The following is a 57,671-nucleotide window of genomic DNA, read 5'->3' as shown; positions in this document are numbered from 1 at the left end:
TACTTTGAAAAGAGGAACATTCATTTTTACGTGAACAAATGCGGTTTTCACGTCGTTGAGTTCTTCAGTGCCCGTCATCGGGATTCCGACCTTGTGGTTCCTCTGTGCCGGAACGGGCTTCCCCTGCCCGGCATGGATGAGTATTTTCTTTTTCGGAAGGTCATGCGCTGACGTTCCTCGGAGCGGAGCGTTCAGTCCGAAGCTTTTTTTCAGCCGATGACGGAAACGTGGTCATTTCAGGAGCGGAAAAGGTATGTTCCGTCAGACGGAAAGAGGGCCCCGGGGAAGCGACGTCTTGCCTGTGAACAAGGCAGCCGTCCGTGAGAGTGCAGGTTCGTGCGGCGCAATTTCGGGAGCAGATGACGGACGCGTTCAGCTGCTGTCTGCCGGACAGGAGCCCTTTGTTCTGCGGTGTTTTTCATGAATCTGAAGCCGTTCCTGATGAAAAGGGTTCCCTTGCGCACTGACCGGCTTTTCAGTCGGTATGCCATGCGTAAGGGAACCCCTGCAATGACTGAACGACGGGCGCATACGGCCTCGGCAATATGCCGTTGCCGGCGTTACAAGGTGGGACGCTGATAGAAAAGTCCCTTGAGCTCCTGAGTTTTTACCGTGTTGATGAAGGAATGAGGATCGACTTCGCGCACGGCATGCACGACTTTTTTACTCTCGTCGCTGGAAACGACTGAATAGACGAGACTGCGCTCTTTGAGATGGAAGGAGCCTTCACCCCTGAGTATGGTCGCGCCGTGTCGCGATGTGGCGTAAATGACTTCGCACACCTTTTGCGGGTTGTCAGTAACGATGAAGAGCGTCTTTTTCTGATAACGCTTGTAGAGCGTGTGCACTACCTGCGTGGTGGTGTACTGGAAGATGATGGAGTAGAGCGCCTTGTCCCAGCCGAAGGAAAAGCCGGCCACGACAAGAAGGACGACGTTGAAATAGAGGACGATGTTCCAGGCGTCGATACCCTTTTTTTGAGAAAGGTAGATGGCGATGAAGTCCGTACCGCCGCTCGTGGTGTCCATGCGCAGACACAGGCTGATGGAAAAGCCGTTGATGATGCCGCCGAAAATGCTGATGAGGAGCGTGTCGTAGGTGATGATGCAGGAAGGGATGATGTCGGTGAGTATGCCGGTAAGCACGATCATCAGGCACGAATACAGGGTGAACTTTTTGCCGATGTAACGGAACCCTATGTAGATAGGGATCATGTTGAGCAGAAAGTTGACCACGGCGAAAGACAGATGAAAGTTCAGGAAGCGTTCCGCGAGGCGCTGAATGAGAATGGTGAGACCGGTAGCTCCTCCGGGATAAAGACCGCCGGTCTGTACGAAGGTGTTGATGTTGAGCGCCATGAGCAGTGACGCCAGGCATACGACAAGAATGGTTTTTGAGTCGTCTTTCCAGCTGAAGAGCATGGGAACCCCTGAATGAAAGGTGATGGTCTATGAGTCTTCTTTACGGGTTCCTGAAAAAATAGCAAGAGGCCCGCGAAGGGCCTCTTTTCTGAAGAAAATACAAGATATTTCAGCCTCGAAATTCCCATTTCAGAAGCAGTGCCGAATGGAGAATGACGGCAACGGAGCCGGCGTTGTGGACAAGCGCGCCCGTCACGGGGGTAAGCATCCCCAGAGCGGCCAGAATGATGGCGGCGAAGTTCAGCGTCATGGAAAAGGCGAGATTGAAGCGTATGGCCTGCATCATGCGTCGGGAAAGACGAACGGCGTGGGGCACTTCGCCTATGCCGTCGCGGACGAGCACGATGTCGGCGGCATCCACGGCGATGTCGCTGCCGATGCCGCCCATGGCCACGCCCACGCGTGCTTTTTTCAGGGCCGGGGCGTCGTTGATGCCGTCGCCGATCATGCAGACGCGGTCATGTTCCTCCATGAAGCGCATTTTGGCTTCGGGAAGGCATTCGGCGTGCCATTCGCGTATGCTCAGTTCTTCGGCTATATGGCGTGCGGCGTTTTCATGGTCTCCGGTGAGCAGCACGGGCGTGATATGCGCGGTTTTCAGAGCCTGCACTGTGGCTTCGGCCTCGGGACGCACCGTGTCGGAAAGGGCAATGAAGCCCGCAGCGTCGCCGTTCACGGCCAGCCATATGACGGTACAGCCTTCGGTTACGAAGTTTTCGGCAGTCTTCAGCGCCAGGTCGGAAGGGGCAGCTCCCTGTTCCGTGAGGAAGGCGGCGTTGCCTGCCAGTACGTCGCTTCCTTCTATCAGAGCACGCACGCCGCGTCCCGGAATCATGCGGAACTCCTCAGCTTCGGGAAGCGGCGTGTCATGCGCTGTCTGAAATCCCCGCACCACGGCACGTCCGAGCGGGTGTTCCGAACGCTGTTCTACCGCTGCGACCATGCGGAACAGATCGGCGGGCGTCATGTCGTCACGCAGACTTTGGACGGCGTGCACGGCGGGCATGCCCATGGTGAGCGTACCTGTTTTGTCGAAGGCGCATATGTTCACATCGGCAAGGCGTTCCAGCGCGTCGCCTTCGCGCACGAGCATGCCGTGTCTGGTAAGATTGCCTATGGCCGCCACAATGGCCGTAGGAGTGGCCAGCACGAGCGAGCAGGGGCAGAAGACCACGAGAATGGTGACGGCGCGTATGATTTCTCCGGTGACAAGCCATGTAGCAAGCGCGGCGGAAAAGGCGCCTGCAACAATCCACGTGGCCCAGCGGTCGGCAAGTCGCACGACTTTGGCCTTGCCTGCATCCGCGGACTGCACAAGCCGGATCATGCGCTGAATGGATCCGTCCTTACCGCCTTTTGTAGCCCGCATGTCGAAGGTTCCGTAGCAATTTACGGTTCCGCTGTATACCTCGTCTCCTTCGGCCTTGTCCACGGGCAGGGATTCTCCGGTGAGCAGCGCCTGATCTACGGAACTTATGCCTGCAATGACGATGCCGTCCGCGGGAACGGTCTCGCCGGGAAGAACGCGCAGCCTGTCGCCTTCGAGCACGTTTTCTGCGGGCGTCATGATTTCTTTGCCGTCCCTGAGCACGCGGGCGGTCTGAGGGCTGAGCCGGACCAGCTTTTCAATGCCTGCGCGGGCCCGCGCCGTAGTGACTTCTTCCAGAAGTGCGCCGAGCTGCATGATGAAGGCGACTTCGCCGGCGGCAAAATCTTCGCCGATAATGACGGAAGCGACGAGTGCCGTGGCCACCAGAACGTCCGCCTTGATGTCGAAGTCCGTGACGAGGCCGACGACGGCTTCCTTCACGATGGGCACGCCGCAGAGCACAATGGCGATCCAGGCGGGATCGACGGGAAAGGCCTCGGGCATGATCATGCTGAAGAGCAGCGCGATGCCGGAAATGATGAGACTGATAAGATCCGTTTTGAAATCGTGCCAGAGCGACACAAGGTCCGTCTTGGTCATGCGGTTCTCCTTGCTGGAATCATGAGTGCAATATACCTATAGGGGTATAGGTTTGTCAAGGAAGATCGCAACGGCGTGAGGGAAAGAGCCGGACCGTCGGCAAGCGCGTCGCAAGCGACGGGGAGAACATGAAAATGCAGGGGAAAGGCAGACAGAGAATTTGAAAAACAGGGGACGGAAGTTTTTCGGGGCCCTGCTGTGTCTGTCGCAGGCATGGCTCGCAGTGCGGCAGATACGGGCCTTTTGGAAAAACAGAAGACGAATGCGGCGTGCCGGACGGATGTGCCGGAACGTGGTCAGTTCATGTTGGCGAAGCGTTCCACGGCCTTGGTGAAGCTGGCTATGGTCTGGTCGGCGTCGCCGTGCTCTATGCCGTCGCGAACGCAGTGGCGTATGTGTCCTTCGAGCACAACCTGACCGGCCTTGTGCAGGGCGGACTTGGCGGCGTTTATCTGGGCAAGCACGTCTTCGCAGGGAATGTCTTCATCGATCATGCGGTCGATGGCCTGTACCTGTCCTATGATTTTTTTGAGGCGGCGGTGCAGATTTTCGGAATCCATGCATTGTCTCATACGGGTACCTCGAAATCGTGGTTTGTGGGGAGGACGGATTCTGCCGGGCGTCCCGGACGAGACGACACAGGCGGCAGGAGATGAGCGGAACATCGTCGCTCTTCATCGGAACGGCGTTTCCGGCAGGAGAAACCCCGGCGTTGTGCCTGCAATGCCTGTCCACTTTTGCGCCGAAGGGAGACAGTCCGAGTCGTGTGGGGACGGCATTCGACGGAAGAGCACAGCATGAGCCAGCGTGCTGCCGGAAGAACTTTTTCATCATAGCGCCGACAAAGATGCTCAGCAAGGACTCTCTTCAGTCGTGTTATGGAGGGAAAGACAGGCGGCCAGGGGCAAGCGGCCTGTACCGGCATATTTTTGATGCAGAACAGCAGAAGGAGGAGAAAATGTGTTTTTAGTGCCGACGGCATGAACAGAGCCACGTTTTTTCAGGGAGTGTTTCTTCTTGTCTGGCGAGATTGTCTGATGTAGGGTAAAAAAAATATTTATGCTAAAAAATATGAAAGATACGTATGCCTCCTTGATACAACAGAACAGAGAAAAATGCCGCGGATTCGAATATTCATGACGGAGAGAAGAGCTGATGGACGTTATTTGGAAGAACAGGGAGCTTCGCCAGAAAATGCTGAATCACTTCGGTGACAGCACAGGCGAGTGCTACCAGTGTTATTTCTTCAAAGAGAAACTTTTTTATTTTTCCGACAACATCCGGAAGATGACGAAGGACGTGACGTATCCTAGTTGCACTCTGGAAGAATGGTATCAGGCGATATATCCTGCGGATCGTGTCAGGCTGGAGCGCTATGTCGGAAGCGTGTTTAAAAAAGATCGGCAGAACTATCATTTTAACTATAGAATCAGGAATCGTGACGGACAGCTCATCTGGGTCAGCAGCAGAGGAAAGTGTTATTTCGACGACTGCGGCAACGCATTGTTTTTTCTGGGAAATCTGTCCGTGCAAAACGTTCGGAAACAGGTCGGAGAAAACGTTCAGCAGGCTCTTTTGCTGAAAGAACTGAGCCTGGCCCATCATCAGGGGAAAACAGGCCATCTGCTTATGGTCAATGTGGATGACCTGAGCCGCATCAATCTGAAATACGGACGTGAGTTCGGTAACGGCCTGCTTGAGGAGCTCAGGGAAGCCATGAGCGATACGGCTCCCTGCTTTCCGCACCCGCGCAGAATCAACGGAAGCAGTTTCTGCGTGCTGTTGCCGGAGACGGACAGAGAAGACGTGGAGGCGTATTTCCATGCCGTTCAAAAGAAAATAGAAGGAGAGTGCACTATTTCCGGCGGATGCGTACCATTGCAGACGTATCAGGTCCCGGAAAGCGACATGCTTTTGCAGTACGCCGAAAGCTCGCTGGAGTCCGCCAAGATGGCGGGGAAAAAACGGCTGAACTTCTTTACTCCGGAGGACTATGAGCGGAAACTTGAGACCCTTGAGCTGCTCGAGGAGCTGGAGGCTGCCGTAAAGAGAGACTTTTCGGGCTTTTTCCTTGTATATCAGGCGCAGGTGCGTTCCGAGACGTTTGAGCTCTTCGGTGCGGAAGCGCTGCTTCGCTTCAGGTCTTCCCGCAGAGGAGTCGTTTCTCCTGCGGAATGCATTCCCATTCTCGAGCAGAGCGGGCTGATCGTTCCGGTGGGACTCTGGGCCATGCGGAGCGCACTGGAGCAGTGCCGTCGCTGGAGGCGGATGATTCCCGGCATGCGCGTCAGCGTCAATATGTCCTACAGGCAACTGGAACACCCCGAAGTACAGGCCGAAGTGCTGAATCTCGTCCGGGAAAGCGGACTTCCGGGAAGTGCCCTGACCATTGAGGTCACGGAAGGCATGGAGCTTCAGAATTACCCGTATCTGAACGCCGTGTTCAGCGCCTGGAAGGAGGAGGGCATAGAGGTTTCCGTGGACGATTTCGGAACGGGCTATTCCAGCCTGAGCTGGCTGAAGGAACTGTCCATAGACGAAATAAAGATAGACCGCTGCTTTATCAGAGGCATACAGCACAGCGCCTATAATCTGCGGCTTTTGTCCAATATCATCGAGCTTGCCGCGAGCGGTCAGATACGGGTCTGCTGCGAAGGCGTGGAAACGGCGGAAGAGCTTGCTGTTCTTGAGCCTCTTCATCCTGACGTGTATCAGGGATACTTTTTTGCCCGTCCCGTTGCGTCCGATGACTTTGTCGTGAAAAAAACGTATCTTCCGCACCACAGTGAGACGGACGGTCAGAAGGATCTCAGGCAGACCGTGCAGCCGTATCTTTCTTCGGAAAGTTTTGCTCTGGAGCACGCGATACTGGAAAAGACCGAGGACATCATTTCTCTGTGCGACATTCAGACGCATGAAATATATTATCTCAACGCGGCGGGGCAGAGGATGTTCGGCATCCGGGACTACCGGGGACGGAAGTGTCACGAGGTCATGAGAGGACTCGATGCGCCCTGCGGGTTCTGCCCCCACGCGTTGCTGCGACATGATTCCTTTTATATATGGGAGAACTGGAACAGCTATTGCGGCAGACACTTTCTTCAGAAGGGAAAGCTCCTGGACATAGGGGACAGAACGTTGCATTTTGAGGTGTCCATGGATATTACGAGGCGGGAGTACGTCAGCCAGAAGTCGCAGGCCCGTCTTGATTTCGCAAGGCGTATCACCGGGTATGTGGAAGTGCTGCACAAACAGAATGACTGGAGCCGGGCCGTGGATCTGGTGCTTGCATCCGTGGGCGAGTTCTACCGGGCGGACCGGGCCTATCTGTTTGAACCTTCCCCCCGGAAGCCGGAGTTCTGGGACAATACCTTCGAGTGGTGCGCTTCAGGCATCACGTCTCAGAAGGATGGGCTTCAGCAGGTGCCCCCGGAAGCGATGAGCCGATGGATGAGCCTTTTTCTGAAGGACAAGTCCGTCATTATTTACAACAAGGAGCCTCTGAAGGCCGTATCGCCTCTTGAGTGGGAAATGCTCTCAAGGCAGGACATACAGCGTCTGATAGCCGTTCCGCTCATGGAGGACGGTCGGGTGGTCGGGTTCATAGGTGTGGACAATCCCCGCTATGCCATAGAGGACGACACGCAGGTGCGCGTGCTGGCGAGCTTTCTCGTGGTACGTTTTCAGCGCGAACGCAGGGAACGTCAGGCGAGAAGCGACGCGTGACGAGTGCGTTGTTGTGAAGGTGCGGAACGTGCCTTCCTACGCCTTGCGGGGCCTTTCAGTGTTCTGCGCAGCGAGCGACAGTGCGGCTATGGTCTCAATGTGCGGCGTCTGTGGGAAGAGATCCACGGGCTGCACGGCGTGTATGTCATATGCCTGGGAGAGCAGGGCAAGGTCGCGGGCAAGAGTGGCGGGATTGCAGGACACGAGCACGAGACGCGGAGGGCGGTGTTTGAGCAGTGCCTGCACGGTGCGCTCGTCCATGCCTGCGCGCGGCGGATCGGTGACGACGAGGTCGGGCACGCCTCTTTCGCGGAAAATGCTCTCAAGCCGTGCAGCGTCGCCGCATACAAAGTGGAACTTTGTGGATTCCTTAAGTTTTTTTGCATTGGCGGATGCCAGTTCCACGGCCTGAGCCACGCTTTCCATGCCGAACACGCGGGAAAAATGCGGGCTCATGGTCAGCGCAAGTCCCCCTGCGCCGCAGTAGATGTCCCAGCACTCCTGACCCCAGAGGTCGTCTTCGCCGGAAAACAGGGTCGAGGCAAGTTCTGCGGCCGTGTTGTAAAGCAGTTCGGCCGCCGCGCTGTTTACCTGGAAAAAGGAATTGTGATCGAGCGTGAAGGTGACGTCGCGGCCCTGAAGATGCAGCGTTTCGGAAAGGCCCGCCTCGCCCAGCGAGAATGCGGTGTTTTCGCCGTAGGCTACGTCGGCTTCATCCGTACGTATGCTGTGCACGAAGCCCGTCACGCCGAGTCCGGCGTCCATGAGCGCTTCGCCGAGCTTTCTGACGTTCGCAGTCTCCTGAGGCGAAGGCAGAGTGATGAGTTCCACAAGGCATCCCCCGGCACGGGGCTCGCGGATGACGACGAAACGCAGAATGTCGCTGGGGCGTACCGAGCTGCTGAACGTTTTTTTCTTCGGCGTTCGCTCCCTGGTATTTCTGCCGGATGGCGCGGCGCGCAGGCCGAAGCGTCTGCACAGTCCGCGCATCTCTTCCAGCACCGCCATGGTGCGTGGCGTCTGAAGCAGACACTGCGTGACTTCCGTGACGGCGCGCGACGAACGGGCCCGCAGACCGAGTCGAGTGCTGCCGTTTTCGTCCTGGGCAAAGGCGAATTCCATTTTGTTTCGGTAGCCCCACTCCGCCTTGTCACCGACGCCGAGAGCCGGACGAATCACGCCTTCCGGCAGCTCCAGCCGTCCCAGACGACGCAGGGCATCCTGCACGATGCGCTCTTTCCACGCAAGTTGCCGGTCGCCGGGCAGTCTCTGCCAGGGACAGCCGCCGCAGTCTTCGGCATGAACGCACGGCGCGGGACGCTCATCGGAAGACGGCTTCAGCACGCGGACAAGCTCGGCTTCGGCCATGCGTTTTTTGACATGGTTCAGGCGGACAAGAACGCGCTCCCCGGGAAGTCCGCCACGGACGAAGACGGTCATGCCCTCAGAAGTGCGCCCCACGGTTCTGCCGTCGGGAGAAAGGCCGTGCAGATCTATTTCCAGCGTGTCGTTTCTGTCGTATTCCATGGGGGTGCTCCTGAAGCGTGATGAGGCATCATAGCAGGGCGGAAGCGGAAAGGCAAAAGCCGGAACTCCGGGGGAGGCGGAAAGCCCTCGACCTTCGTTCGTGTCAAGGCAGAGGCCGGAGCTCTGAGAGCAGTATATGTTCAGTCGCCGTTGTGATGAGGCAGGCTCCGTGCCTTGGAATGAAGGCGGAGCGCGTGTCTGCACCGTCTGCGGAGCACAAAGGGAAGTTGACGTGACATCAAGTCGTTCCGGCGGGGCTCCTTGACTTTTTGCCGGGCTTGGGAGAAGGTAAAAACTGATTCCGGCATACAGGTCGGAAGGCCGTCCAGACTTTTCGAGGAGCACACGTATGGGAGAACTCATCACCAGCGCCATGCACTCCACCCCTCAGGGCTTCGTGGGCGTGGGCTGCATCTTCATTTATTTCATCGTCATGATCTGCGCCATCATCTATCGCGTCAGACGCGGCGAGCACGTTCACTGATACTGTCATCACCACAGGAAAAAGGCGTCTCCCTTCGAGAAGGGAGACGCCTTTTTCTTTCGTGTCGCGCGGCGGCTGATGCCGAAACTGCGCCCGACGGCCGGGCTTTTTGCCATCGTGTCGTCAGATGTTCCGCCCAGGGGCGAGGGATGGCGCCGAAGGCCCCTCGCTGGCATCACTGCGGGGTGCAGGGGTGGCTGCGCAGGGCGAAGCGGGCCGTGCCTTCGGCCAGAATCTTGTCGAATTCTTCCATGTTGTTTTCCGCCACGTCGCGCAGGGCGAGCAGCAGCGGGATGGCCGTCATGAGCCAGAACCTGCCGGACACCTTGCCCGAGGATGCGCCGCCGTGGGCATAGGCCTCCACAAAGGGACGGGCGGTGTTGGTGAGTTCTTCGCCGGTCTTTTCCTTGAAGATGCGGTGAATGTCCACGACGAGCTCGTGGGAGCTGTAGGGAAAGGGCGTGTCGGCAAAGGCCATTTTCATGTCTTCCCACAGATACGGGTCGCCGCGAAGACCCCAGTTCGGGGGCTGTATGTTGAACATTTCGGAGAGAAAGCGATTTTCAGACATATGTCCTCCACAGATTGAGCCGGAATGTTGCCGGTGCGGGGCTTCATATTGGCGGCAAGAGAAGGAAAAGTCAAAGCCTGCCTGAAAAAAAGCGCTCCGGACAAAAACGTCCGGAGCGCCTGGAGGTCAGAGCGTCGGCCTATTTGCTGCGGCAGGACCGGTACTGCTCATAGTAGTGGGTGTGCAGAAGTTCGTGGGCCTTGTGACTGTTGGGCTCGCCGAGGAAGTCCTGATACAGAGCCTGAATTTCGGGGTTGTCGTGGCTTCTGCGCACGGGCAGGTTGCGGTCGTTGCGGTACAGAGCCTCAATGCGCAGACGGGGAGTGTCGGCATTGAGGTTGATGGGCTGACCGCCGCCGTTGATGCAGCCGCCGGGGCAGGCCATGATTTCAATGAAGTGCCAGCCGTGGGGATTGCCTTCGCGGATCAGGTCGCAGATCTTGCGGGCGTTGGCCAGACCGTGGGCCACGGCCACCTTCAGCGTAAGCATGCCGTTGAAGTTCACTTCGGCCTCGCGTATGCCTTCCATGCCGCGCACGGCGTCGAGTTCGATGGGCTCCATCTCCTCGCCGGTAATCACCTTGTAGGCGGTGCGCATGGCGGCTTCCATCACGCCGCCGGTGGCGCCGAAGATGTTGCCTGCGCCGGAACCTTCGCCCATGATGGGATCGAATTCCTCTTCCGGCAGAGCGAAGAAGCTGATGTTGGCTTCCTTGATCATCTGGGCGAGTTCGGTGGTGGTGAGCACGATGTCGGTGTCGGCAAAGCCGCTGGCTGAAAGTTCGCGACGCGCGGCCTCAAACTTCTTGGCGGTGCAGGGCATGATGGACACGGACACGATCTTGGAAGGATCAATGCCCTGCTTCTGGGCATAGTAGGTCTTGAGCATGGCGCCGAACATGGACTGCGGGCTCTTGGCCGTGGACAGATGCGGAAGCAGGTCGGGATAATAGAGCTCGATGAAGTTGATCCAGCCGGGCGAGCAGCTCGTGATCATGGGAAGCGTGCCTCCGTTCTTTACACGCTCGATGAGCTCATGCCCTTCTTCCATGATGGTGAGGTCGGCCGACCAGTTGGTGTCGAACACCTTGTCGAAACCGAGACGACGCAGAGCACTGACCATCTGACCGGTGGCGATGTCGCCGGGCTTGCCGCCGAAGGGTTCGCTGATGGCCACGCGCACGGAGGGCGCCGTCTGCACCATGACGATCTTTTCCGGATCGCGCAGCGCCTGCCAGGCACGTTCAATGTCGCTTTTGAGCGTGATGGCGCCCGTGGGGCACACCTTGCGGCACTGTCCGCAGAAGGTGCAGGATACTTCACCGAGACCGAGGTTGAAGGCCGGAGTCACGCGGGCGTTGAGACCGCGATAGGCGAAGGAATAAATGCTCACGCCCTGCACTTCGGCGCACATGCGCACGCAGCGACCGCAGAGAATGCACTTTGACGGATCGCGCATGATGCAGGGATTGCTTTCGTCCTTTTCCATTTCAGGACGGTTGTATTCGTAGCGGACGCGGCGGATGCCCAGATCGTTGGCCACGCGCTGCAGTTCGCAGTTGCCGGAACGCGAGCAGGCAAGGCAGTCCTTGGGATGGTTGGCGAGCAGAAGTTCCACGATGTTCTTGCGCGATTCCAGCACTTCGGGATCGTTGGTGAACACTTCCATGCCTTCGCTCACCTTGGCGATGCAGGCAGGAATGAAGGAACGGGCCTTCGTGACCTTGCACACGCACACGCGGCAGGAGCCTTCGGGGCGCAGCAGAGGATGGTAGCAGAGCGTAGGAATGTTGATGCCGACAAGTTTTGCGGCTTCCAGTATGGTGGCATCCGCAGGGGCGGTCACTTTCTGGCCGTCTATAGTCAGAGTAACGGTATCACTCATGATGATTCTCCTCGAAGTCGGGCTTACACGCGGCTGATGGCGCCGTGCTTGCACTTGTCCATGCAGGTGCCGCACTTGATGCACTTGTTGGGATTGATCAGGTGGGGCTCGCGCACCTTGCCGGTGATGGCGCCCACGGGGCAGTTGCGGGCGCAGAGCGTGCAGCCCTTGCACTTTTCGGGATCAATCCTGTACTGGAGCAGCTTGGTGCATACGCCGGCCGGGCACTTCTTGTCGTGGATGTGCGCCTCGTATTCCGAGCGGAAGAAGCGCAGCGTGGAGAGCACGGGGTTGGGGGCCGTCTGGCCGAGGGCGCAGAGCGAAGAGGTGCGCATGGTGTGGGCCAGGCGTTCGAGTTCTTCAATGTCGCCGTCACGGCCTTCGCCGCCGCAGATGCGTTCCAGAATTTCCAGCATGCGCTTGCTGCCTTCACGACAGGGAGTGCATTTGCCGCAGCTTTCGGCCTGAGTGAAGGTGAGGAAGAAGCGGGCGAGGTCCACCATGCAGGTGTCTTCGTCCACCACGACCAGACCGCCGGAGCCCATCATGGCGCCTGCGGCGGTGAGGGAATCATAGTCCACGGGGTTGTCGAGCATGGAGGCGGGCAGGCATGCGCCGGAAGGACCGCCTATCTGCACGGCCTTGAACTTCTTTTCGTTCTTGATGCCTGCGCAGATGTCGAAAATGATGTGGCGCATGGAAACGCCCATGGGAATTTCCACAAGGCCGGTGTTGCGCACCTTGCCGGTGACCGCGAAGATCTTGGTGCCCGGGGACTTTTCGGTGCCGTCCTGACGGAAGGCTTCCGCGCCGTCGGTGATGATGCGGGGCACGTTGGCAAAGGTTTCCACGTTGTTGAGCACCGTGGGCTTTTCCCACAGTCCGCGCTTGGCCGGGAAGGGCGGACGCACGCGGGGCATGCCTCGCTTGCCTTCGATGGAGCGCATGAGGGCGGTTTCTTCACCGCACACGAAGGCGCCCGCGCCCTGCTTGATCTTCAGATGGAAGCTGAAGGATGTGCCGAGAATGTTGTCGCCGATGAGTCCGAGAGCCTCGGCTTCGGCAAGGGCGATGCCGAGACGCTTGATGGCAAGCGGATATTCGGCGCGCACGTACACATAACCTTCGGTGGCGCCGGTGGCCCATGCGCCTATGAGCATGCCTTCAATGACGGCGTTGGGATCGCCTTCGAGCACGGAACGGTCCATGAACGCGCCGGGGTCGCCTTCGTCGGCGTTGCAGAGCATGTACTTGGGTTCGGCTTCTTCGGAAGCCATGAACTTCCACTTGAGACCGGTGGGGAAGCCCGCGCCGCCGCGGCCGCGCAGACCGGAGTTGAACACTTCCTCAAGGGTGGCCTGACGGCCCATGGAAAGAGCCTTGGCTATGCCCTGATAGCCGCCGTTCGCGATATACTCAAAAATATTTTCCGGGTCGATGCGGCCGCAGTTGCGCAGAACGAGACGCTTCTGCAGATTGTAGAAGAGCATGTCGCGGTAGCTGTGACGCGGGGTCTTGCCGGTGCGGCCCTGATAGTGCAGGCGCTCCACGGTCTTGCCTTCGAGCACGGTGGTCGTGATGAGCTCATCGGCGTCTTCGGGCTGGACGCGCACATAGAAAATGCCGCCGGGATAGAAGATGACGAGCGGGCCGAGTTCACAGAAGCCGTGGCAGCCGGTGACCACGATGCTCACGCGGTCGTGCAGACCGTGGTTGTCGATGGCCGCCTGCAGGGCGTCGCGGATGTTCATGCTGCCCGAGGAGGTGCAGCCCGTGCCGCCGCAGATGAGAATCTGATACTTTTCCTGCTGGGGCGCGCGGTTGTAGTGGCGCAGGCTGAGCAGAGGCCGGGCTTCTTCCTGCAGCTTGTTGAGCGCGTCGACGGAAGTGAGACGTTTCAGTTCAAGCATGTCGTCCTCTCCTTTATGCCAGGTAGCTGTCGAGAATGCCGGGGATGTCGTCGGGGATCAGGCGTCCGTGGGTGTGGTCGTTGACCATCATGACGGGAGCCAGACCGCAGGCGCCGAGACAGGCCACGGTTTCCAGCGTGAAGTTAAGGTCCTTGGTGGTTTCGCCGGGCTTGATGTCGAGGTGATGACTCACCGCTTCCAGAATGGCGGCGCCACCGCGGACGTGACAGGCGGTACCCTGACAGACGCGGACAATGTTCTTGCCGCGCGGGTTGAGATGGAACTGAGCGTAGAACGTGACCACGCCGAACACCTCCGCAACCGGAACGCGCAGTTCCGACGCGATGGTTTCAAGAACTTCCTGCGGCAGATAGCCGTACACATCCTGAGCCTGCTGCAGAACGGGAATGAGCGCACCTTTCGGGTTCTGCCGGTAGGGTTTCAGAATGTCCATGAGCGGAGCAAGGTCAATGGGTTTGGCCGTGCAGTTGCAAGACATATGGGTATCCTCCTGGTACTATCCTGACTCATGACCGCCGCCACGTGCGGACAGATGAGCCTGTCCCTTGCGGGACTGTGTTTGAGGGACGCATGCGGAACGCCTGCGCCCGTGACGAAAAAGTCCGCAGTCCCTCGTGCGTCGGACAGCGGTACTTTTTCCCCATCCCGTCGAAATCATTCTTCTTTAGGAAGAATTGCTCCGGCGGTCCCCTTTTTGGGGGAGGCTGCGGGCATGTCGGCTATGCCCGCAGCCTTGAGAATGTTTCCTTCCTCCTGCCATGCCTGGCTGAGAAATTCCCGGGCTTCCTGTCTGTTTTTGAGCACAGGAGCCACGGAAAAGCCTTCCAGAGTCTTTCTGTAGGCTTCGCTTTCCGCGGCCTTTTCAAAGGCGCGGGAAATTTTTTCCAGCGTTTTTTCCGGCGTTTTGGCCGGAGCGAGAAGAATGAAGGACGAGTCTCCCCGGCCGGGATCGGAAAATCCCTTGTCGGTCAGCGAGGGCACATTGGGAAGAGCGGGAAGATTCGTGCCTGCAAGCACCATGAGAGGAAGCAGCTGACCGTTTTTTATGCGGGGAAGGGCACCGCTTGCCGCAGCGTCCAGATGGCCGCCGAGAAGCGCGGCTTCCGCTTCGCCGGGACCGCCGAAGGGCACGAAGCGCCACTTGAGGGAAGGATCGTTTGCGGCCATGACGGCAAGGGCAATGTGAGAGGGCGTACCCAGACCGGGAACGCCGATGCGCATGTCGCCGCCTTTTTCCCTCGTGGCGGCGAGAAAAGCGTCCATGTCCTTCCACGGTGCGTCGGGACGGGTCACCAGCACGGGCGAGGCCTGTCCGAAAACAAGCAGCGGTTCCACGTCCTTGAGAGGATCGTAGGGGGCGTTGTTTCTGAAAGGAATGAAAATGAGTGCGTTGGTCACGCAGGCAGTCAGACGGGAACCGTCGGGCTTGGACTGCGCCAGTCTGGCCACGCCCGTCATGCCGCCCCCTCCGGGAACGTTCTGCACGATGACCTTTGCTCCCAGCTCCTTTTCCGCCTCACGGGCAAGGGTGCGGGCAACGGCGTCGAGAGCTCCTCCCGGACTGAAGGCGATGGAGAGCTGTACGTTGCTGCCCGAGGCGAAAGCGCCGGGAACAACGGGAAGGGACAGAAGAGCCAGCCAGACAGCGGCAAAAAAGAAGTGAGGAGTGCGCCATTTCATGTTGCATATCTCTACAGGGAAAAAAGAAATCGGCAAGCATAAAACCTTTTTTCACATAGCGACTGACGATATATCTATATAACATACTATAATGGCGGTATTTTTGCAAGGGGGTGTTCATTGAGTGTTCAATCAGTTTGCAAAAAAGAGTCGGGAAAAGTGAAAAAAAAGAGAGTATGCTACCAGAAGGAGAGCAGTGTTTGCAACAGGTGTGTCTCGAGGCGCGGACCGAGCACGAAGGCAAGCACCAGCGGCGCGGGCGAGCATCCGCAGCGCCTGAGAAGCACTGACAGAAGGCCGAAGATGAGGCACTGGACGGGACCGGACATGCCGTCCGCCCCCACATAGGAGCCCGTGAGACAGAGCAGAAGAATCACCGGCCACAGGAGTCGGAAGGGCAGGCACGCAAGACGCGCCCAGAATCCGGCGAGTCCGAGCCCCAGGGCAAGAAGCAGCACGTTGCCCATGAGAAGGCAGACGATGAGTCCCCAGTAGAAGTCGGGCTGACTTTCGGGCAGGGCGGGGCCGGGGACCACGCCCACGATGGTGAGCGCGCCGAGCAGGGCGGCCATTATGGGGTTGGTGGGCAGTCCGAGCAGAAGCAGCGGGGCGAATGAGGCCATGGCTGCGGCGTTGTTGGAGGCTTCGGGACCGGCGAGTCCTTCCCATGCTCCCCTGCCGAACTGTTCCGGGTGATGGCTTATGCGTTTTTCCAGCGCGTGAGAGGCAAAGCTTGCGGTGACGCCGGCGCCGCAGGGGACAAGACCCGTCAGAAAGCCGAGAAGACTGCCGCGCAGGGCGGCCATAAAGGCGGACAGGCGGTTGAGTGGAGGCACAAGGCAGGCGGCGTCGGCGTTTTTCTTTTCCGGCGGGGAGAGCAGGGCGGCCAGAAGGTCGCCTATGCCGAACATGCCGAGCAGCAGGGAGGTGAGTTCCACGCCTTCGGAAAGCTGCCAGAAGCCGAACGTGAGGCGCGAGGTTCCGTATACGGGGGCCATGCCGGGAATAGCAAGCACAAGGCCGAGAAAGATCATGCACAGGCTGCGCCTTACGCCGCCGGGGCTGGTGAGGGCAACGAGAAGCAGCGCGCCGCCCATGAAGGCTGCCCGTCCCGCCGGTCCGAAGAACAGGGCTGCCCGGGAAAGAACGGGAGCAAGCAGCACCATGCCGAGCGAGGCGAATATTCCGCCCGTGAAGGATGCGAACGTAGCCGTGGCGAGCGCCTGACGTGCCTTGCCGCCGAGCGCGAGGGGATGTCCTTCAAACAGCGTGGCCACGGCGTCGGCCTCGCCGGGAATGCCCATTAATATGGATGTGACGGCCCCGCCGTACTTGGCCCCGTAAAAAAGGCCCGAAAGCATGGAAATGGCGGAAAGCGGCTCGAGCACGTAGACCAGAGGAAAAAGCAGAGCCATGGCAGCGGGCGGACCGAAGCCTGGCAGCACGCCTACGGTCATGCCGAGAAACACGCCAGCAAGCACGAGCAGCCAGAGTTTGAGGGATGCGACGGCCGCCATGCCGGCAAGAACGCCGGAAAACAGGGAGGGATCGGCAAAAGCGGCGTCCATGTCAGTTTCCTTTGGCGAGGGAGAAGAGTGCGCCTCCTGGCAGGTCGTACTGAAGCAGACGCTCCAGCCCGAGCCAGAGCACAGTCGAGAGCAGAATAGAAAGCACAAGCGATTCCTTCAGCGTGCAGCCGCCCGCGCGACAGGCGAGAAGTCCGGCAAAAAAGGTTGCGGGCAGCCATCCCGCAGGATGAAGCAGCACAAGCCAGAGAAGACAGGCGGCCACAAGGCCGAGCGCGCGGCGTACGGCTGCCGTGGAAGGCTTTGCCTGCGTCTGCGCCTCCCGGGGCATGATCATTGCGCAGACAAGAAGGCCCGCTCCTGCAAGACGCGGCCAGATTCCCGGGCCGGGAAGACCGGCAGAGAGCGCGGGCGGAGCGGCAAGAAGAGCCGCGGCTCCGGCAAAAAGCAGCAGACCGCGCAGAGCGTGACGGAAAAGAAGGGAACGGAACGGAATCATGGCAGACGTCCGGGAAAGGGAAAAAAGGCTTTTTTGCCGCGGCGAGTATAGAACAGAAGAAAAAGATGGGCAACGCGCGGAAAGCGGCCCGGGACAGGCGGCTTCCCCTTGACAGCGGGCTCATATTCAGGGAAGGTGTCTCGATAGTTTTTTTGGAGGAACCATGCCTAAAGAAGACGCCATTGAAGTCGACGGCATCGTGGAAGAAGCTCTTCCCAATGCCATGTTCCGCGTGAAGCTGGAAAACGGTCATGAAGTGCTTTCCCATATTTCCGGAAAGATGCGCAAGTTCTACATCCGCATTCTGCCCGGCGACCGCGTGAAGGTCGAGCTTTCGCCCTACGATCTGACCCGCGGACGCATCACCTATCGCATGAAGTAAGATGGAGCAGCCCGCCGCTTTCACGTCGGGGGAGGCCGTGTCCCGTCCTTCTTCCGGGAAGGGCAGCGGGCGCCGAAAGCCCGTCCGGCTTCCTGCGGCCTGCACGTCAGAGATGCTGCTGATCCGTATCGCTCCCCGTGATACGGGTCTTTTTCGTTATCTTCTGGAAGGTGGAGGCGGGCATCTTGCCATGCTGACGGTGCTCGATCCGGCAAAGGGACTCTTCAAGCTGCTTTTTTCTCCGCATCAGCGCGGGGAGCTTCTGGAATTTCTGGAAGGCATGAAGAGAACCGTGCCTTTCGAGGTGCAGGACTGGCCATGGTCCGGCACGGATTGCGTGCCGGATGGAAGAATTTCCGCCGAAGAGTCGGACAACCGCTTTTGAAGGAGCGCTCATGGTCATAGCGGGCATTGTTGCCGTCGTTATCGTCGTTCTTGCGCTTGCGCTCGTGCATCTTTACAACGCCATGGTGCGCGGCCGCAATCTTGCCGAGGAAGCATGGAGCGGCATAGGCGTGCAGCTTCGGCGCAGACACGATCTTGTGCCCTCGCTCGTGAGCGTGGTGCAGGGCTACGCCGTGCATGAAAAGGATGTGCTCTCCGCCGTGTCCCGCGCGCGGGAGGCGGGCATGAAGGCCGAGGGCGGCAGTGCCCGGGACGTGGGTGAGGCCGAAAAGGGGCTCAGCCTTGCGCTCGGAAAGCTGCTTGCCGTGGCGGAAGCCTATCCCGAGCTGAAGGCCAACGAGAACTTTCTGCAGCTTCAGCACTCGCTGACGAGTCTGGAGGACGATCTTCAGATGGCCCGGCGTTACTACAACGGCACGGTGCGCGATCAGAACAACCGCATCATGCAGTTTCCGGGCAATGTCGTGGCCGGCTGGTTCGGCTTCCGCAGAATGGAATATTTCGAGCTTTCCGACGAGAGCGAGGCCGCCGTACCGGAGGGGTATTCCGCAAAGTAGGCGACCGTGCCGGGTGCGCCGCGAGGGCGCCTTCGGACGTATTCCCGGAAGAGCCGCAACTATGTGAGAAGGGAAGAGGTCTGTGCTTCTTCCCTTTTTTGTCGCCTCCGCGTACCGTGACTTCACGGGCGCAGGGAGGCGCAGCTGTTGACGCCATGCTGGACGCCCGTACAGGGGGAAGACGTGAAGCAGTGGCTCATGGCAATGCTCTTCTGGCTGCTCGTGGCGGCGGAGGCTCTGGCGGCGCCCGTGCGCGTACGTGAGTTCGACGCGCTTGTGGACGTGGCCGGCAACGGCGACATCGTGGTTTCCGAAACGCTTCTGGTGGACGTCCCGGCCGAAGGGGAGTTCCACGGCATCTTTCGTGACATTCCCGTGGTGACGCGCTGGCGGGAGCAGGGGCGCGCCTCCATGCAGGTGCTTGAGGTACGCCTCGACGGAAGAGCTCTGTCCGCAGACGACGTGAAGAACTCCCCGGGCATGGTGCGCGTGTACCAGCGTGACAGGGGAAGCGTACTTTCTCCGGGCAGGCATGAATTTTTTCTTTCCTACCGCATGACCGGTCAGACCGGTCTTTTCGAGAACAACGACGAACTCACCTGGAACGTCACGGGAAGCGGCTGGGAAGCGCCCGTGGATCAGGCGTCCTGCACGGTGCTTTGTCCTCCGGGTGCGCCATTCTTCGGTCAGAATGCCTGGCTGGGAGTGCAGGGAAGCCGAACTTCTCCTGTGACCATGACGCATGAGGTGAGGGACGGCCGTCTTGTCATGCGTTTTTTTGCGCAGCGCGCCGTCGACCCCGGTGAGGAATTCACCGTGGCCGCAGGCTGGAAAAAGGGCTTCGTCACTCTGGACAGGGCGGGCGGCAGTGTGCCCGGCGTCGTCATTTTTGCCGTGCTTGACGCTGTCGTGCTGCTGTACTTCTTCCTTGCGTGGTTCTTTACCGGCAGGGATCCGAAAAAGGGCGTCATTGTACCGCTTTTTTATCCCCCGCATCGCCGCACGAACGGAGAGAACGCGCTTCTTTCGCCTGCGGCCGCAGGTTTTCTTTTCCATAAGACGGAAGTGACGCCGGGCTGCTTCGGCGCGGCGGTCATTTCGCTTTTCGGGCGCGGATGCTGCCGCATTGAGGGCAGCGCGAAGCAGGGCTTTGTGCTCGAGCGCGGCTCCGGGGATTCTCCTTTTGCGGAGGAGCAGCGCATTCTTGAACTTCTTGAGGGCCGGATACCCGTGGACAGGGAGCACGGCGAGACCATTGCCGCCATGCGCCGCGCCCTGGGCGCGCAGCTTCGGCAGGACTACGGGAAGCTGTGGAAGGGTGCGGGCGGCTCCATGAAGGGACTTTTCGGCTCGGTGTGGGCTTTTTTCGGCATGGCGGCAACGGTGACGGCGCTTGCGGCCGCCGTCGGCCATGTCACGGGGGGCGTGCTGCCTGAAAAGGCTCCGGGCCTTCTTATACTCATGCTTTTCTTCTCCTTTCTGTTCCGCAGGTTCTTTCAGGGGGCGGCCCGACTTTTCCGTTCGGGGCGTTACGGCGTCTTTGCGTTTTTCCTTCTTTTTCAGGCGGGAATGCTGGCCTTTGTCGGCTTTTTCATCGTCACCGTCTTCAGGGACGCCCTGGATATGCTCAGTCCTGCAGAAACGGCGCTCGCCGCACTGTCTCTGCTCATTCCGCTGTTTTTTTCCGGCATCATGGATGCTCCCACGAAGGAGGCCCGCGTCCTGCTTGACGGCATAGAGGGGCTCGCGCTTTACATGCGCATGGCGGAAGGCCCGGCGCTTGCGGCGCTCAATCCTCCGGAGAAAACGCTTGCGCATTATCGAGAGCTTCTTCCCTACGCCGTGGCCCTGGGACTCGAACAGGCATGGGGCGCCCATTTTTCCGCCGTTCTTTCCGCCGCTGCCGTTTCGGATGCCCAGGTGCTGACACCCGCGCTTGCGGGAGCCTTTTCCGCCGATGCTGACAGAAGCGCGTCGTCCTGCGAGAGTTCACGCGGAGGTTCGGCTTCCTCGTCCAGCTCCTTCGGCGACGGCGGAGGAGGGGCGGGCAGCGGAGGTGGAGGCGGCGGCGGGGGGGGCTGCTGCCGGCGCGGGCGCAGCGCTCTTGCGCCGTTTGCGCAGCCTTTTTTTTTAGCATAGTGTATTTGTGGACATAAGGCGGAGAAAACAGGGTGTTTTCCGTTCGTTTACCTTTTTCGCGCAAGTATCTTCCCCCTTTCGGAGGTATCTTCCATGAAAGCTCGCATGATGTTCGCCGGTCTGGCCGCTGCCTTCATGCTTACCGGCTGTTCCAGCATGTCTTCCATCAGCAACCCCTTTGAACAGCCCAGCATCACCGAGACGTACATTTCCCAGTTCCGGGACGTGCCCATTCCGGCTCCCATGAGCACCGTTCCTTCCGAAACGCTGGTTACCGTGGGACCCGACGGCAGCAAGTTCGGACTGGAATCCTTTAGCGGCCGTGTGGACGGCACCTCTCTGGCCAACGTCATGATGCAGAACATGGCCCGGCAGGGATGGCAGCTTCGCGGTTCCAGCGTCGGCGTCCGTTCCGTGCAGCTTTATGAAAAGGCTCCCCACTATGCGGCCATTTTCTATCGCGAAGGCGTAGTGAACACGTCCATGGACGTGTGGGTGGTCAACGGCGTGAACGTTGATATCCTGAGCCTTGTGCCCGAAGTGCACAGCAGCGTGAACAGCGGTCTTTCTTCCGGCGCGTCGTCCTACTCCGGCTCTTCCTCCTACTCCGGATCCTCCTATTCCGGTTCCGGCTCGTCCTACGGCAGCTCCGGTCAGGTGACCAGTCTTTCCGAATAGGGTTCCTGTATGGAAAAGCATCTGCTGTTCAAGCGTTTTGCGGACAAGAGGCTGCATATGGGCGTCTGCGGATCCGTGGCTGCCTTTCGTGCGGCTGAGCTTGTTCATCGCTGGCAGGACACGGGCGCAAACGTGAGCGCCACGCTGACCGCTGCGGCGCAGAAGTTCATTTCGCCTCTTACCTTCCGCGCTCTCGGCGCGTCGCCGGTGTATGGGGACATGTTCGGTTCCGAGGAGCCCTTCGAGCATCTGGAACCCGGGCAGATCGCCCACGCCATGGTCATCGCTCCGGCCTCGGCCGACATGCTGGCCCGTCTTGCGCACGGTCTTGCGGACGACATGCTCTCCGCCCAGACGCTGGCCTTTGATGGCCCCGTGGTGGTGGCTCCGGCCATGAATCCCCGTATGTGGCGCAATCCCGCCACGCAGGCCAACGTGGAAACGCTGCGCGAGCGAGGCTTCATCTTCGTGGGGCCGGACAGCGGCGTGGTGGCCTGTCACGACGAGGGACAGGGACGGCTTGCCGATCTGCGCATGATTTATCTTGCCGGTCTCAAGGCGCTTACGCCTCAGGACATGGAAGGCCGAACCGTCATGCTGACTCTGGGCCCCACGCGCGAGGGCTGGGACGACGTGCGTTTCTGGACCAACGGCTCTACCGGAACCATGGGCGCATCCATCGCCGTGGCCGCGTGGCTGCGCGGTGCGGAAGTGCATGCCGTGTGCGGTCCCGTGGACCTGTGGCTTCCCGATGATCCGGCCTTTCATCGGCACGACGTGACCACCGCCGCCCAGATGCTGGACCGGGCGAGAATGCTCTGGCCTTCATCCGACGCGGGCGTGTTCACCGCCGCTGTTGCGGATTTCAGGCCCGAGCCGCACGGCCCGGGCAAGTTCAAGAAGGATCGCGCAGGCGACGGATTCACGCTCTCCTTCCTGCCCAACGCCGACATTCTCCGCACGCTTGCCGAAGAGCGCTCCGAAGGCCAGGTGGTTGTGGGCTTTGCCGCTGAAAGCGTGCCCGACATGGACGCCCTCGGCCTTGCCGTTCATCACAAGCTGGAGAACAAAGGCGCGGACATTGTTGTGGGCAACCGCATATCTGACGGCTTCGGCCGCGCGGCCAACCGCGTGTACGTGGCCGACTCTCAGGGACGCGACGAGGTGTGGCCCGACATGCCCAAGCCGCAGGTCGCCTGGAAGCTCATCGACTGGATACGCACGCTGTTTGTATGATGGTTCCTTCCGCCATAGTGCGCCCGTGGCTCAAGACGGGCCTTTCAGCGCTGCTGCTGGAAAGTCCGCAGCGTGTGGCTGAACTGCGGGCCTCGAAGGATGAGACTCTCGAGGAAACTTCTGCCCCGCGGAGCGCCGGAGTTCCCCGGCATGTTCCGCCGTCCTTTCGTGCGCCTGCGCCGGAACGAAGAGGCGTATCCCGTCCGTCGTCCGCGCCCTCCCGAGCCGGGGATGCGTTTGCGCCGGACTCTCCGGTGCAGGCCGCTTCCCCCCGCGCGGAGGCTCCCGCTTCCGCTCAGGTCAGGCAGAGTCCGTCCGCCCGTCCCGCGGCAGGCGCTGCACAGACGCGTCCCGTGCTATCTTCGGACGGCGGCCTTCTTGCCACGCCCGGCGCGCTGCCGGTGGAACAGTGGCCCGCAAGCTGGCTCGCGCTCAAGAACCGCCGCCCTCTGCCGCCGCGTCCTCTCGTGCTCTGGACCTATGCCGGACTCGGAGAGGATCTTACCGGCAGGCCGGACGACGTACGCCGTCAGGTCATCGTGCGCATGCTCATGGAGCTTCGGCATCCGGGAGGAACGCACGTGTTCTGGCCCTGCGGACTTGCCGGAGAGAAGCCGGAAGACGGTCCCGCGCTTTTCTGGTCCGGCGTGAAGCTTCTGAATCCCCGCGTGCTGCTTCTTTTCGGCTCCGACGCCAGAGATACGCTCTCCATGCCGAAGACGCTTCTTCCTTTCTGTCAGGAGAGAGTGTACGGCAGGCTTGTCATTCAGCTTCCCCGGCCGCAGTCCCTCGCTCAGGATGAGGCTTCCTTCAAGCGTGCTCTGGTTTTTCTCTCCCGTCTTCTGCGCTTCTGCGCCAGGCGTCAGGCGTAGCGGCAAGGGTTCCCGTTTCTATGCAGAACGCCTTCCCCGTCGAATGGACGGGGAAGGCGTTTTTGCGCCGTGCGGCGCAGACAGGGGACGGGAAAGGACGCGGCCGGCGCCTGTTCGTGGTTCTTGCCGGAAGCGGGAGAGGGCGGGGTCAGGCCGTGGGATGGGGCGTTCTTCCGCTCCGCTGCACGAGCGCGTTCAGAACGGGCATGACGCCGGGATCAAGCACGGCGTCCTCCAGCGGATAGCGGCGGCCGAGATAGCCGTATTTCGGCAGGCCGAGACGGTGATAGGCCAGCAGCTCGTAACCCGTTTTCGGGGGAAGCTTGTCGAGTATCGCCGCAATGTCCTCTTCGGTGTCGTTGAAGCCGGGAATGACGGGCGTGCGCACGAGTATGGGCAGATGAGGAAAATCACGCCGGACGCGCTGCAGATTTTCCACGATGACGTCGTTGCGCGCCCCGGTAAAGCGTTCATGCTTCTGAGGATCGGCGCATTTCATGTCGAATATCAGGGTGTTCAGGAAGGGGGCGGCCCGCTGCAGCTTCTCGTACGGATAGAAGCCGCAGGTCTCCACGGCGGTGTCGACGTGACGGCGTCTGGCTTCCCGCAGAAGGGCGACGGAGAATTCTTCCTGCAGAAGGGCCTCGCCGCCGCTCAGCGTGATGCCTCCTCCCGAGCGGGAGTAGAAGACGCCGTCGCGCTCCACGGCGTTGAGGATCTGCGCCACGGTCTTTCGTTCGCCGTAGCAGGTCTGGGCCCGGGAGGGGCAGACCTTCACGCAGGCCATGCAGTTCGTGCAGAGGGAAACGTCGAAGCGCACCATGCCGGAGTCGAGGGAAAGGGCTCCCGAGGGGCAGGCCTCAAGACAGCGGCCGCAGAGCTCCGCGCCTATGCAGCGCGAGGGGTTGAACGCCTTTTCCGGGCGCGTGTTCTGGGACTCGGGATTGCTGCACCAGCGGCAGCGCAGGCCGCAGCCCTTGAGAAAGACCAGGGTGCGGATGCCCGCTCCGTCGTGAACGCTGAACTTCTGGATGTTGAAGACCAGCCCCTGCCGGTCATTGTCGTCTTGCATAGGCGTCTCCTCGGACATGACGGGAAACGGGAGGCAGAGCTCTGCCTCCCGGAAAGTGGCGGGGGGGGCCGGGGCGTCCCGGTCCCCCGGACGTCTAGACCTGTTCGGATTCCGTGCGTTCGATGATGTCGTTCTGAAGAGCCGGAGACAGGTCGCAGAAGTAGGCGCTGTATCCGGCCACGCGAACCAGCAGGCCCCGGTAGTTTTCCGGCGTCTTCTGCGCCTTCAGGAGGGTTTCGCGGTTGATGATGTTGAACTGGAGATGCCAGAGCTTGAGGTCGCACCAGGTGCGGATGAGGTCCACGATCTTGCGCGTTCCTTCCTCTCCGGCCACGCTCTTGGGAGAGAGCTTGATGTTCAGCAGCCGCGAGGCGCGGTGCAGCATGTCGTAGTTCTTGGAATGATAGCTGGAGAGCAGCACGGCCGTGGGGCCTTCATGGTCGGCGCCCTGAGAGGGAGAGGCGCCGTCGGACAGGGACGTGCCGGCGGTGCGTCCGTTCGGCGTTGCGCCTATGACGTTGCCGAAGGTGATGTGCGAGGTGATGGGAACGAAGCGCAGTTCGGCGTTGAGTCCTCTTTCCTTGGAACTGCGGTCGGCCTCCTCAAGGGACAGACGGTCGAGATCCTTGGCTATGGCGTCGGCATAGGGGTCGTCGTTGCCGAAGGCGGGAGCGTGGAGCAGCTGTTCGCGGAGCGGCTCATAGCCCTTGAAGTCGGCCCGGCAGGCCCGGAGGAGCTCTTCCATGGAAACGACCTTCTCCTCGAATACCAGCTTCTTCACGGCGGCGAGGGAATCCACCACCGTGGCGTAGCCCAGCATTTCAAAATAGGAGAAGTCCACGCCGCCTTCGATGCGTTCGCTCTGCAGATCGGTCATGGCGTTCATGCACAGGTCGTGCAGGCAGGAGGAAAGCGGGGAGGCGAAGTGTTCCGGACGCAGCCTGTCCACGACGGCCTGCTGCTGGAAGGAGCGGCGTATCAGATGGACGTGCTGCTTCTTGTAGGCGTCGTAGAATTCCTCCCAGGTGCGGAAGGTCAGGGGATCGCCCGTTTCCAGGCCGAGCAGCTCGTCGCCGTAGTAGGGCATCCGGCCGTTGTACATGGTCATTTCCAGCGCGGCGGCAAAGTTGATGTAGGCACAGCCGGAGGTGTAGGTGTCGCGGTTGGGATAGCGGGTTTCCGTGCAGCCGGATACGGCGTAGTCGTAGACTTCGGCAAGGGGGACGCCCTTGAGGGCGTTCAGAGGGATGGTTTCCTCGTCGTTGATGAGCTTCGGATAGCCCGAGCCGTCCTTGATGGTCAAGGCCACTTCGTGCAGGAAGCGCTCGGGGGAGCGGGAATGGATGCGTGCCGCAAGATCGGGATAGTTGAGGGGGAATTCCCTCTTGGATTCCAGGAACAGGTAGGAGAGCTCGTTCGTCGCGTCTTCGCCGTCCCTGGTCTGTCCGCCTATGGTCACGGCTTCCCAGTGGGCGTAGCCTTCATAGAAGTCGGAGCCGGAGGGAGATATGTTGAAGTCCACGAACTGGGCCATTTCCACCCACATGCACTCCAGCAGTTCCTTGGCCTGTTCCCGGGTGAGGATGCCGTCCTCCATGTCCTTTTTGTAGAAGGGATAGAGGTACTGATCCATGCGTCCGTTGGACACTACGCCGCCGGTACGCTGTTCCAGACGGGAGAATATCTGGACGAACCACTGGCACTGCAGCGCTTCATGGAAGGTGCGCGCGGGATGGGCGGGAACATGGTCGCATATCTCGGCGATGCGGAGCAGCTCTTTTCTGCGTACGGGATCGGCTTCCCCGGCGGCAAGCTTCCGCGCCAGATCGGCATGGCGTCTGCCCCAGATCATGATGGCGTCGCAGATGACGAGCATGGCTTCGAGGAAAGGCTTTTTCGTGGAAATGTCCAGGGCGTTTTCCAGATCGAGGGAAGACAGCTTTTCCTCGATTTCCTTCTTCAGGCCGAGGAAGCCCTTGCGTATGGCCTTCTCATAGTCGGGACACCACTGGAGCCCGGAGCGGTACGAGGCGGTTTCGTTGACGATGGACTTTGACTTCAGACCGCGGTCGTCCGAGTAGGTCAGCTTGCGCAGTTCGGGCGGCAGGGCGGCGTTGAGGTGTTCATGGAACGTTTTGCCTTCCCAGTACGGCGCTATGTCTTCAAGGGCAATGCGCACGTCTTCATCCGATATGCGGAAGGGATTGGTCTTGCGGCTGTTGATGCCGGCAAGGACCTCCCTGTAGAAGTCGCCGTCGAGCTCGGGGTAAAGGATGCCGTGGCGGCCGAGGCAGCCGGCACGTCCCGCAAGAAGGGAGCCCTCGTCTATGTACACGGTGATCTTTTCCGCCACGTTCTTCATCGCCTTGGCCCAGCGAAGCGTGAGAAGCTGTCCTTCCGTCTCGCGCATGGATTCCGTGAAGTAGCGTGCCCGTTCTATGTCTATGTGGGGAATGTCGAACTGGACGCGGTCGCGTATGGCAAAGACCCGTTCGTGACCTTTCCGGCTGACGTGATGGCTGCAGATGCGTTCTTCCTGGGGAGACAGACAGCAGGCCTGAGACATGATGGACCTCCATGAAGGACAGAACCGGAAGTTCTGCGTGAAAAGGGTTGCGTTTTCGGTCGCCGCGTCCGAGGCTGTGGCCGCCTCGTCCTTCATGCCGACGGCGGATGCGGAAGCCTTCGCCCGGACTTTCTGGCGTGCGGCAAGCTCCCGTGCTCTTCTTCTCCGGGAACCTGACGCCCGGGGAAGGCCCGGGCATCCGGCGCCTTTTTTCTTTCTCAGGGGAGATCCGCAAAGGGATGGGCCGGACGGCACGCGGCGTTCCGAAGACTGAACGTGCGTGAAGATGGAGGAAGCATAGAAGAAACGGCAAAAAAAAAGATGCGCCGAAAAGCATTTTTTCCCGATAGTTGTCCTGAACCGGGAAAGGCTTTGCCGTCCTGCTGGTGGAACGGGGGATTTTCGTGAGCGCCGCGTTCTGGCGGACGCAGGGTCCCGGAGCCGTGCGCCGGAAGAATCCTGCGCCGGAACATGGGCTGATTGCGGGCGTTCTGCGCAAACGGCGGGTCTCCCGCCGGAGGAGGAAGGCGTGCGGCACGGGCCTTGGGGGAGAGTCTCCTCTCAGGCTGCATCGTGGGCCGGGCGCAAAGCTGCGCGCCGGGAATCGGGAGCGTGCGGACGGCCCCGGCGCCTCTTCCCGCCGTGCTAGAGCAGCAGCTCGCCGCAGGCGGCGCGGAAGAGCCGCCGCTCATCGAGGATGGAGAGCCTCGTCTTTGTGAAGCACTCCAGAATGCCGTGCTTTTTGAGGGCCAGAACGACCTTGTTGAGGGAGGACTTGTGCACGCCGAGCAGCAGGGAAAGCTCTATCTGGCTTATGCCCGGGGAAAACGAGCTTCTGCCGCAGCTGTCGCAGCAGTAATACATCCACATGGCCACCTTTTCTTCCACGGTACGGCAGCTCATGATGGAGAGCATGGCGTCGAACAGGGACAGCTTGACGCTGACGGAATAGAGCATGCTGCGCATGAGTTCGGGGTGCGCGGCGATGAAGCGCTCGTCGTGAAGGAGGTCTCCGGGAAAAATGTGGCACTCCACGTCGGTCAGACACTGAAAGTGCGGCAGGCTCTGGCAGAATCCCGAACAGACGTAGGCTTCCCGGATCAGGGTGCCGGGGCCGAAGATGAGCATGGAATGCGCGCCGCCTCCGTAGGAGGTGTGGGTCGAGCAGATGCGGCCGGAGGTCAGATAGCCGAAGCTTCTCGTCTCCCCGTCGGGAAGCAGGAATTCCCCCTTTTTCAGGACCATGCGCCGACCGGCGGAGAGGACGGCCTTCCACTCCGGGGAAAGGTTGTCCACCATGCCGGGCAGAAAGCGGCGCGTGCCGGGCCGGAAGATGTGCATGGCTCTCTCCTTGTGCGGCTGAAGGCGGCTCTACGGGCGCTTGTTCTGATTTGCCTTGTCCTTCATGCGCTTTTCATAAAGCTTTGCAGACGTGAGCCCGGCAAGCAGTCCCATGGTGGCGCCGAACACGATGCCTTCCGCCGTGTTCACGAAGCCGAGGAGAACGGCAAAGATGCCGACGGAGCTGCCGATAAGGAAACCGCGAACAATAAAAGGACTCATACAAAACCTCATGGCGTGCTTTTCATCGCCGTATTAAGACAAAGGAGATTGCCATAATCTACGTTTGCCCGGTCTTTTGTCAATGCGCGGGCGGACGAAGGGACGCTTCTTTTTCTCCGTGCCCCTTCCGGCGGAAGGAAGACGTCCGGCTCCGGGCGGCCGGAGCAAAACGTTCAGCCATGGAGGATGGGTCATGAATGCGCTGCGTGCAAGTGGAGTCGCGCTGCTTTGTCTGATTCTGGTCGCCTGCAACGAGGATGACAAAAAACAGTCCGCCGGGGCGACGTTTCCGCCGCCCTTTGTAAAGGCCGTAAAACTCGAACGCATGGACGTTCCTCTTTACGCCACCTTCATGGGGCAGACGCAGGGCAGTCGTTCCGCCGCGGTAAAGCCGCAGGTGTCGGGCATTCTCATGGAGCGCTTTTTCAAGGAAGGTGCGTACGTGAAGCAGGGGACCGTGCTCTTTGAGATAGACGAAGCTCCGTTTCGGGCGGCCCTTCGTCAGGCGGAAGGGCAGCTTGCCGACGCCGTAAGCACGCTGGAGAACGCCCGCAAGGAATATGACCGCGTGCAGAAGCTCTACGCTTCCAATGCGGTGAGCCGTCAGGAGCGTGACAGCGCCTACGCCGCGTGGAAAAGCGCGCAGGGACGGAGAGAGTCGGCGCAGGCCGCCGTGAACGAGGCACGCATAACGCTCGGGTACTGCCGGGTGACAGCGCCCTTTTCCGGCTTTACAAGCCGCGAGGTGACGCGCACGGGCAATCTTGTGGGCACGGACAGCACGCTGACGTTCATCAATCAGAGCGATCCCATGGATGTGGAATTTTCCGTGCCGAGCGTGGAGCTTTTCTCCATGCGCGACATGGAGTCGAAGGGCAGGGCCGTAAGCTACGGCGAAGGCTCGATGGCCGTGCTTTCCCTTCTGGACGGCACGGACTACGACCGGAAGGGAGAAGTGATCTTTCTCGACACGCAGGTGGATTCCTCAACAAGCGCCGTGCGGGCCCGGGCCCGCTTTCCCAACGCGGAAGGCAGACTGCTTCCCGGCGAGTTTGTCATCGTGCGGGTGGGGGGCGCAAAACTTGTCGGCGCTATCATGATACCGCAGGAAGCTGTCATGCAGACGGAACAGGGCACGGCCGTGTACGCGCTGGACAAGGAGAATCGCGCGTATCTTGCTCCCGTGACGCTCGGCCCTGCTTTCGGCAGCAGCTTTCTTCTGGAAAAGGGGCTTGAACATGGGCAGAGAATCGTGGTGCAGGGCCAGAACAAGGTGACGGCAGGGCAGACGGTGCGGGCGGAAGAACTCAGGCAGAGTCTGAAGGTCGATCCGCTGGACACGCCGGAATCCTCTTCCCCCGTGACGGGAAGCGGCGTGGAGGACGCTCCCGCCCCGGTCAGGGAGGTCAGTCATGAGTGACGATTCTCTGAAAAAGAACGCGTCCGGCCCTTCCGCTCCGTCCATGTTGTCGCCGGCAGGTGCCCCCGTCACTCTTCGTGCCGGTTTTTTTCTGCGGCGTCCCGTGCTGTCCATGGTGCTTTCCATTTTCATCGTGCTTGCCGGACTTCTCTCCATACGCGAGCTTCCCGTGGCACAGTATCCAGATCTCATCCCGCCCACAATCACGGTGAGCGCGCAGTATCCGGGCGCGAGTCCCGAGATCATCGCCCAGACGGTGGCCACGCCCATAGAGGAGCAGATCAACGGCGTGCCTGACATGATCTACATGAGCTCGGTCAGTTCCTCGAGCGGCTCCATGCAGATTTCCGTGACCTTTGCCGTGGGCACGGATGCGGACATCGCTCAGGTGAACGTGAACAACCGCGTGCAGGCCGCAACGCCCATGCTGCCGGAAATCGTGCGGCAGTACGGCGTGACGGTGGACACCTTTTCGCCCGCCATTCTGGAAATCGTGGCGCTGTATTCCAGGGACGGCATGCATGACGCCACCTATCTCAGCAATTACGCTCTTGTGAATCTGCTCGACGGGCTCAAGCGCGTGCCCGGTGTGGGACAGGCCGAGATCATAGGCAGCCGTGATCACGCCATGCGCATCTGGCTCGATCCGCTCCGCATGGCTGAGCTCGGCATCAGCGTGAACGACATTTCTCAGGCCGTGAATGATCAGAACGCCCAGTATTCTCTGGGCAGCGTGGGAAGTCAGCCCGGATCGGACAGTCTGACCATGACATGGCAGCTTCAGGGAGAGGGGCGTCTTGTGACGGCCGAGCAGTTCGGCAACATCATACTCCGGGCTTCTCCGGAAGGCGGAGTGCTTCGCCTGCGCGACGTGGGCCGTGTGGAGCTCGGCGCGGAAAGTTACAACTTTGCCTGCGCCATCGACGGCGCCACCGCCATTCCTCTGGCCATATTTCTGGCCCCGGGCAGCAACGCGCTGGACACGGCCGAGCGCGTGGCCGCCTACATGGAAGAGCAGGAACGGTATTTTCCCTCCGGCATGGGATATGTGGTTCCCTATGATACCACCATATTCGTGCGTCTTTCCGTGGAAGAGGTGGTACGCACGCTGGTGGAGGCCATGCTTCTTGTGTTTGCCGTGGTGTATCTCTTTCTTCAGGACTGGCGGGCCACGCTCATTCCCTGCCTGGCCGTGCCCATTGCGCTCACAGGCACATTTGCGGGCGTCTATCTTCTCGACTTCTCCATCAACACGCTTACGCTCTTTGCGCTGGTTCTTGCCATAGGCATGGTGGTGGACGACGCCATAGTGGTGCTGGAAAATGTGGAGCGGGTACTTCGCACCGAAAGGCTCGATGTGGCCGGAGCCACGGCCGTGGCCATGAACGAGGTGACGTCGGCCGTTGTCGCCATCGTCTTTGTGCTGTGCTCCGTGTTTATTCCCGTGGGATTTCTCGGCGGACTTGCGGGCGTCATGTACCGGCAGTTCGCCGTGACCATCGCCATTGCCGTGGTCATTTCCGGTCTGGTGGCCCTGACGCTCACGCCCGCGCTGTGCCTGAAGCTTCTCAAGGGAGAGCACAAACAGCCCTGGGCTCCTTTCCGCTGGTTCAACCGCTTTTTCGACGCGGTGACGGAAGGGTTTTCTCATCTGGTCATGTTCTTTCTGCGGCACGGACTGATATCCTGCGGCATTCTTGCGGGACTTTGCCTGTGTACGGCCTGGCTTTTTACCAGAGTTCCCACAACGCTGGTGCCGGAAGAGGATCAGGGCTCGCTCATGTGCACCATTTCCCTGCCGGAGGGATCGGCCCTGCCCAAGACACGTGAGCTTGTCACGAGCGTGAGCGAGGCCGTGGGGCGCCTGCCTGCCGTGGCCCACGTGCTCAGTCTTTCCGGGTATGATCTTGTGAACAGCACGCTGGATGCCAGCGCGGGCACGCTGTTCATTCAGCTCAAGCCCTGGGACGAGCGAAAGACGCCGGAACTCGGCATGGCGGCAACGCTGCGGCAGATATACGCCCTGGGACTCGGTGAAAGCCGGGGACTCGTTCTGCCCTTCAATCCGCCTCCCATCATGGGCATGAGCAATACCGGCGGATTCGAGATGGAAATTCAGACCACCTCCGGAACGCCGGAGGAACTGGCGCGGGTGGCCGACGACTTTGCGGCAAAGGCCTCGGCGCAGCCGGAACTTTCCGGGGTGAACAGTGCCTTCAGCGTGGATGCGCCGCGTCTTTTCGTTCGTCTCGACAGGGAAAAGGCCGCCATGTCCGGCGTGGACTGCGCGGATGTGTTCAACATGCTCGGCGCGACGCTGGGCTCGACCTACATCAACGACTTCAACCTGTCGGGCCGCACCTTCAAGGTCATGATGCAGGCCGACGAGCGGTTCCGCAGTCTGCCGGACAGCATGCGTTCACTGTACGTGACCTCCTCCACCGGCGATCAGATTCCGCTGACCTCGCTCGTCACGGTGACCACCGACGGCGGGCCGTCCACGGTGTCGCATTTCAACGGCCTTCTTTCGGCCAAGATTACGGGCAACCCCGCTGCGGGAGCAAGTTCCGGGCAGGCCATCGCCGCGCTGGAAAAGGTGGCGGCTTCCCTGCCGCAGGGCTATTCCTTCGCCTGGTCCGGCGTGACGTATCAGGAAGTGGAGACGGGAGGTACGGACTTCGGCGTGCTCGGCCTGAGCGTGCTCATGATATTCCTTATTCTCGCCGCACAGTATGAGCGCTGGAGTCTGCCTCTGGCCGTGCTTTCCGCCGTACCCTTCGCCGTGTTCGGCGCCATTTTCGGCAACTGGCTTGTGGGACTCAGCAACGACATCTACACACAGGTGGCCATCATTACGCTGCTCGGCCTGGCGTGCAAGAACGCCATTCTCATCATCGAGTTCGCCGTGGAGCTGCGCGAGCAGGGCAGAAAGCTGGAGGAAGCCGCCGTGGAGGCCGCAAAGCTCAGGTTCCGTCCCATCATCATGACGTCCATAGCATTCATTCTGGGCTGTCTGCCTCTGGCGTTCAGCTCCGGCGCAGGCGCGGCGAGCCGCGTGTCCATAGGCGTGAGCGTAGTGTGCGGCATGATTGCGGCCACGGTGCTGGCGCCGCTGCTCGTGCCGTATTTCTTCGTGCTGGTCATGCGCGCTTCCGAACGGCTGTTCGGTGCCTCGCGCAGGGAGGAGAGGTCATGAAACGCGTGCTTGCGGCTTTGATGACGGCGCTTGTTCTGTCGGGCTGTTCCTTTGCTCCCGAGTATCACAGGCCGGAGCAGTCCCTTCCTTCCTCGTGGGGAGAGGAGGGGGCAAGACCTGAACAGGGCGAGCTTTCCCGTGAATGGTGGCGGCGCTTCAACGACGAGGCGCTGAATGAGCTCGTGTCCCTCGCGCTTTCGCAGAACAGGAATCTGGAACAGAGTCTGGCGAGAGTGGACGCGGCCCGGGCGGCGCTCGGCATGGCGCGTGCGGATCTTTTCCCTCAGCTTTCCGCACAGGGCGCGGGCGAGAGAACAAGGAGCAGTCTGGATGCCTCCGCCACCTACGGCGTCATGCGCGAGCTCGGCGCTCTTGAGGAGCGAGTGGATGCCATGGATGGGCAGGGCGTTCGGCGCGTCTCTTCCCCCTCGCGTGTGGATTCGCTCTGGAGCGGTGCGGTTCAGGCTGCCTGGGAGCTCGATATATGGGGGCGGTACCGCAACGCCGCGGCGGCGGCAAGGGAAGAGCTGCTTTCTGCGGAAGACGCCGCGCATGCCCTGGAACTTTCTCTCGCAGGGCAGGTCTGCTCGGCTTATTTCGACCTTCTGAACTATCGTGAGCAGCGCGATCTTACCGAGCGTACGCTGAAGGCACGGGAGGATTCTGCCGCGCTCTATGAAAAGCAGTACGCCGCAGGAGCCATCAGCGAGCTGGACATTCTCAATGTGCGCACGCAGGTGGACTCGCTCAAGGACAGCCTTGCACAGGCAAAAACAAGGGTGGAGCAGGCCGAGGGAGCGCTTCTGCTGCTGACCGGAGCGTCGCCGGACACCGTGTTCTCGGGACGTGCGGAGTCCGGGGCAAGACTTGCATCTTTCCCTGTCGCGCCTCAGCTTCCCGCAGGACTGCCTTCCGAGCTTCTTGCGCGCAGACCGGACATTCGCGCAGCCGAGGCCTCGCTTCGCGCGGCGCATTTTCAGGTGGGCGAGGCCAGAGCTGCATTCTTTCCCTCCATCAGTCTCACAGGGAGTCTCGGCACCTCGAGTACGCAGCTCGACGGGCTTTTTTCCGGCGCGGCAGGAAACTGGAGCTTCGGCGGCAACATGAATCTGCCGCTTTTTACCTTCGGACGCACCATAAGCGGCGTGCGGCAGGCCGAAGCCTCCGTGCGTGCGGCAGCCGCAGCATATGAGCTTTCCGTTCAGCAGGCTTTCAGCGACATACGTTCCGCGCTGGCAGCGCAGAAGGGCACGGCGGAAAGCGTGAAAAGCCTTGCGGACGCCGCCTTGCGCATGGAAAAGGCGGCCGAACTTGCCCGGACCAGATACGAGGCGGGCTATTCGCCCTATCTCGACGTTCTGGAGGCGGAGCGCACCCTGTATGCTTCCCGGATGCAGCTGGCTGCGGGACGGGCGGCTCAGCTTTCCGCCGTGGCGCAGGTGTGCGTGACGCTCGGCGGGGGCTGGTAGCGCTCCAACGGGCAAGCACCGCAGACGGGCGTCATGTACCGACTTCGTGTTGAAAAAAAGAACGGCGCCCTTTCCGAAGAAAGAACACCGTCCCATGGCAGAGGCTGTTTGCAGGGGGATGACAGAGAGCGCCGTCTGCCGTCTGTGGAAGGGGAGAAAACCGAAGGCGTGCTGCGGGAAGACTCCGGTTTTCTCCCCTTTTCGGGGATGAGCGGTCCGGGCAGGAGGTAGGCATGGACCGCTTTCGAGGGTCTGTTAGAGCTTGCAGCCTATGCTGCGGCCGTTTTCCATGGCGTCGACGATGAGGCTGCCCACATCGGCGCCGTTGACGGAACCGGCCATGTGGATTTCTGATACGATGCCTTCCAGGCGGTTCTTGAGGGAGAGATCAGGCTTCTGCGAGGTGAGCACCATGACGGTGTCGCCTTCGGCCAGATGTTCCTTGCCTTCCTTGTCTACATACATGACGCCCTTGGAGGTGATTTCCTTGAAGGTCACTTCCGTGAAGGCGGAAATGCCGCGCTTCTGGAACCAGGGGCGCACTCTGTCCATGTAGCGGGGCGGAATGCCCTTGCCGAGTTCCGCGCCGTCTTCAAGCACGCACACTTCGCGGCCGCGCTTGTTGAGGAAGATGGCTCCCTGTACGCCTTCGATTTTGCCCCCGACGATGACTACGCGTCTGCCGATGGGCAGGAAAATCTTGGTCAGCTTGTGCAGCAGGTCGGGACCGAACACCACGAGGGGCAGCTTGACCTGCTTGCTCAGGGAATTCACGCCGGTCACGTTTCTGCCGTTTACGCCGGGCAGTTCGGGCAGGGTATAGAGGCCGCCGGTGGCAATGACCACGGCGTCGGGAGCTTCACGACGAACATAGTCGGCGTCCACGGCGGTGTTGAGACGAATGTCCACGGGCAGCTTGGCGAGCTGTCCCGTAAGGTAGGGTACGATGGAGCGGATGTCTTCCACGTCGGAGCCCTTGATCATGGACGCAAGCGGGAGCTTGCCGCCGAGAGCCCGGTTCCTTTCGCACAGAATGACCTGGTGTCCGCGAAGAGCGGCCACGCGGGCGGTCTCCATGCCGGCAGGTCCGCCGCCGATGACGAGCACCTTCTTCTTTTTCTCGGCGGGCGTGATGCGCAGTTCGCTTTCGCGGCCCATGGAAGGATTGACGCGGCAGCGACGGGGACGGCCGGCCGGCGGATCTTCACAGGTGCCGCAGCGCGTGCAGCGCACGATGTCGTCTGTGCGGCCTTCCATGACCTTGCGGGGAAATTCGGGATCGGCCCAGAGATAACGGCCGAAGGCCACGAGATCGGCCTTGCCCTGAGAGAGCACGGCTTCGCCTTTGTTCTCATCCATGCGGCCCACGGCGATGACGGGAATGGACACGGCCTTCTTGATGGCTTCCGCCGCAGGAACCAGCAGGCCGAGTCCGCGGTAGTCGTCCATGTAGGGCTTCATGTGTTCTTCAGGTTCGGGATAGGGCCAGTAGTCGGGCAGATAGCGGAACGGCAGGGGGCCGTAGCCGTAGCCGGACACGCTGATGTAGTTGACGCCGGCCTTTTCAAAGATTTTTGCCGCTTCCACCGCTTCTTCCACGGTAAGCTCGCCCTTCGCGCCCCATTCATGGCCGTTCATGCGAAGGCCGATGGGGTAGTCCGCCCCGAGACGACGGCGCAGCTCGGTGATGATTTCCACGATGAGGCGGGTGCGGTTTTCCATGTTCTGGGGGCCGTATTCATCGTCGCGATGGTTCCATACGCGGCTCAGAAAGCTTTCCAGATAGTAGCCGTGGGCGCAGTGGACTTCTATGCCGTCAAAACCGCAGGCAGCTACGCGTTCGGCAGCCGCAAGATAGAGCTGCTTGTCTTCTTCTATTTCCTCGCGGGTGAGTCCGTGCACGGCCTTGCCCGGACTGGGAATGTCCTTGACGTCTATGGAGGAGGAGCCCACGGGCAGACCGCCGTGATGCCCCGCGGCTGCGGAGGGACCGCCGTGATGCAGCTGGCACATGACCGGGCAGTCATGGGAGTGAACGCGGTCCACAAGATTTTTCATGCCGGGTATGAATTTGTCGTCGCTGAGCGCGCCGTACGGTCCGTAGGGATGGTCGGGTCTCCAGGTGACGGCCGAAACGATGAGCAGGCCTACGCCGCCTGCGGCGAGGGTTTCGTAAAAGTCCGTCACGCGCTGACCGGCCGAGCCGTCCTTTTCAAAGAACCAGCTCGACTGAGGGGCCTTGACCATGCGGTTGCGGAGCTTCAGTCTGCTGTTGATGGTTATGGGTGCAGTAAGATGCGGGAATGAGGCGTTACCCATGTTTCACTCCTTGGCGGTGGCGTATGCGTGTTTCGTCCGTTCTTCCGACCGCAGGCAGAAGATGACGGCTATGAGGGCACAGATGAACATGGTCATGAACAGCATGAACATGACGGCGTACTGAGAAAGCTGATAGGAGCTCTGCCCGGGGGCCTGCCACTCCATGATCCAGCCGCTTACGAGCTGGAGCAGGGCGGTTCCTATGTAACAGTAAATGTTGATCATGCCGGTGGCGGTTCCCACGATCTCGCTGGGGAATTCGTCCTGAATCTTGGCCAGGGCTATGCCTCCGAAACCGCCGCAGAATATGCCGAACAGAAGCGCCCATGCAGGAAGGACGAGTTCGGGCAGAACGGGCGTGGGAAGCACCAGGGGAATGCCGAGAAGAATGGAAATGACGCACGAGACGATGAGCAGAAATTTTTTGGAGAATGTTTCTCGCTGAGCGATGAAGCCGGCAAGAGACGGACCGAGAACGGCTCCGAGCGCCATGAAGAAGAGCACGCCGCCGGCGGCGTCCTTGCTCAGGCCGTAGCCCTGAATGAAGTAGGGACCGGCCCAGAGGCTCGTGATGGCGAAGAAGGAACCGTAGATGCAGAAGAACCAGACGGAGATGGCCCAGTAGGCGGGTTTGCGCACAATGTAGGACATGACCTTGCCGATGGGCTGGCTTTTGTGCCCCGCAGGAGCAACGGGCAGTCTGTCGGGGAGGTCTATGTTGCTGCCGAATTTTTCTTCGGGCGTGTTGCGCGTCCATATCCATACGGCAACGCTCATGCATACCGTGACGACGGCGGCAAGCAGCATGCTTCCGCGCCAGCCCGTGAACTGAGCGAGCTTCATGAGTGGCCACGTGGCAAGCAGCATGCCGCCGGAGCCAAGAGAAAGAATGAGACCGGTGATGAGCACGTGCTGATGATGCGGGAACCAGCGCAGGAAGACCCGGAGGGACGGTACGAAGACCATGCCCATGCCCATGCCGATGATCACCCGGCCCACAGTGGCCGCGGTGACGGAGGTGGAAAGGGCGAAAAGCAGCGTTCCGGCGGCTCCGAGAAGCATGAAGAGCGTGATGGTGTTGCGGGAACCCCAGCGGTCGGAAAGAATGCCTGCTGGTATCTGCATGAAGCCGTAGGGATAGAAGTAGGCCGAGCTCATGACGGACATGAGTCCGCCGCCGACGGCAAAGTCGGTCATGATGTCGACGGCAAGAGTGCTCGTGGAGGTTCGGAAGAAGCTGACAAGCGCGTAGCACGCAGTAAGCAGAAAGAAGAGGAACCATGCGTACTTCTGAATGTCAGGCTTCTGTGCTGGGGACATAGGGGCTCCTGATCCGGATGCAAGGGGGGAAGGGCCGTCCCGATGGGGACGGCCCGGGGAATTAGTCGGCGATGTCGAGCTTGAGGGCGCGGGCGGCGTTCTTGTAGAGAAGGCCGGGCAGCACTTCGGGCTTGAAGGGCAGGGCGCAGAACTGTTCCACGCCGTCCTTGAAGCCGATGAAGGGATAGGCGGTGCCGAAGACCATGCGGTCACGCATGAAGGTGTTGGCGGCGGCGACGTAATCGCTCACGCCGGGCACGTTGAACATATACATGTCGGGGCACAGATACAGGTTGGGACGCTTGAAGGCCACAAAGAGGATCTGCTGCACCCAGGGATAGCCGCCGTGCGTGTTGATGATGGTCAGGTTCGGGAAGTCGCCGCATACGCGGTCGATGATGACGGGGTTGCTGTGGCTGAGGTCGGGGCCGTTGCCGCCGCCGCCCATGAGCAGAACCGGGATGCCCTTGGAGGCGCAGTGCTCGTACACGGGGTAGATGCGGCGGTCATCGGCATATATGGGGTTGGAAAGCACGCCGGGTTCCATGCCCACGGCGCAGAGCGGGCCGTTTTCCACCACGCGTTCGATTTCGGCGATGGCGGCGGTGGGGTTCGTGGGATCAATGCCGGCCACGCCGATGAACTTGTCGGGCCATTCCTTCACGATTTCCACAATGTCGTCGTTGGGCACGTTGCCCATGAAGGCGTTGGCCTGACGGCCGGGCACGACGCCCATGGTGACGCCGGCTTCTTCCATTTCCTTGAGCATGAGGGCCATGTCTCCGGTCTTGGCGGAAGGCGGAGGAGTCATGCCGAGGTTGCCGCTCCAGCGGGCGATGCGCTCCTGATTGCGGAAGATGTGCATGTTGAGAAAGCCGCGCGTGGCGGGACGAAGACGAAAGTCAATGATCATGGCGGATAATCTCCTTGGAAATACTGAGGTTCAGAACCGGAATGAACCGTGTCCATGACAAAAGATAGAAAAGCAAAAATCGTGCCAGTATGGATATTTTATTATAATTACTTGATATTATTTATATTTATAATATACGTCACGTGTGTTTTTCTGTCTATAATATGGACATGTTTACTGGACATGTCCATAGTGTCCAGCCTTATGGCAAAAGGAAGGGCCGGAAGCGGAATCCGGCCCGGAATGGCATTTATTTCAGCCAGCCCTTTTCCTTGTAGTATTTTACGGCGCCGGGATGCAGATCGTGGGTCACACCTTCCCAGGCTGTTTCGGCCTTGAAGTTGCCCCAGGTGGGATTGGCGGCAATTACTTCGGCAGCGCCTTCACACATGGCCTTGGTGAGGCGGTAGGCCACATCTTCGGATATGTCGGAGCGCACCAGCAGTTCCTGAGAAGTGGTCACACCGGGAACATCGGACCCCATCTTTCCGTTGTATTCTGAGGCATTGAACACGGTGGGCGTGAGCATGTACTTTTCCTTGACGCTGGCAGCCACGGAGTCTTTCACAGGCAGCCAGGTCAGGGGCGTGTTGTTGATGAGATCCGTGAAGAACCAGGCTTCGCCGGGACCGACCCAGAACATCATGTCAACCTGTCCGTCCTTTGCCATGTCGGCCACGTCGCCGAAGTTGTTGGAAATGAGCTTGCCGCCCCAGGAGGTGATGTCCTTGTAGGTTATGCCGTATTCTTCGAGAATCCAGCGGCCCATGACTTCACTGGCGGAGCCGCGGGGGCCGGTGGCGAGACGGATGGCCTTCTTTTCCGCCTTGAGCTGATCAAGGGAAGTGATGCCGGTATCGGTGCGCACCACGATATTCATGCGGGAGATGTTGCGCAGGTTGGCCAGTGCGCTCAGATTGCCAACGGGCTTTTTGAAGGGAGCAGAGCCGTCTCTTGCGCATACGGCAAGACAGGTAGTTTCCACGGCCACGTCGACTTCTCCTCTCTGGAGACGAATGGGGTTGGACACGTCACTGCCGGGCAGCATGGTGACGGCGGCTCCTTCGTTGGTGGAGGAGTACACCTTGCCGAGGGCGCCCATGCCTATGTAGCCGGTACCGGCCACAGGACCGGCAGTGGCATTGATGGACAGACCCGCGGCGTGAGCGGAGGGCGCGAGCATGGGAGCGGCGCAGAGCATGAGACCGGCCAGGATGGAACCAAGAGCTTTCTTCATAACGGGACTCCGGGGTAAAAGGTTGTCTTTTTGCTGTGTTACGCTGTTTTGGTCGAGGGAGTGCCGGAGGAACGGCGACGTATGGCCTGCATAAGCAGAACGACGACTATCATGGCCAGACCAAGCATATCCGTGTAGGAGCCGGGATAAATCATCATGAGACCGCCTATGAAAAGCAGCGGGCGTTCCCATATTCTGGCCGTGGTGATCAGGTAGCCCTGAAGACCGGCGGCCAGGCCGATGACGCCGACAATGGAGCTGACGCAGGCCATGATGACTTCCGAGGTGGATCCGATGAGCAGCAGCGCGGGCTGATACACGAACATGAAAGGGATGATGAACGCCACAAGGCCGAGCTTGCAGGACACGAATCCCGTCTTCATGGGATTGGCTTCTGCAATTGCTGCTCCGGCAAAGGCCGTGACGCATACGGGAGGCGTGATGACGGACAGAATGGCGAAGTAGAAGACGAACAGGTGGGCGCTGATCATGGGCACGCCTGCTTTCATGAGCGCAGGTGCTCCGAGCGTGGCCACGATGACGTAGGCGGGAGCCGTGGGCACGCCCATGCCGAGAATGATGCAGGTGACGGCCAGGAACAGCATGAGGAGGAAGAGATTGTTGCCGGCAAGATCCGTGATGACGCTGATGAACTTGTAGCCTACTCCGGTGAGGGTGATGACGCCCACAATGATGCCGGCGGCTGCGCAGCATGAGGAAATCATCATAGCGTTTTTGGAGGAAAGCGCCAGTGCGTCCAGAACGCCCTTGAAGGTGAGACGGGTTTCCTTGCTGAACTGGGAGATCACGAAAATGGAAGCCGTGGCGAAGAAGGCGGAGGAGATGACGCTTCTTCCCATCCAAAGCGCTGCAATGAGAATGACGATGGGCAGCAGGTAGTAGAGCTTTCTGATGACGGTCTTGGCATCAGGCACGAGCTCGGCAGGCAGATAGCCGAGATTGTTGCGCACGGCTTCAAGATGGATCATGGAGAGCAGGGCCCAGTAGTAGAGCACGGCCGGCAGCAGGGCGGCGGTGGCTATGGGCAGGTAGCCGAGTCCGGTGAGGTCGGCCATGATGAATGCCGCGGCTCCCATGACCGGGGGCATGATCTGACCGCCAGTGGAAGCCACGGCCTCAACGGCACCGGCAAAAGCCGGAGTGTATCCGACTTTCTTCATGAGCGGGATGGTGAATATGCCCGTGCTGTAGACGTTGGCGGGAGAAGAGCCGGAAATGGTACCGAAGAGGGCGGAAGCAAAAATGGCCACCTTGGCAGGACCGCCTTGGGATTTTTTGGTCAGCAGACAGGCCAGATCCATGAACACGCTGCTCATGTTGCTGCGTTCAAGGAAGGCGCCGAACATGATGAAGGCAAAGATCATGGTGGCTCCCGTGGCGAGGCAGGTGCCGAAAATACCGTCCGAGAGCAGGAACTGCATTTCTATGAGTCGATCGTAGGCAATGCCGTTATGACCGATGGAAGCAGGCAGATAAGAGCCGAAAAGGCCATAGAGCAGAAATGCCAGCGCAACGCAGAACAGGGGAAAGCCCGTGGTCCTGCGCGTTATTTCAAGAACGAGCAGGATGCAGGCAGTGCCGAGTACCAGGTCGACGTTGGTCACTTCATCAACATAGACGATTCGGTTGAGCAGATTTTCAAGCTCGACATAGAAGTAAAGGCCGATGGCTACGGCTACGGCGCAAAGAAGGAGATCGATGATGATGAAGATGACAGGTTCTTCCTTTCCTTTGTATCTTTTGAGAGGGGGAACCAGAAGAAACACCAGCACCATGACGGCAGAAAGGTGAATGCCCCGCAGAAGAGGCGGCTCGAGGATGAAGAATCCTCCGGTAAAGAGTATCTGAAAAATAGCCAGCGCCACGCCTACGGCATAGGCCACAGGCTTGAGACATGCCCTGTTGACAGAGAGTTTCACATCTGACTCCTTCCATGAGAAAAATGATAAAAAGTGGGATGTCCCACACTTTGTTTGTTCTTTTTTATGCAAATAACATGCCAGAATCATTTTCTGATGTATTATGTGTCGGAAGGATTGAAATGTAGTTTGTGCGCGAAGCAACAAGGTGAAAGCAGAAAAGGTGATGTGTTTAAATTTTGGACATGTTTTTTTTTTACACATGTCCAAAATATGGACAACACAGTGTCTGTTCCGCATTTTTCAACGTCTTTCCAACTTCACGGAACAGTGTGTTTTTTCCTCATCTTAAATATGGAAGAACGTGCGGTTTTCAGCGCTTTCGAATCAGTTTGTAGGCGTCATCCATTATGATGAATGGCATCATTATAACAATAATTATATAGTTGTATTAAATATTTCATATCATATTTTCAGGCGCTTACATGAAAGATTTTTATGCAAAAAGATATATTCATAGCGATTTTTTTTACGTATATTTTTATTGTATAAAACTATATTTGTAAAAGTTTAATGATGACATATTAATATTATATATTACGAATATGTATAATGAATATTATATAATATCATATTTAATCTAAGAATTGTTTTTATGATGAAATATTTATGGTATTTAATGTGTATTAACATGAATTCATATTATATACTATAATTGATAGGTGTTTCTTTTTATAGGATAAACGAGACTGATAAAAAGAAGAGGTTCATATTGTGCATATATGCACAATATGAACCTCTCAGGAGATTATGCCTGGAGCGGGCAGTTGTTCAGTCTCACAAGACGTCAGCTTTTCGCCTTTGTGAAAGGCAATTTTTTTAGAAGCTGAGCGCAGCCTTGAATCCGGCCTCGATGGCGGTCATGATCTTGCCGACTCTGGTGCAGTCGCCCACGGTGACGAAGGGAATGCCGGCGTCGCTGAGCTCATGGGCAAGCGTACGGTTGGACCGGTAGCCCACGGCCACCACCACGGAGGAGAACGGGCCTATCCAGCGTTCCAGACCTTCGGGGTCCTTGACGCGGACGGCGCGCTCGGGCGTGATTTCCAGCACCTGCGTGCTGGTGAGAACGGTGGTCTTGCGTTCCCTGAGACGCAGAAGCAGATAGCGGCGGGTTCTGCCTTCCATGTCCTTGGCGATGTCGGGCTGCATTTCCAGAAGCGTGACGTGCTTGCCCTGTTCGGAAAGCAGATCCGAGGTCTCCGCGCCGATGAGTCCGCCGCCGAGCACGAGGGGATTGCTGCCGGTGTCTGCGCCGTGGAGGGCGTCGGATGCGGTCATGGCGCCGGGCACGCGGCAGAAGCCGGGAAACACGGGCTGGCTGCCGGTGGCGAGAACGACGATATCGGGCGCTTCGCTCTTCACGAGATCGACGCCTGCCTCTTCATTGAGACGAACGTGCACGCCGGCCAGAGCGAGCGCCTTTTCATAGTAATTCATGATGCGCGTCAGATCCTGCTTGTAGGGCGGAAGGGCGGCGCTTTCCAGCAGACCGCCCAGAGCGGGACCCTTTTCCACCAGCGTGACCTTGTGCCCGCGCTTGGCGGCAACGAGCGCCGCTTCCATGCCGGCAGGACCGGCGCCGATGATCATGACCTTTTTGGGGGCAGCGGCAGGAGAAAGATTGTAGGCCTTTTCCATGCCGGAAAGCGGATTGAGGGCGCAGCCTACGCCCGTTCCGCGGGCGGAACCGCCCACGCATCCTTCATTGCAGGAAATGCAGCGGATGACGGGCTTGTGGCTGTTCTGCAGCTTGTCAGGCAGGAAGGGATCGGCGATGAGCGCGCGGCCCATGGCCACGAGATCGGCCTTTTCCTCTTCCAGAATGCGTTCGGCCACGTCTTCGTCGGTGACGCGTCCTGCAACGATGACGGGCACGGCGGCGTTGACGCTTTCACGAATGCTGCGGGAGAGGTCGGCGTTCCAGCCTCTGGGAACGCAGGAAGGCGGGGAAACCATGAAGTTGGTCTCGCGCAGTCCCACGGAGACATGAAGGCCGTTGATGCCTTCGGCAACCAGAGCGCGGGAAAGGGCCTGGGAATCCTCCAGCGTAATGCCCCCGGCAAGGCCTTCCACGGCGCTCATGCGGTAGGTGATGGGGAAGTCGTCGCCTACGCGGCGGCGTACTTCGCGGTATACTTCCAGCGCGAAACGCATGCGGTTTTCCAGACTGCCGCCCCATGCGTCCTGACGGTGGTTGGTGTAGGGGGAGAAGAACTGGCTGATAAGGTAGCCATGCGCGCCGTGCAGTTCTATGGCGTCCAGTCCGGCTTCGCGGGCGCGGACTGCGGCATCGCCCCATGCGGAAATGAGCATGGCGATTTCTTCTTCGGAAATTTCGCGGGTATCCGTGTAGGACGTGACTCCGGGAATGGACGAGACCACGAGCACGGCCTGTCCGCTGGCGGCGGAATTGGCGGCCCGGCCGCCGTGCTGCAGCTGGATGGACACCTTCGCGCCGTGTTTCTTCAGGCGGGAGACCATGTTTTTAAGGCCGGGAATCATGCGGTCGTCGGAGAGACCGAGGCCGCGGGAAAAGGAGTTGCCGGAAGGGTGGACATAGGTCGCCTCCAGCGTCACAAGACCGGCCCCGCCCATGGCACGCGCCTCATAGTAGTTGATCATGCGCTCGGTCACCGTGCCGTCTGCGGCGGCAAACTTGGTGGACATGGGAGGAAAGACTATGCGGTTCCTCAGCGTAAGGGAACCGAGCTGAACGGGAGAAAAAAGTTTCATGGTTGGCTCCATCAGAAAGAAAAAATGCGAACTCTGTGCCGGAAGCAGACTTGCAATAATCATGCCATGGACAATTATAGTGCTTTTCCTGTGATTGCAAAGAGTTGCCATTTTGTTTATGACCAAAATATGGACATGTATCTGTGGACATGTCCAAGGGTTGCGTGTATCCTGTCCTGACAACTCAAAAAGGAGTCCGCATGAACAGCCAGCGCAACAGGGAAAGCATTTATCGGGAGTGGGAACGCTTCCAGAATGGTCAGCCGGTGGATGAATCCGTCATATCCCCGAGCATACTGCGCTCGTGGCAGCGCTGCCGCCTTCTTCATGTGGATCCCGATGAGGGCAGCCGGCGCAGACTCTCTCCCGAAGAGCTGGAAAAGACGCTTCGCAAGAACGCCCTGCTCATACGCATCGCCCGGGGCATCATGGAACGTCTTTACAATCCCATAAGTTCATCGGGAAGCATCATTTCCATTTCCGATGCCAACGGCGTCATTCTTTCCTGTCTGAGGGACGAGAAGAAAAGCTATCCCATACCCAACATCGAGCCGGGCAGCATAGCGCTGGAAAGTTCTTCCGGCAGCAACGCCATCAACATATGTCTTGTGGAAAAAAGACCTGTGGAAACCTGGGCGGCAGAGCATTACTGCCGGATGCTGCACAACTGGTTCTGTGCGGCGGCGCCCATATGGAACACCAAGCACGAGCTTGTGGGCGTGCTCAACGTCACTCTTCCGTGGGATATGTTTCATACCCATACTCAGGGCATGATCGACAGCGCCGCCTATGCCATTTCCGAGCAGCTTCGGCTTCATTTTCTTCTGGAGGAGCAGCGCGTCATCTTTGAGATGATGGACGAGGGACTGGTAGTCCTCGACGCCGACGGCGTCATCCGCTTCATCAACAAGAAGGCGCAGCAGATGCTGTCGATTTCCAGTCAGAACGGTGCAAAGCGGATCAGCGACGTCATCCTTTCCAAGGACATATTGCGCGCCATTTTGTCGGAGAAGGCGAGCTTCATGGATCAGGAAGCTCTGCTGCAGCTTCGGACCGGGACGTTGAGCTGCATGCTTTCGGTATCCTGTACCGAAGAGGGCGGGAGCCGTGTGGTCACGCTGCGGGAAGTGAAAAGAATCAAGGAGTCGGCGGCGCGCGTCACGGGTGCCAAGGCCGTGTTCACGTTCAACCACATCGTAGGAGCGTCTCCCGCGCTGCAGAACGTCATTCAGATGGCGAGAAAGGCGGCCAAGAGCGATGCCACTACCCTTATTCTCGGCGAAAGCGGCACGGGCAAGGAACTTTTTGCCCAGTCCATGCACAACGCCAGCAGCCGTGCCACGGGAGCCTTCATTACCGTGAACTGCGGCGCGCTCCCCCGCGAGCTGGTGCAGAGCGAGCTGTTCGGCTACGACGAGGGGGCGTTTACCGGAGCGAGCCGTCTGGGTAAGCCCGGCAAGTTCGAGCTGGCCGACAACGGCACCATTTTTCTTGATGAGATAGGGGAAATGCCCATGGATGCGCAGGTTTCTCTGCTGCGTCTTCTGCAGAACGGCGAGGTCACGCGCGTGGGCAGCAAGTATACCCGTCAGGTCAACGTGCGCGTCATTGCCGCCACCAACCGCAATCTTCAGGAGTCCATACGGGAGAAGTCGTTCCGCGAAGATCTTTACTACCGTCTCAACGTGGTTTCGCTGAACATTCCTCCGCTCAGAGAGCGGCGGTCGGACATACGGCTGCTGACGCAGCATTTCCTTGCCCACTTCATGATGACGCAGAACAATCCGGAACTGCGCATGACCGAGAACGTGCTGAGAATACTTGAGGGGTATTCCTGGCCCGGCAACGTGCGGGAGCTCGAAAATACCGTGGAGCGCATGGTGTACATGGCTCCCGATTCCGGCCTCATCGACGTGGATTCCGTACCTTTCAACATCATTAATGGTTCGTCCGGCGGTCCTTCTTCGGGAAAATCCGCCTCCGCGCCGGGATTTCTGGAAATGCAGGAGCGGGAAAGCATTCTCAGGGTGCTTCAGGACTGCGGCGGCAACATACGGGCGACGGCGCAGAAGCTCGGCATTTCCCGGAGCGGCCTGTACGTGAAAATGAAGAAGTTCGGCATTTCGCCGAGTGAATGCCGCTGAACGCGGAAAATCCGGATGGTCCGTCCGTCACGAGGCGGATGTACCTGCTTTTTCGGGCTGCCTGTCCGTGAGGCAAGCGGCTGAGTTTCGTTCGGGCGGAGCATGTGGACGTACGTTTCCGTCTTGAGGCGGGAATCGTGCAGATGCCGGGGAGCTCTTCCCGCGGACAGAAAAAAGGGCGGCCCCCGAAGGGACCGCCCTTTGTCATGATGTCTGTTCAGACAGGCTTACTTGATGTAGCCCATTTCCTTGTAGTACTTGGCCGCGCCGGGATGCAGCGGAACGGCAAGGCCGGTGCCGGCTTCCTTGGCGGTGAAGCTCTTCCAGAAGGGGCTGGCGATGACGATGTCGTCGCGGCTTTCGCAGATGGCCTTCACGAGCTTGTAGACGGTGTCTTCGGGCACGTTCTTGTTGACCATGAGTTCGGTGCTGGCGGACACGGTGACGATGTCGTGGCCGAACTTGCCGTCGTAGTAGGTCGCGGGAATGACGCCGCGGTCAAGGCCGTACTTCTTGTGCACGGCTTCGATGACCTTTTCGCTCACGGGCAGGATGTCGAGGTCGACGCTGTTCATCATGTCGCGCACGATGAAGGCTTCGCCGGGTCCGATCCACAGGGCGATGTCGAGCTGGCCGTCCTTCATCATGGCAGCCGCGTCGTTGGTGGAAGGCGTGTAGATCTTGCCGCCCCATTCGGTGATGTTCTTCTGGCTGATGCCGTATTCTTCAAGAATCCAGCGGCCGAACAGGTAGGAGTTGCCGGCGGTGTGGCTCATGGAGATACGGATGGGCATCTTCTTTTCGGCGATCTGCTCGAGGGAGGTGATGCCGGAAGCCTTGTTCACGATGAAGTGCATGAGGGTGGAGTCATGCAGGTTGAGCATGCCCATGACGTTTTCGGCAGGCTTCTTGTAGGGCTCGATGCCCTGAGCGGCAGCCACGATGACGGAGTGGGCGGCAATGCCGAAGTCGCTCGCGCCGCGGTCAACGTGCAGCACGTTGGCCAGACCGCCGCCGGGGAAGATGGCAACGTCGATGTCGGGATAGTGGGTGGAAATGGCCTTGCCCATGGCGCCGACGCCCACGTACCAGGCGCCGCCGGCGGGAGAGGCCGCAGCCTTGAGCTCGGTGAAGGTCTTGGAAATGGCGGGAGTGGCGCACACGGCCACCACGGCCGCGGCCGCAGTCAGGGTCTTCATGATGTTGGTGAAGTTCATACTATGCCTCCTCGGGAAGGTTGAGCTTCAGGACTTTCGCGGCATTCTTCCAGAGCAGCTTGGGCAGCACTTCGGGCTTGAACAGACCCTTGAAGTGCTTCACGCAGTCCACGATGGGCATGAGCGGATAGGCCGAGCCGTACAGGAAGCGATCCTGCATGAAGTTGTTGGCCGCCATGATGTAGTCCATGCAGCCGGAGCAGTTGAACAGGTACATGTCGGGGCACAGATAAATGTTCTTCTGGAAGAAGCACACGCCGAGAATCTGCTGCACCCAGGGCCAGCCGCCGTGGGAAATGATGAAGTTGGTCTTCGGGAAGTCGGCGGCGATGCGGTTGATGATCTTGGGGTTGCTGTAGGTGATGTCGGGGCCGGCGCGGCCGCCGAGCATGAGGATGATCGGAATCTGATGCTCTTCGCACAGTTCATAGATGGGGTAGATGCGGGGATCGTCGGCGTACATGGGCTTGTCCAGCGCGCCGGGTTCCATGCACACGCCCTTGAGCGGTCCGTTGAGAACGGTGCGGTGGATTTCTTCCAGAGATTCCGTCTTCTTGGAGGCGTTCAGACCGGCGATGCCCACGAAGCGGCCGGGGAAGTCGTCGAGCAGCTTGATGATGTCGTCGTTGGAAATGGTGCCCTTGAAGTGACCGTTGCGGCCGGGGATGACGCCCATGGTGACGCCGGCTTCGTCCATTTCCTGAAGCATGAGCTCGGGGGACTTCTTGGTCACGGAGGGGGCCTGCTTCATGGAGAAGCTGGCGGTCAGCTTGGCAGTGCGTTCCACGTTGTCGTACACGCCGATGTTGAGGAAGCCCCGCGCCGGGGGACGCATACGGAAGTCAATGATCATGAGAAAGACTCCTTGATAAGATGGTTATGCCTGCTGGGGCCGGGCTCCGGAAGAGCGGCGGCGGATCAGCTGAAGAACGATGGTGAGGGCCAGGAGGCCGAAGCCGAGCATGTCGGTATACAGGCCGGGATAGATGCAGGACACGCCGGCAGCCAGAAGCATGATGCGCTCGATGATGGTCGCGTTGGCAAGAAGGTATCCCTGCATGCCGCCGGCAATGGCGATGGCGCCGACGATGGCGCTGGTGGCCGCCCAGAGAATCTCGCCGGTGGAACCTATGCTGAGGAGCGCGGGTTCAAACACGAACATGTAGGGCACGATGAAGGCCACGATGCCGAGCTTCATGGCTATGAAGCCTGTTTCCATGGCCTTGCTTTCTGCAATGGCCGCGCCTGCAAAGGCTGCCACGCACACAGGCGGCGTGATGAAGGACAGAATGGCGTAGTAGAACACGAACATGTGGGAGACGAGCACCGGGGCGCCGGCCTTGATGAGGGCGGGAGCACCGAGGGTGGCAACCACGATGTAGGCCGGAGTGGTGGGCACGCCCATGCCGAGCACGAAGCTGGTGAGCATGAGCATCACCATGAGCAGGATCATGCTGTCGCCGGCAAGAATGGTGATGAGGTTGATGAACTTGTAGCCGATGCCGGTGAGCGAAAGCGTGCCCACGATGACGCCGGAGGCGGCGCAGCAGGCGGAGACCATGAGGGCGCCGCGGGAGGAAGCGATGAGGGCTTCAATGAAGCTGCGGAAGGTGAAGCGGGTTTCCTTGCGGAACATGCCGAGGATGATGATGCTCAGCGTGGCCACGTTGGCGCAGAAGACCACGTTGCGTCCCATGGCGAGCAGGGCGATGAGCACGCCGATGGGCAGCAGGTAGTACAGGCGGCGCAGAATGCTCTTGCCGGAAGGCACCATCTCGGGATCAAGCTTGCCGAGGTTGTACTTCACGGCTTCAAAGTGAATCATGAAGAGCAGGGAGAGATAGTACAGAATGGCGGGAATGAGAGCCGCCTTGGCCACGGCCAGATAGCCGGCGCCGGACAGGTCGGCCATGAGGAACGCGGCCGTGCCCATGACGGGGGGCATGAGCTGTCCGCCGGTGGAGGCCACGGCTTCCACGGCGCCCGCGAAGGGAGCACGATAGCCGACCTTCTTCATGAGCGGAATGGTGAAGATGCCGGTGCCGTACACGTTGGCCGAAGCGGAACCGGAAATGGTGCCGAACAGGGCCGAGGCGAAAATGGCCACCTTGGCCGGGCCGCCCTGCGAGTTGCGGGTGAGGTAGCAGGCCAGATCCATGAAAATGGAGCTCATGCCGGACTTTTCAAGGAAGGTGCCGAACATGATGAAGCCGAACAGCGTTGAGGTGGCGGTGCCGATCGGAATGCCGTACACGCCTTCGTTCAGCAGGAAGAGATGCTCGACGATGGTGCCGAAGTCGAAGCCGGTATGCTTGACGGCGCGGGGCAGCATGTCGCCGAAGAAGGTGTAGAGAACCAGAATGCCGGACACGATGACCAGAGCCCAGCCCGTGGTACGGCGAGTGATTTCAAACACCAGAAGCACGGTGACGCAGCCGAAGAACTTGGCGGACGTCGAAACCTCGTCGATGTAGCGCATGCGCGTCGTGATTTCGTCCAGATGCATGCCGTACCACACGGCAACGGACAGGGCGAGCAGGGCCAGGCACAAGTCGAGGAGCACGCACCATGTGGGCTCCTTTTCGTCCTTATTGTATTTTCGGCATGGAATATACAGGAAAATCAGTGCCGTGATGAACGCCACAAAGACGACGCGCATCATGGAACCGTCCAGGACTCCGAAGCCTGAGGTGAACCAGATCTGGAACAGTGCCAGCGCCAGTGCCAGAGCTTTGGCGAAGGGTTTGATGCCTTCCCTTGTCAATGAAAAAGCCATGAGCCACTCCCTTGAGAAATTTGTACCATTGTACCAGAATGCTCATGCAATAATTGTGCCAGCTATTATTTTTGGGGAAACAGGCCGAAAAATCAGGCATATCGCCTGGAAGAGGCCTTCATTTGTGTCCTGTTTTTGGACATGTGCACACTGGACATGTCCAATGTAGGACGGCGGCGGGTCCAAATGGTCAGTTTTCGAGTTTTTCCTTGGTCTTCCAGCGGTCGTGCATCCAGAACCATTGTTCCGGATTTTCGCAAATGAAGTCTTCTATGGCCTGTGTGTAGAAGAGTGCGGCCTGTTTGATCTGTTCTTCACGTGTGCCCTGCAGGGTGGCGGTGTCGAGCGGTTCCTTAAGGCGGAAGACATAGCCCGAGCCCTCGCGCATGAGCACCACGGGCCACACAAGGGCCTTTGTGCGTACGGCGAGAAGGGCGGGTCCCATGTTCACGGCCGCGACTTCGCCGAGGAAGGGCAGGAATTCCGCTTCGGAGCTCGAGGTGTTGTGATCCACGAGGAAAGCCACGATGCCCTTTTTGTGCAGGGCCCGTATGACGCTCATGGCGGCGTTCCGGTGTCCGATCATGTCGGCTCCGGTAGCCTCGCGACAGGAGGCGATGAAGGCCTGAACCGCCGCGTCGTGGTAACGACGCACCACTACCATGCGCGGGCGCGGCGGGGCGTAGAGCTGACCGAGCATGGAGGCGAGCAGCTCCCACGAACCATAGTGGGCAGTTGCCGCCACGATGGGCCGGTCGCATTCGCGCAGTTTCTGCATGAGTTCCGGGGACTCTATGCGCAGCCTCGGTGAATCCATGCCGAACTTGCCGGTAAGCAGTATTTCCAGGAAGGAACGGCCTGTGTGGCAGAAGCTCGCTTTGGCCGTGCGCTCCGCGGCGACCCTGTCCATGCCGAGATGCCGCATGATGTTTGAGACGGCCAGAAGGCGGCGGGACGGCACGCAGCGCCAGATGATGCGGCCAATAAGGTTGCCGAGGAAGGTCGTTCCGGGAAAGCCCAGAAGACGCAGAGCGTGTCCCGTTCCGCAGAGTATGTGAAATCGCAGGCGTTCAGAGCGCGTCATGCCGTGACTCCGGGGATGAGACCCACGGCCAGCTCGTGAAGTTCCTTTTCCAGGCGGGCGCCGGCCTTGAGCATGGTGTCCTTTTCAATGTCGGGAATTTCCTTCGATCCTTCGCCCCAGGCGTGCCCGAAGCGGATGATGACTTTGGAAAAGGGCAGGGGAACCTGAAACTTGTCCCATGTGGGGAAGCGCAGCGCGTGCCGCGCGTAGATGCGCACGGGCATGATGCGCCCGTTGGTGCGGTTGGCCAGAAAAAAGGGGCCTTCCTTGGTCTTGTGGCGCGGCCCGGCGGGGCCGTCCACGGTGATGCAGGCGTGGACTTGTTCGTTTTTCATCATGCGGGCCAGACTGAGCAGTGCGCGCACGCCTCCGCGGGTGCTCGACCCCCGCACGGCACCCACGTTCTTGGATGCGAGAATGCGGGCCAGCATGTCTCCGTCCGAGCTCGGACTGACGATGGAGACCACGCGAAGCTGGCGGGATACGGGAATGAGCGAGAAGAGCTCGTCATGCCAGAGACAGAAAATGAGACGTTCCCCCCTCGCATGAATGGCGTCTACTTCCTCGCGGTTTTCCTCCTGTATGCGGAGGGTCGCGCAGATGGCGGTATACAGATGGGAGAAAAGCGCGGAGGTAAAGGTCGGGGGCAGGTGCATGATTCTTCGTTCTTGCCTTGTTCTTGTGATGGAAAAAAGGACGTGCCTTGTTGAATGCTCTTGACGGAAGGTATGATAGCCCACATTATCCCGATGTTCCAGTGGAGAAGGACGACTTTTTTCCGGGGGGGAATGAGAGGGCCCCCCATTGAGGAGATGCAGCACGTGTCGGAAGGTATCAGATTGAACAAGGCTCTTGCGGACGCCGGAGTATGCTCGCGTCGAAGAGCCGACGAGCTTGTTTTTGCCGGCAGAGTCGGCATCAACGGTGTTCCTGCGGAAAGTCCGGGGCAGAGAGTGCTTCCCGGCGACGTCGTGTCGGTGGACGGCAGGGCCGTCACGCTGAAGGACGAGCACGCGGAATCCTGCTGGCTCATGCTCAACAAGCCCGTGCGCGTCGTGTCCACGGCCAGCGATCCAGAAGGGCGGGAAACTGTGCTTGATCTCGTGCCCGAGCCGTGGAACCGGCGGCGACTTTTTCCCGTAGGCAGGCTCGACTTCTTTTCCGAAGGACTGCTTCTTGTCACCGATGACGGGGAGCTTGCGCACAGACTTACCCATCCGCGCTGGCATCTGTCCAAGGTGTACCATGTTCTTGTCCGTCCGGAGCGCGGAGAGGCTTCGGTATCCGCGGCGCTTTCTCTCATGCGCCGGGGCATGACTCTTGCGGAAGGCGACAGGCTGGCGCCGGTAGAGGTGAGGGTTTTGTCGTCTTCAGGGCGCGGAGTACTTCTGGAAATGGTGTTGCATCAGGGGCTCAACCGTCAGATACGCCGCATGTGCCGCGACGTGGGCTTTACTGTTCTTCGACTGAAAAGGGTGAAGGAAGGCCCTCTTGAGCTCGGCACTCTCGCGCCGGGCAGCGTGCGTCCGCTCTCGGACGCCGAGGTGTCGGCCCTGCGGCGTGCCGTGGGACTGGACACGGAAAGAGCGGGGGAGAACCGCGGCATGACAAAGGGCCTGCCGCCTTCAGACCAGCGCCGGACACGCCGTCGTCCGCATTCATGATGTTTACGGTTCCGCGCTTTTCGATTCCGACGGACCGGTTTCATTAATAATGAGTTATTGAGGTAGTCGCATGGATATTAGATTTCAGACCGGCGGACCTTCCCGCTGGAAGGCCGATGCGGTCATCACGTTCGTTTTTGAGGGCGAGGGCGTGGAAGAGGCCTGTCCTGTTCTTTCCCAGAGCGCGCTCTGGCTGGGCATCGCCCCGGCATGGCGCGATTTTCGCGGGCACAGGGATGAGCTCGTCATGTTCTACGGACCGCAGGCCATGGAAATTTCCCGTGTGCTCGGCACGGGACTGGGCAGGGCGGACAAGGCGGATCTGACCGTGTTCCGCTATGCCGTGGGCAGAGCGGTCCGTCTCTGCCGTGAGTATGATCTTGCCACCATCGGTATTGACGGTGCGTCGCTTGCCCGCGTGGCGGAAACGATGGGCGTGGCTCTGGAGGATCTGACGCGCGAGGCCGTGATTGCCGCATTCCTTGCCCTGTATCGCTATGACCGCTGGAAGAGCGAAAAGAGCAGACACGATGATCCTCGCTGGCTGGCGCTCATGCTGGAGGGCGAATTCGTGGAGGACGGCGTGCGCGCGGCGGCGAGAATGGCCGAAGCTGAGGCCGCCGGCATCATGGTCGCCCGCGACGCGGCCAACGATCCGGCCAATGTCATGACGCCTTCCGCCTTTGCTGAAAAAGCCCGGGAGGTATCCGTCAAATACGGCATGACGCTGCGGGTGCTCGGTCCTTCCGACCTTGAGAATGAGGGCATGAACGCCTATCTCGCCGTGGCCCGGGGTTCGGCCGAAGAGCCGCGCATGGCCGTGATGGAGTACGTCCCCCGCGGCGCTGAGGGACGTGAGCCCGTAGTTCTTGTAGGTAAGGGCCTGTGCTTTGATTCCGGCGGCATCAGCCTCAAGCCCGCCAAGGGCATGGAGGAAATGAAGGGTGACATGTCCGGAGCGGCTGCCGTGCTCGGCGTCATGGAAGCGCTGGGACGTCTTGCTTCCTCGCGTGCGCCCAAGCGTCCAGTGGTGGGCATCATGGCCTGTGCGGAAAATATGCCCGGCGGTCATGCCACGCGTCCCGGCGATATCGTGATTGCCAAAAACGGCAAGTCCGTGGAAATCGTGAACACTGACGCCGAGGGAAGGCTCGTGCTTGCCGATGCGCTCTGCTGGGCGCAGGCGATGTACGCACCGTTCCGGCTCATCGACATAGCCACGCTTACCGGAGCCTGCGCCGTGGCTCTCGGCATGGATGCCGCAGGACTCTTTTCTTCCGACGACGCCCTGGCCGCTCTGCTGCATGAGGCCGGAATGAATCTCGGCGAGCGGAACTGGCGTCTGCCGCTGTGGACGGACGCGGGACTTGCCTCGCTGAAAAGCCCGTGCGCCGACATGGTGAACTCCGGTCGCCGCGAGGGCGGAGCCATCAACGCCGCAGTTTTTCTCCAGCAGTTCGTGAAGGAGGGCATTCGCTGGGCCCACATCGACATGGCCTCTGCGGACAACGCCGAAAATCCCATCAACGCCAAGGGAGCGACGGGATTTGGCGTGCGCACCATGCTGAGCGCCGTATGGGATGATGAAGGCGAGATTCTTCAGTAAGCGTCGTCTGACGGAACGTGCGAGACCGTGCTTTCGGCAGGCGGGTACGACGGCGCTCAGGCGCCGTCGTACAGACAGTGTTTCATGACGGCAAAAGGCCGTACTCAAGTCGTCGCCTTTTCGTCCGTCGCCAGGCGGCCTTTTTCGAAACAAAGGGGCCGCCCGTAGTCATGCCCGAAAGACACGGGGAAATTTTCGGGAAAGGGTCTGTTGCTCTGGGGCGTTTCGGTCGCTCATGTTCGGGCCTGCGGAATTCAAACCCGGGCTTCGGCCCGGAACACAGGGAGAAAAAGTGAGCCGCATAAGCAAGCTCAGCTATGCTCAGCAGGTATGCGTGAAGGCTGCGGGCAAGGCCATGCAGTCCACGGGCATGCTGCGTCCCGGCGCGCGTGTGGGCGTGGCCGTCTCTGGAGGCGTCGACAGTTTCGTCATGCTCAAGGTGCTGCAGATTCGTCAGCGCATCGTTCCCTTTCCTTTCGAGATCATGGCGATTCATCTCAATCCGGGGTTTGATCCGGCCAATCATGCTCCGCTGGCCGACTGGCTGACCAGGGAGGGCATAGCCGGTCATCTGGAAGTGACGGACTACGGGCCTCGCGGACACTCGGAAGAAAATTTGAGGAATTCCGCATGTTTCTACTGTGCAAGGCTGCGCCGTAAGCGCCTGTTCACGCTCTGCCGGGAATATCATCTCACGCATCTTGCCTTCGGACACAACAACGACGACCTGGTGTCCAACTTTCTCATGAATCTCGTGCAGACCGGCAAGGTGGCGGGCATGAGCATGAACGAACCTTTTTTCGGCGGAGCTCTTCAGGTCATACGTCCGCTCATGCTGCTGTCCAAGGCGGAAATCGTGCGCGCGGCAAGACAGTGGGAGCTTCCCGTGTTCTCCAATCCCTGCCCCTCGGCAGGAAAGACGAAACGCGCCGACATGATGGAAGTGCTTGATGCCATCTGCGCGGGCAGCAAGGTGAGACGCAAGAATATTTATAACGGACTTGCCCGCTGGCAGTGGGAACAGAACAGGTCGGGCGGCCTGATTGACGGAAACGCCGGGGGCGGCATAAAGTAGGCGGACCTGTGCGGGCCGTGCCCGTATCATTGCGGCGGATTGGCCGCCCGCTTTTTTTTGCTCGCGCGGAATTTTCATCGAATGCAAGAGGCCTTCTATGTTTCAGATCATCGACCAGTCCCTGTTTGAAGTCATCAATATGTCGGCGCACAATGCCGTATTCAATTTTATTGTTCCTCTGTTTTCTCAGGTTTGGCTCATGTGGGTGGGCGCTCTGATATGCGTTGTCGTGTATGCCGTTCACTGCTGGCGCAGCTCCCTGGAACCGGTAGGTCGCGTGCTCATGCTGGTACTTCTCATGGGGCTTTCCGTGGGCGTGACCGACGTTACCACCAGTGCCCTGAAGTCTTCCATAGACCGGGAACGTCCCTGCCAGGTTGTCATGGGTACCAACTACTATGATTCCGCCAGTGATCAGTGGCTGGTCATTGACGAAAACACCACGGAAACCAGAGGCCTCGGTGGTTCCATGCCTTCCTCTCCCTCGGCGGCCTGCATGGCCGTGGCCGTGGTTCTTTCCCTGCTTTTTTATCGTTCCAATCCGTGGGTGTTTCTGCTGCCGTTCTGCGTGGGATTCTCTCAGGTATACGTCGGCAAGAATTATCCATTCGACGTGATTGTGGGCTGGCTCATAGGTCTTGTCTCAGTTATTGCCGTATGGTGGATATGTCATTTGATTATCATACGTTTTTCCTCTCACAGGCGGCTCGGCTAGAACGTTGGTGAAAAAAATTTAAATTTCCCCGGGGAATCTATTGACATCCCCGGGGATTCTGATAAATTCCTTTTTCGCTGATGGGCTATCGTTCAATTGGCAGGACGTCGGATTCTGGCTCCGATAATCAAGGTTCGAGTCCTTGTAGCCC

At 59.7% G+C, this 57,671-nt stretch carries 44 protein-coding genes (1 of these 44 running past the window's edge); 18 read left to right on the top strand and 26 right to left on the bottom strand.

The window, feature by feature from the left end; genetic code table 11:
• A protein-coding gene (locus Q0J81_RS00835) for a GNAT family N-acetyltransferase (RefSeq protein WP_294445499.1) crosses the window boundary here: on the top strand, positions 1–171 show its end. It extends 369 nt beyond the left edge of the window; the window shows 171 of its 540 coding nt (coding positions 370–540); its start codon lies off the left edge, out of view; it ends in the stop codon at positions 169–171.
• A gap of 389 nt (positions 172–560) precedes the next feature.
• On the opposite strand, the gene Q0J81_RS00830 is transcribed toward Q0J81_RS00835, so the two are convergent.
• The 3 genes from Q0J81_RS00830 to Q0J81_RS00820 all read right to left on the bottom strand — a co-directional run bounded on the left by Q0J81_RS00830 (position 561) and on the right by Q0J81_RS00820 (position 3,962).
• Positions 561–1,421, bottom strand: a complete 861-nt coding sequence (locus Q0J81_RS00830) for a YitT family protein (RefSeq protein ID WP_294445498.1) — start codon at positions 1,419–1,421, stop codon at positions 561–563.
• A 109-nt stretch (positions 1,422–1,530) separates the two neighbouring features.
• Positions 1,531–3,390 carry a cation-translocating P-type ATPase gene (locus tag Q0J81_RS00825; protein WP_294445496.1) on the bottom strand — a complete coding sequence of 620 codons (1,860 nt, stop codon included), beginning with the start codon at positions 3,388–3,390 and terminating at the stop codon, positions 1,531–1,533.
• Between the two features lie 296 nt (positions 3,391–3,686).
• Positions 3,687–3,962 carry a metal-sensing transcriptional repressor gene (locus tag Q0J81_RS00820; RefSeq protein ID WP_346665985.1) on the bottom strand — a complete coding sequence of 92 codons (276 nt, stop codon included), beginning with the start codon at positions 3,960–3,962 and terminating at the stop codon, positions 3,687–3,689.
• A 583-nt stretch (positions 3,963–4,545) separates the two neighbouring features.
• Between Q0J81_RS00820 and Q0J81_RS00815 the strand changes: the two genes are divergently transcribed.
• Entirely contained in the window at positions 4,546–7,116 is a 2,571-nt protein-coding gene (locus tag Q0J81_RS00815; RefSeq protein ID WP_294445494.1) for an EAL domain-containing protein, read from the top strand.
• Positions 7,117–7,152: 36 nt separating this feature from the next.
• Here the strand turns inward: Q0J81_RS00815 and rlmD are convergent, their stop codons facing one another.
• The gene (rlmD, locus tag Q0J81_RS00810) at positions 7,153–8,643 is read right to left on the bottom strand and encodes a 23S rRNA (uracil(1939)-C(5))-methyltransferase RlmD (protein ID WP_294445493.1); all 1,491 of its coding nucleotides are present in this window, start codon (positions 8,641–8,643) and stop codon (positions 7,153–7,155) included.
• Between the two features lie 349 nt (positions 8,644–8,992).
• On the opposite strand from rlmD, the gene Q0J81_RS00805 reads away from it, so the two are divergent.
• Entirely contained in the window at positions 8,993–9,127 is a 135-nt protein-coding gene (locus tag Q0J81_RS00805; RefSeq protein ID WP_294445492.1) for a hypothetical protein, read from the top strand.
• A 175-nt stretch (positions 9,128–9,302) separates the two neighbouring features.
• On the opposite strand, the gene Q0J81_RS00800 is transcribed toward Q0J81_RS00805, so the two are convergent.
• The 7 genes from Q0J81_RS00800 to Q0J81_RS00770 all read right to left on the bottom strand — a co-directional run bounded on the left by Q0J81_RS00800 (position 9,303) and on the right by Q0J81_RS00770 (position 17,219).
• On the bottom strand, positions 9,303–9,698 hold the full coding sequence (locus tag Q0J81_RS00800) for a hypothetical protein (RefSeq protein ID WP_294445491.1): 396 nt from the start codon (positions 9,696–9,698) through the stop codon (positions 9,303–9,305).
• Between the two features lie 139 nt (positions 9,699–9,837).
• On the bottom strand, positions 9,838–11,583 hold the full coding sequence (locus Q0J81_RS00795; protein ID WP_294445489.1) for an NADH-dependent [FeFe] hydrogenase, group A6: 1,746 nt from the start codon (positions 11,581–11,583) through the stop codon (positions 9,838–9,840).
• Between the two features lie 23 nt (positions 11,584–11,606).
• Positions 11,607–13,493 (bottom strand): NADH-quinone oxidoreductase subunit NuoF, encoded by a 1,887-nt coding sequence (locus Q0J81_RS00790; RefSeq protein ID WP_294445488.1) that lies wholly within the window; start codon positions 13,491–13,493, stop codon positions 11,607–11,609.
• A gap of 13 nt (positions 13,494–13,506) precedes the next feature.
• Entirely contained in the window at positions 13,507–13,992 is a 486-nt protein-coding gene (gene nuoE / locus Q0J81_RS00785) for an NADH-quinone oxidoreductase subunit NuoE (RefSeq protein WP_294445487.1), read from the bottom strand.
• 176 nt (positions 13,993–14,168) lie between these two features.
• Positions 14,169–15,194, bottom strand: coding sequence for a tripartite tricarboxylate transporter substrate binding protein (locus Q0J81_RS00780; protein ID WP_294445486.1), 1,026 nt, complete (start codon positions 15,192–15,194; stop codon positions 14,169–14,171).
• Between the two features lie 179 nt (positions 15,195–15,373).
• Positions 15,374–16,762: a tripartite tricarboxylate transporter permease gene (locus tag Q0J81_RS00775; protein ID WP_294445485.1), complete on the bottom strand. Its 1,389-nt coding sequence runs from the start codon at positions 16,760–16,762 to the stop codon at positions 15,374–15,376.
• Between the two features lies 1 nt (position 16,763).
• On the bottom strand, positions 16,764–17,219 hold the full coding sequence (locus Q0J81_RS00770) for a tripartite tricarboxylate transporter TctB family protein (RefSeq protein ID WP_294445484.1): 456 nt from the start codon (positions 17,217–17,219) through the stop codon (positions 16,764–16,766).
• 163 nt (positions 17,220–17,382) lie between these two features.
• On the opposite strand from Q0J81_RS00770, the gene infA reads away from it, so the two are divergent.
• From infA to Q0J81_RS00735, 7 genes are all read left to right on the top strand, one after another.
• Positions 17,383–17,601: a translation initiation factor IF-1 gene (gene infA, locus Q0J81_RS00765; RefSeq protein WP_077071795.1), complete on the top strand. Its 219-nt coding sequence runs from the start codon at positions 17,383–17,385 to the stop codon at positions 17,599–17,601.
• Between the two features lie 112 nt (positions 17,602–17,713).
• Positions 17,714–17,986, top strand: coding sequence for a DUF4911 domain-containing protein (locus Q0J81_RS00760; RefSeq protein ID WP_294445483.1), 273 nt, complete (start codon positions 17,714–17,716; stop codon positions 17,984–17,986).
• Positions 17,987–17,996: 10 nt separating this feature from the next.
• A complete protein-coding gene (locus Q0J81_RS00755) occupies positions 17,997–18,563 on the top strand; it encodes a LemA family protein (RefSeq protein WP_294445482.1) in 567 nt (188 codons plus the stop codon).
• Positions 18,564–18,746: 183 nt separating this feature from the next.
• Positions 18,747–20,702, top strand: a complete 1,956-nt coding sequence (locus Q0J81_RS00750; protein WP_294445481.1) for a DUF2207 domain-containing protein — start codon at positions 18,747–18,749, stop codon at positions 20,700–20,702.
• 93 nt (positions 20,703–20,795) lie between these two features.
• Positions 20,796–21,380, top strand: a complete 585-nt coding sequence (locus tag Q0J81_RS00745) for a hypothetical protein (protein ID WP_294445480.1) — start codon at positions 20,796–20,798, stop codon at positions 21,378–21,380.
• Between the two features lie 9 nt (positions 21,381–21,389).
• A complete protein-coding gene (gene coaBC / locus Q0J81_RS00740; RefSeq protein WP_294445479.1) occupies positions 21,390–22,616 on the top strand; it encodes a bifunctional phosphopantothenoylcysteine decarboxylase/phosphopantothenate--cysteine ligase CoaBC in 1,227 nt (408 codons plus the stop codon).
• 353 nt (positions 22,617–22,969) lie between these two features.
• Positions 22,970–23,488: a hypothetical protein gene (locus Q0J81_RS00735; RefSeq protein ID WP_294445478.1), complete on the top strand. Its 519-nt coding sequence runs from the start codon at positions 22,970–22,972 to the stop codon at positions 23,486–23,488.
• A gap of 148 nt (positions 23,489–23,636) precedes the next feature.
• Here the strand turns inward: Q0J81_RS00735 and Q0J81_RS00730 are convergent, their stop codons facing one another.
• From Q0J81_RS00730 to Q0J81_RS00715, 4 genes are all read right to left on the bottom strand, one after another.
• Positions 23,637–24,560 (bottom strand): glycyl-radical enzyme activating protein, encoded by a 924-nt coding sequence (locus tag Q0J81_RS00730; RefSeq protein WP_294445477.1) that lies wholly within the window; start codon positions 24,558–24,560, stop codon positions 23,637–23,639.
• Between the two features lie 94 nt (positions 24,561–24,654).
• Positions 24,655–27,126, bottom strand: coding sequence for a pyruvate formate lyase family protein (locus Q0J81_RS00725; RefSeq protein ID WP_294445476.1), 2,472 nt, complete (start codon positions 27,124–27,126; stop codon positions 24,655–24,657).
• 645 nt (positions 27,127–27,771) lie between these two features.
• The gene (locus Q0J81_RS00720) at positions 27,772–28,467 is read right to left on the bottom strand and encodes a Crp/Fnr family transcriptional regulator (protein ID WP_294445475.1); all 696 of its coding nucleotides are present in this window, start codon (positions 28,465–28,467) and stop codon (positions 27,772–27,774) included.
• A gap of 30 nt (positions 28,468–28,497) precedes the next feature.
• Positions 28,498–28,689 carry a hypothetical protein gene (locus tag Q0J81_RS00715; RefSeq protein ID WP_294445474.1) on the bottom strand — a complete coding sequence of 64 codons (192 nt, stop codon included), beginning with the start codon at positions 28,687–28,689 and terminating at the stop codon, positions 28,498–28,500.
• Between the two features lie 193 nt (positions 28,690–28,882).
• Here Q0J81_RS00715 and Q0J81_RS00710 point away from each other — a divergent pair, with 193 nt between their 5' ends.
• Genes Q0J81_RS00710 through Q0J81_RS00700 form a run of 3 tightly spaced genes read left to right on the top strand, consistent with a single transcriptional unit; the run spans position 28,883 to position 34,774 of the window.
• Positions 28,883–30,109: an efflux RND transporter periplasmic adaptor subunit gene (locus tag Q0J81_RS00710; RefSeq protein ID WP_294445473.1), complete on the top strand. Its 1,227-nt coding sequence runs from the start codon at positions 28,883–28,885 to the stop codon at positions 30,107–30,109.
• On the top strand, positions 30,102–33,305 hold the full coding sequence (locus Q0J81_RS00705) for an efflux RND transporter permease subunit (protein WP_294445472.1): 3,204 nt from the start codon (positions 30,102–30,104) through the stop codon (positions 33,303–33,305). The genes Q0J81_RS00710 and Q0J81_RS00705 overlap by 8 nt, the downstream gene beginning before the upstream one ends.
• Entirely contained in the window at positions 33,302–34,774 is a 1,473-nt protein-coding gene (locus Q0J81_RS00700) for an efflux transporter outer membrane subunit (RefSeq protein ID WP_294445471.1), read from the top strand. Before Q0J81_RS00705 ends, Q0J81_RS00700 begins: the two co-directional genes overlap by 4 nt.
• A gap of 255 nt (positions 34,775–35,029) precedes the next feature.
• On the opposite strand, the gene Q0J81_RS00695 is transcribed toward Q0J81_RS00700, so the two are convergent.
• The 6 genes from Q0J81_RS00695 to Q0J81_RS00670 all read right to left on the bottom strand — a co-directional run bounded on the left by Q0J81_RS00695 (position 35,030) and on the right by Q0J81_RS00670 (position 45,239).
• Entirely contained in the window at positions 35,030–37,093 is a 2,064-nt protein-coding gene (locus Q0J81_RS00695; protein WP_294445470.1) for an FAD-dependent oxidoreductase, read from the bottom strand.
• Positions 37,094–37,096: 3 nt separating this feature from the next.
• Complete coding sequence (locus Q0J81_RS00690; RefSeq protein WP_294445469.1) at positions 37,097–38,413, bottom strand: MFS transporter; 1,317 nt, start codon at positions 38,411–38,413, stop codon at positions 37,097–37,099.
• A 61-nt stretch (positions 38,414–38,474) separates the two neighbouring features.
• On the bottom strand, positions 38,475–39,326 hold the full coding sequence (locus Q0J81_RS00685; RefSeq protein WP_294445468.1) for an amidohydrolase family protein: 852 nt from the start codon (positions 39,324–39,326) through the stop codon (positions 38,475–38,477).
• A gap of 250 nt (positions 39,327–39,576) precedes the next feature.
• Positions 39,577–40,563, bottom strand: coding sequence for a TAXI family TRAP transporter solute-binding subunit (locus Q0J81_RS00680; RefSeq protein ID WP_294445467.1), 987 nt, complete (start codon positions 40,561–40,563; stop codon positions 39,577–39,579).
• A gap of 38 nt (positions 40,564–40,601) precedes the next feature.
• The gene (locus tag Q0J81_RS00675) at positions 40,602–42,503 is read right to left on the bottom strand and encodes a TRAP transporter permease (protein ID WP_294445466.1); all 1,902 of its coding nucleotides are present in this window, start codon (positions 42,501–42,503) and stop codon (positions 40,602–40,604) included.
• 819 nt (positions 42,504–43,322) lie between these two features.
• Positions 43,323–45,239: an NAD(P)/FAD-dependent oxidoreductase gene (locus tag Q0J81_RS00670; protein WP_294445465.1), complete on the bottom strand. Its 1,917-nt coding sequence runs from the start codon at positions 45,237–45,239 to the stop codon at positions 43,323–43,325.
• Positions 45,240–45,439: 200 nt separating this feature from the next.
• On the opposite strand from Q0J81_RS00670, the gene Q0J81_RS00665 reads away from it, so the two are divergent.
• The gene (locus tag Q0J81_RS00665; RefSeq protein ID WP_294445463.1) at positions 45,440–47,383 is read left to right on the top strand and encodes a sigma 54-interacting transcriptional regulator; all 1,944 of its coding nucleotides are present in this window, start codon (positions 45,440–45,442) and stop codon (positions 47,381–47,383) included.
• Between the two features lie 227 nt (positions 47,384–47,610).
• On the opposite strand, the gene Q0J81_RS00660 is transcribed toward Q0J81_RS00665, so the two are convergent.
• The 5 genes from Q0J81_RS00660 to Q0J81_RS00640 form a co-directional block, all read right to left on the bottom strand.
• Positions 47,611–48,600, bottom strand: coding sequence for a TAXI family TRAP transporter solute-binding subunit (locus Q0J81_RS00660; protein ID WP_294445462.1), 990 nt, complete (start codon positions 48,598–48,600; stop codon positions 47,611–47,613).
• Between the two features lies 1 nt (position 48,601).
• Positions 48,602–49,453, bottom strand: coding sequence for an amidohydrolase family protein (locus tag Q0J81_RS00655; protein WP_294445461.1), 852 nt, complete (start codon positions 49,451–49,453; stop codon positions 48,602–48,604).
• Between the two features lie 24 nt (positions 49,454–49,477).
• Positions 49,478–51,376 carry a TRAP transporter fused permease subunit gene (locus Q0J81_RS00650; protein WP_294445460.1) on the bottom strand — a complete coding sequence of 633 codons (1,899 nt, stop codon included), beginning with the start codon at positions 51,374–51,376 and terminating at the stop codon, positions 49,478–49,480.
• A 190-nt stretch (positions 51,377–51,566) separates the two neighbouring features.
• The gene (locus Q0J81_RS00645; RefSeq protein WP_294445459.1) at positions 51,567–52,460 is read right to left on the bottom strand and encodes a lysophospholipid acyltransferase family protein; all 894 of its coding nucleotides are present in this window, start codon (positions 52,458–52,460) and stop codon (positions 51,567–51,569) included.
• Positions 52,457–53,116, bottom strand: coding sequence for a lysophospholipid acyltransferase family protein (locus Q0J81_RS00640; RefSeq protein ID WP_294445458.1), 660 nt, complete (start codon positions 53,114–53,116; stop codon positions 52,457–52,459). Before Q0J81_RS00640 ends, Q0J81_RS00645 begins: the two co-directional genes overlap by 4 nt.
• 165 nt (positions 53,117–53,281) lie before the next feature.
• On the opposite strand from Q0J81_RS00640, the gene Q0J81_RS00635 reads away from it, so the two are divergent.
• The 4 genes from Q0J81_RS00635 to Q0J81_RS00620 all read left to right on the top strand — a co-directional run bounded on the left by Q0J81_RS00635 (position 53,282) and on the right by Q0J81_RS00620 (position 57,520).
• Complete coding sequence (locus Q0J81_RS00635) at positions 53,282–54,124, top strand: pseudouridine synthase (protein WP_294445457.1); 843 nt, start codon at positions 53,282–53,284, stop codon at positions 54,122–54,124.
• A gap of 70 nt (positions 54,125–54,194) precedes the next feature.
• Entirely contained in the window at positions 54,195–55,730 is a 1,536-nt protein-coding gene (locus tag Q0J81_RS00630) for a M17 family metallopeptidase (RefSeq protein ID WP_294445456.1), read from the top strand.
• 292 nt (positions 55,731–56,022) lie between these two features.
• Positions 56,023–56,805, top strand: coding sequence for a tRNA 2-thiocytidine biosynthesis TtcA family protein (locus Q0J81_RS00625; protein ID WP_294445455.1), 783 nt, complete (start codon positions 56,023–56,025; stop codon positions 56,803–56,805).
• Between the two features lie 97 nt (positions 56,806–56,902).
• Positions 56,903–57,520, top strand: a complete 618-nt coding sequence (locus tag Q0J81_RS00620; RefSeq protein ID WP_294445454.1) for a phosphatase PAP2 family protein — start codon at positions 56,903–56,905, stop codon at positions 57,518–57,520.
• Positions 57,521–57,671 lie beyond the last annotated feature (151 nt).

The sequence above is a fragment of the uncultured Mailhella sp. genome (assembly GCF_944324575.1).
Lineage (GTDB): Bacteria > Desulfobacterota > Desulfovibrionia > Desulfovibrionales > Desulfovibrionaceae > Mailhella.
Note: the sequence above shows the minus strand (reverse complement) of the source record. Positions and strands in the feature narration are given on the sequence as shown.

Coding starts and splice junctions, on each gene's coding strand:
- Q0J81_RS00690 (WP_294445469.1), bottom strand. CDS start 38,413: ATGTCCCCAGCACAGAAGCCTGACATTCAGAAGTACGCATGGTTCCTC.
- Q0J81_RS00795 (WP_294445489.1), bottom strand. CDS start 11,583: ATGAGTGATACCGTTACTCTGACTATAGACGGCCAGAAAGTGACCGCC.
- Q0J81_RS00710 (WP_294445473.1), top strand. CDS start 28,883: ATGAATGCGCTGCGTGCAAGTGGAGTCGCGCTGCTTTGTCTGATTCTG.
- nuoE (WP_294445487.1), bottom strand. CDS start 13,992: ATGTCTTGCAACTGCACGGCCAAACCCATTGACCTTGCTCCGCTCATG.
- Q0J81_RS00670 (WP_294445465.1), bottom strand. CDS start 45,239: ATGAAACTTTTTTCTCCCGTTCAGCTCGGTTCCCTTACGCTGAGGAAC.
- Q0J81_RS00655 (WP_294445461.1), bottom strand. CDS start 49,453: ATGATCATTGACTTCCGTATGCGTCCCCCGGCGCGGGGCTTCCTCAAC.
- Q0J81_RS00720 (WP_294445475.1), bottom strand. CDS start 28,467: ATGCACATCTTCCGGCCCGGCACGCGCCGCTTTCTGCCCGGCATGGTG.
- Q0J81_RS00685 (WP_294445468.1), bottom strand. CDS start 39,326: ATGATCATTGACTTTCGTCTTCGTCCCGCCACGCGCGGCTTTCTCAAC.
- Q0J81_RS00790 (WP_294445488.1), bottom strand. CDS start 13,493: ATGCTTGAACTGAAACGTCTCACTTCCGTCGACGCGCTCAACAAGCTG.
- Q0J81_RS00715 (WP_294445474.1), bottom strand. CDS start 28,689: ATGAGTCCTTTTATTGTTCGCGGTTTCCTTATCGGCAGCTCCGTCGGC.
- coaBC (WP_294445479.1), top strand. CDS start 21,390: ATGGAAAAGCATCTGCTGTTCAAGCGTTTTGCGGACAAGAGGCTGCAT.
- rlmD (WP_294445493.1), bottom strand. CDS start 8,643: ATGGAATACGACAGAAACGACACGCTGGAAATAGATCTGCACGGCCTT.
- Q0J81_RS00730 (WP_294445477.1), bottom strand. CDS start 24,560: ATGCAAGACGACAATGACCGGCAGGGGCTGGTCTTCAACATCCAGAAG.
- Q0J81_RS00820 (WP_346665985.1), bottom strand. CDS start 3,962: ATGAGACAATGCATGGATTCCGAAAATCTGCACCGCCGCCTCAAAAAA.
- Q0J81_RS00695 (WP_294445470.1), bottom strand. CDS start 37,093: ATGGGTAACGCCTCATTCCCGCATCTTACTGCACCCATAACCATCAAC.
- Q0J81_RS00645 (WP_294445459.1), bottom strand. CDS start 52,460: ATGACGCGCTCTGAACGCCTGCGATTTCACATACTCTGCGGAACGGGA.
- Q0J81_RS00755 (WP_294445482.1), top strand. CDS start 17,997: ATGGTCATAGCGGGCATTGTTGCCGTCGTTATCGTCGTTCTTGCGCTT.
- Q0J81_RS00650 (WP_294445460.1), bottom strand. CDS start 51,376: ATGGCTTTTTCATTGACAAGGGAAGGCATCAAACCCTTCGCCAAAGCT.
- Q0J81_RS00760 (WP_294445483.1), top strand. CDS start 17,714: ATGCTGCTGATCCGTATCGCTCCCCGTGATACGGGTCTTTTTCGTTAT.
- Q0J81_RS00700 (WP_294445471.1), top strand. CDS start 33,302: ATGAAACGCGTGCTTGCGGCTTTGATGACGGCGCTTGTTCTGTCGGGC.
- Q0J81_RS00800 (WP_294445491.1), bottom strand. CDS start 9,698: ATGTCTGAAAATCGCTTTCTCTCCGAAATGTTCAACATACAGCCCCCG.
- Q0J81_RS00825 (WP_294445496.1), bottom strand. CDS start 3,390: ATGACCAAGACGGACCTTGTGTCGCTCTGGCACGATTTCAAAACGGAT.
- Q0J81_RS00815 (WP_294445494.1), top strand. CDS start 4,546: ATGGACGTTATTTGGAAGAACAGGGAGCTTCGCCAGAAAATGCTGAAT.
- Q0J81_RS00830 (WP_294445498.1), bottom strand. CDS start 1,421: ATGCTCTTCAGCTGGAAAGACGACTCAAAAACCATTCTTGTCGTATGC.
- Q0J81_RS00665 (WP_294445463.1), top strand. CDS start 45,440: ATGAACAGCCAGCGCAACAGGGAAAGCATTTATCGGGAGTGGGAACGC.
- Q0J81_RS00780 (WP_294445486.1), bottom strand. CDS start 15,194: ATGAAATGGCGCACTCCTCACTTCTTTTTTGCCGCTGTCTGGCTGGCT.
- Q0J81_RS00775 (WP_294445485.1), bottom strand. CDS start 16,762: ATGGACGCCGCTTTTGCCGATCCCTCCCTGTTTTCCGGCGTTCTTGCC.
- Q0J81_RS00620 (WP_294445454.1), top strand. CDS start 56,903: ATGTTTCAGATCATCGACCAGTCCCTGTTTGAAGTCATCAATATGTCG.
- Q0J81_RS00745 (WP_294445480.1), top strand. CDS start 20,796: ATGAAAGCTCGCATGATGTTCGCCGGTCTGGCCGCTGCCTTCATGCTT.
- Q0J81_RS00805 (WP_294445492.1), top strand. CDS start 8,993: ATGGGAGAACTCATCACCAGCGCCATGCACTCCACCCCTCAGGGCTTC.
- infA (WP_077071795.1), top strand. CDS start 17,383: ATGCCTAAAGAAGACGCCATTGAAGTCGACGGCATCGTGGAAGAAGCT.
- Q0J81_RS00680 (WP_294445467.1), bottom strand. CDS start 40,563: ATGAAGAAAGCTCTTGGTTCCATCCTGGCCGGTCTCATGCTCTGCGCC.
- Q0J81_RS00725 (WP_294445476.1), bottom strand. CDS start 27,126: ATGTCTCAGGCCTGCTGTCTGTCTCCCCAGGAAGAACGCATCTGCAGC.
- Q0J81_RS00770 (WP_294445484.1), bottom strand. CDS start 17,219: ATGATTCCGTTCCGTTCCCTTCTTTTCCGTCACGCTCTGCGCGGTCTG.
- Q0J81_RS00705 (WP_294445472.1), top strand. CDS start 30,102: ATGAGTGACGATTCTCTGAAAAAGAACGCGTCCGGCCCTTCCGCTCCG.
- Q0J81_RS00660 (WP_294445462.1), bottom strand. CDS start 48,600: ATGAACTTCACCAACATCATGAAGACCCTGACTGCGGCCGCGGCCGTG.
- Q0J81_RS00630 (WP_294445456.1), top strand. CDS start 54,195: ATGGATATTAGATTTCAGACCGGCGGACCTTCCCGCTGGAAGGCCGAT.
- Q0J81_RS00640 (WP_294445458.1), bottom strand. CDS start 53,116: ATGCACCTGCCCCCGACCTTTACCTCCGCGCTTTTCTCCCATCTGTAT.